The organism is Pseudomonas juntendi (assembly GCF_021560075.1).
Taxonomy (GTDB): Bacteria; Pseudomonadota; Gammaproteobacteria; order Pseudomonadales; family Pseudomonadaceae; genus Aquipseudomonas; species Aquipseudomonas juntendi.
In genome coordinates, this window is sequence record NZ_CP091088.1 from 4,313,419 (window position 1) to 4,370,120 (window position 56,702).

The following is a 56,702-nucleotide window of genomic DNA, read 5'->3' on the forward strand; positions in this document are numbered from 1 at the left end:
CCCTGGTGGTACTGGCACTGGTACACGCCATGGTCCGCCGCCATCAGGCCAGCACAGAGGCCTTGGCGACGCTCGACAGCCTCACCGGCCTGCTCAACCGGCGCAGCTTCGACCTGCTGGCTGCCCAGGCCCTGCGCGAAGCCCAGCGCGACAATGGCCCGCTGGTGGCATTGCTGTTCGACCTGGACCACTTCAAGGCGTTAAACGATACCCATGGCCACCTGGCAGGCGACGAAGTGCTGCGCCAGTTCGCCAATGTGCTGCAAAGCAGCCTGCGCCAGTCGGATATACTGTGCCGCTGGGGTGGCGAGGAATTCATCGTGCTGCTGCGTGAGGCCGAGGGTCGGCACGCCATCGAGGTGGCGGAAAAGATCCGCCAGCGCACCGAACAGCTGACCTTCAGCTACGACGACCAGCCACTGCGCCTGACCACCAGCATCGGCCTGAGCAGCCTGCGACCGGGGGATACCCTGCACACCCTGCTGACCCGCGCCGACCGTGCCCTTTATCGTGCCAAACAGGCTGGCCGCAACCGTGTCTGTAGCGAAACCCCATGACTGATCAGCAACACTGCCCCGCTTGCGGCGCGCTCAACCACTGCAGCCTGGCCGACCCACGCCGGGCCACCCAGGCCTGCTGGTGCTACGGTGTCACCATCGACCCGAGCGTGCTCCAGGCACTGCCCGCCGCGCTGCGGGACAAAGCCTGCCTGTGCCCGCGCTGCGCCGCCGTTGAAGACCAACTCCAATCACGCCCTTCCAGCTGACGCCAAGCCATGCGCCTCGATCGTTTCCTTGCCAACCTGCCCCACTGCAACCGCCAGCAAGCCCGGCTGATGCTGGCCCAGCGCCGTGTGCGCCTGGATGGCCAGGTCATCAGCGACCCGCTGGCCGAGGTGCGGGAGTTCAGCCGGGTGCAACTGGACGAGCAGTTGCTGCAGGCTGGCCGCCCGGCGCGCTACCTGATGCTGCACAAGCCGGCCGGCTGCGTGAGCGCAACCCACGACCCACAGCACCCCACTGTGCTCGAGCTGTTGCCGGCGGCGCTGCGTGCAGACCTGCACATCGCCGGGCGCCTGGACTTCAACACCACCGGCCTGATGATCCTGACCAACGATGGCCAGTGGTCGCGCCGCCTGACCCAGCCAGCGACCAAGCTGCCCAAGCAGTACCTGGTTGAAACCGAGGACGAGATTGCCGAGCACTATGTGGCCAAGTTCCGTGAAGGCTTCTACTTCGCCTTTGAGAACCTCACCACCCAGCCCGCCCAGCTGGACATTCTAGGGCCGCGCCAGGCGCGGCTGGCGATTGTCGAAGGGCGCTATCACCAGGTCAAACGCATGTTCGGGTTTTTCGACAACAAGGTCGTGGGGCTGCACCGGGAGAGCATGGGGGCGATCCGGCTCGACCCGGGGTTGGCGCCCGGCGCCTTTCGGCAACTCACGCCGGAAGAAATAGGCACCGTCTAGCCCGCCCGCGAACTCGCGCAACCTACCGCTGAGCGCGCACCATACGACCGCTCAGCGCCAAACGTCACAATTAAGCCCGAACGGCACTTGCAGGATCCCCGCCCCCCTGCTTGAATCCCAATCGTCAGTCTGCATGTGACCGCTAAGTCACGATCGTAGACCCAGACACTTTTTGTCGGCCACCCAGGGCCTAGATGCCTTGGGGCACGGCAGATTGCCCGCCATACAACAACACCGTCGACGCAAGTGCCAAGGATCGACACAGGGCCCCGGTTACTCTTCAGGCGAATGCCTACCTGTCATAAAGAACGTGCACCCTGATGTCCTGTTTCGGGAATGCGCTCTCTTTGAGCCAGTGGCTTGAGTGTTCGGCCAAGCCGCCGCCAAAAGTGAACGACCCGTTGCCGCGACAAGCCACCAGGTGACGCGAATACCCTTTTTGCGCCAGGAGTCGATGACATGAGGCCAGAAATCGCTGTACTTGATATTCAAGGTCAGTATCGGGTTTACACGGAGTTCTATCGCGCGGATGCGGCTGAGAATACGATCATCCTGATCAACGGCTCGCTGGCCACCACAGCCTCGTTCGCCCAGACGGTGCGTAACCTGCACCCGCAGTTCAATGTCGTCCTGTTCGACCAGCCCTACGCGGGCAAATCCAAACCGCACAACCGCCACGAACGGCTGATCAGCAAGGAGACGGAGGCGCATATCCTCCTTGAACTGATTGATCACTTCCAGGCCGACCACGTGATGTCGTTCTCGTGGGGCGGTGCCAGCACGCTACTGGCACTGGCGCACCAGCCGCGGTATGTGAAGAAGGCCGTGGTGAGTTCGTTCTCGCCGGTGATCAATGAACCAATGCGCGACTACCTGGCGCGCGGTTGCCAGTACTTGGCCGCCTGCGACCGCTATCAAGTCGGCAACCTGATCAACGACACCATCGGCAAGTACCTGCCGTCGCTGTTCAAGCGGTTCAACTACCGGCACGTCAGCAGCCTGGACAGCCACGAATACGCGCAGATGCACTTCCACATCAACCAGGTGCTGCAACATGACCTGGCACGGGCACTGGAGGGCGCGCGCGCTATCGATATTCCGGTGTTGTTCATCAATGGTGAACGCGACGAGTACACCACGGCCGCAGATGCACGGCAGTTCGGCAAACACGTGGGGCGCAGCCAGTTTGGGGTTATCCGCGGTGCAGGGCACTTTCTGGACATGGAGACCAAGGCCGCCTGCGAGGACACCCGCAATGCCATGCTGGGCTTCCTCAAGCCAACCCTGCGTGAAGCCCGGCAACGTTACCAGCCGCTGCAACAGGGGCAGCATGCACTGGCTATCTGAGCAACTCGGCGCCTTGGTGCGGATAGCCGCCGGCATGGGGCGCCGACACGCTTTTTTTATAACGTGGGCTTCTATTTCCCGCAGGGTTCTGGTAAAAAGTGCGGCGTAAGGCGGGTATAGTTTAGTGGTAAAACGAAAGCTTCCCAAGCTTTAGTTGAGGGTTCGATTCCCTCTACCCGCTCCACATTACATTCCCCCGCATGGCGTTCCGGCAACGTCATCGCTGTCAAAAGGAGCGTTCGCTCCTTTTTTCGTTTCTGCCAATCGCTTCGATCTGCTGCTTTCGATGATCAGCAGCATGGCCAATTGCCTGTCGATCCGTTTCAATGCGCCCAGGGTTTCGTGAAACATTTCGAAAGGACGACGCATGTTGCTCTCCCGCTGGCTACCGGGCCTTGCCAACCTGCTGCACTACCGCCGCGAATGGCTGCACGCCGACCTGCAGGCAGGGCTGTCGGTGGCAGCCATCCAGATCCCGATTGCCATCGCCTACGCCCAGATCGTGGGCTTGCCGCCGCAGTACGGCCTGTACGCCTGTGTGCTGCCGATGATGATCTACGCCCTGATCGGGAGCTCGCGCCAGTTGATGGTCGGCCCCGACGCGGCTACCTGCGCCATGATTGCCGGGGCCGTGGCGCCGCTGGCCTTGGGCGACCCGCAACGCACTGCCGAGCTGTCGGTCATCGTCACCGTACTGGTCGGGGTCATGCTGATTGCCGCTGGCCTGGCGCGGGCCGGGTTCATCGCCAGCTTCTTCTCGCGGCCGATTCTGATCGGCTACCTCAACGGTATCGGCCTGAGCCTGATCGCCGGGCAGTTGACCAAGGTGGTGGGGTTCAGCATCGAGGGCGACGGTTTCATCCTCAGCCTGATCAACTTCCTCCAACGCCTGGGCGAAATTCACGGGTTGACGTTGTGCATCGGCCTGGCCGCCCTAGGCCTGCTGATCTGGCTGCCACGCCGCTACCCGCGCCTGCCGGCCGCGCTAACGGTGGTGGCGCTGTTCATGCTGCTGGTGGGTCTGTTCGGCCTCGACCGCTTCGGCGTCGCCATACTTGGCCCGGTGCCGGCCGGCATCCCGCAACTGGCCTGGCCACACAGCAACCTGGCAGAAATGAAAAGCCTGCTGCGCGACGCCCTGGGTATCGCCACGGTCAGTTTCTGCAGCGCCATGCTCACCGCGCGCAGTTTCGCTGCCCGGCATGGCTACGCCATCAACGCCAACCACGAGTTCGTGGCGTTGGGCGTGAGCAATCTGGCCGCCGGGGTTTCCCAGGGTTTTGCCATCAGCGGTGCCGACTCGCGCACCGCCGTCAACGACATGGTCGGGGGCAAAAGCCAGCTGGTCGGCATCATCGCCGCCCTGGTGATCGCCTTGATCCTTTTGTTTTTCACCGCGCCCATGGCGTGGATCCCTCAGGCGGCGCTGGGCGCGGTGCTGCTGATGGCTGGCTGGGGGCTGATCGATATCAAGTCATTGGGCCACATTCGGCGCCTGAGCCGTTTCGAATTCTGGCTGTGCCTGCTGACCACCGTGGGGGTGCTGGGGCTGGGCGTGCTGCCTGGCATCGTGTTTGCCGTGACCTTGGCGATACTGCGCCTGTTGTACAGCATCTACCAGCCTACCGACGCCGTGCTCGGCTGGCTGCCGGGCACCGAAGGCCAGGTCGACATTCGCAAGTTCAAGGATGCGCGGACGGTGCCCGGCCTGGTGGTCTACCGTTTTGACGACGCAATCCTGTTCTTCAATGCCGACTACTTCAAGATGCGCCTTCTCGAGGCGGTGCAAGGCGAGGCCCAGCCCAAGGCCGTGTTGTTCGATGCCGAGGCCGTGACCAGTATCGATGTCAGCGGCATGGCCGCATTGCGTGAAGTGCGCGATACCCTGGCCGCGCAGGGCATTTTCTTCGCCATCGCCCGTGCCCGCGGCAGCTTCCTGCGCATGCTGGTGCGCTCGGGCATGGCGCGCGAGATGGAGGACAAATTGCTGTTCGGTTCGGTGCGCGCCGGCATCCGGGCCTACCGGGTATGGCGTAACCGCAAGCGCAGCGTGCCGGCCGCCAGGCAGGGTTGATGCCCCTTGCCCCCGCCTGACATGCTAAAGTCGCCCCGCGCCCGCACCACCAATGGACCCAGCATGCCTGTACTCGACGCCCCACTCCTGCCCTGGCCAGAACTTGCCGCCCGCCACCCCTGCGAAGCCCTGCTGCTGGGTAACGGCGCCAGCCGCGCAGTGTGGAAGCCGTTCGGCTATTTCTCGCTGTTCGAGGAGGCGCAACGCGCCGGTCGCAAGAAAGGCCTGGCGATCAGCGACCAGGCCCTGTTCAAGTCCTTGGGCACGGAGCTGTTCGAACCGGTGCTCAGCGCGCTCAACACCACCGTGCGCGCCAATGCTGCGCTCGCCATCAACTCCACTGCGCCGCTCAACCGCTATTACTCGATCAAGGAAGCGCTGATCCACGCCGTGCGCACCGTGCATCTGCCCTGGCGGCTGATGCCCCCGGCAACCCTGGCCGTGCTCAATCAGGCCTTGCGTGGCTATCGCAGCGTCTACACCAGCAACTACGACCTGCTGCTGCCTTGGGCCCTGCAACATGCCCCTCAGGGCTTCGCCGACCTGTTCGACGAGCAGGGTTACTTCGATGTGCGCCGGCGCAGCAGCGAGGGTACCCGGGTGATGCACCTGCACGGTGGCTTGCACCTGCTCAAGCAACCCGACGGCACCACCCGTCAACGCAGCGCCGAGAGCGCCGAGCTGCTGGAAGGTTTTGCCGTGAACATTCCCGGTGAGGTGCCGCTGTTCGTCAATGAAGACCGCAGCGACGAGAAACTGCGCGCCATCCGCCACTCGGACTACCTGAGCTGGTGCCTGGGGCAGCTGGCCCAGGAACACCGTGGCCTGTGCCTGTTCGGCCAGCACCTGGACAGCACTGACCAGCACCTGCTCGACGCCATTCGAATGGCCGGGCCCAAGCACCTGGCGATCGCCATTCGGCCGTTGAGTGAAGCGTCGGTGATCAACCAGAAGCAGCATTTCGTCGATCGCCTGGGCGCCATGCCGGGCACGTCACTGCACTTCTTCGATGCCACGACCCATCCGCTGGGGCAGGCATCGCTGTCTATCGAAGCCGTGGCCACCCGAGGTTGAGGCCAGCCTCAAGCGCCTGCTGAAGGGGCCAGGTCTGGCTCGCCGAGCACGCGTTCGTATGCTTTAGACACGTTAACGGCCATTGCCATGCGCGCAAGCTCCAACGTGCTCTTGCCGATCGGGTAGCTCCCTCGCGCCTGCAGCCATGGCAACACATCGGCCAGGTGCCACAGAGCGGTGCTGCCATCATGCACGGGTACTGGGAAGCTACCTGCATGGGCGAGCATCAATTTGCGCATGTTCTGCCGAGATACACCGATGAGTTCCGCCACATCGCTGAGCCCGACCAGATCGGGGGTCGCTTCGATCAGGCGAGCGCCTGGAACCGCTCTGGCAACATCACTCAATGCGCTCTCGATGGCCTGCCTGGCAGATGTCGCCTGGCGAGTGAATGCCAATGCCAGACGCCCAGGTTGACCTACACCAGCCAATGCATCATCACATCCGTACTGAGCCAGGCGCTCCAGCAACGCATCGATATCTTCGTTCCCGCTCAGCTGATACCTGAGAGTGAATTCATACTCCATCGCTACTCCTCCTTGGGGGTACACATTGCCAGCCTGTCAGCCGAACAGTGATCAACCACACGCCTCAACTGTCGCGCTAAATTACCGGCGTTACGCGGCGTGCTCCATATGCTGGTAATGCAATACTCCCCGCATCGACAGTCGGCATCGTTGAAAGGGCAATACATTTTTCCCCAACAATGTCCCCCGCCTACCACAACTCTCCATCCCTTTGATTCCGCGTGCCTCAAGGCCAGTTCGACCTCTTTCCTGGCATGACTGGGGCGGGCCATCAGCTTTTCTCCAGTGTGGACTTACTGCCCATGGGTTGTCAAATGACAACCCGGCTAACTGACTATTGAGCACGTCACACTACAGAAACGCTGATCAAAGAAATACTTGAAAGGCACAGCCAGGAAATGCCCTACAAGCATTACCGATCAAGGGCAAAGGAATTCTGTAGGGATGGTAGGGATACGCGCCCGCTCAAAGCAGCCCGTCGCACCGCAATAGCGTCTCCAGGCAATGCTCCTGCACCCCATAGAACGCCTTGAGCTGGGCGATTTTCTCCAGCAGCGCACGGTTGTCGCCCGGCTGGCGCCGCTTCACCGCAAGAATCATCTTGTTCTTGTTGGTGTGCTCCAGGGAGATGAACTCGAACACCTTGGTCTCATAACCACAGGCCTCCAGGTACAGCGCCCGCAAGCTGTCCGTGAGCATTTCGGCCTGCTGGCCCAGGTGCAGGCCGTATTGCAGCATTGGCTGCAGCAGGCCCGGGCTGTGCAGTTGCGGGCGGATCTGCTTGTGGCAGCACGGCGAACACATGATGATCGCGGCATTGCTGCGGATGCCGGTATGGATGGCATAGTCGGTGGCGATGTCACAGGCATGCAGGGCGATCATCACCTCGATGGCGTCGGGCACCACGCTGCGCACGTCACCACACTGGAACTCCAGGCCCGCATGCTGCAGCCGCACCGCGGCGGCGTTGCACAGGTCGACCATGTCCTGGCGCAGTTCAACCCCGGTCACCTGCGCTTCGCGGCCCAACGTATTGCGCAGGTAATCATGCATGGCGAAGGTCAGGTAGCCCTTGCCCGAGCCAAAGTCAGCCACCCGCAGTACCTGCTGTGCCGGCACCGGGGCGCTGGCCAGGGCGTGGTCGAAGACCTCGATGAACTTGTTGATCTGCTTCCACTTGCGCGACATGGACGGGATCAGTGCCCCCTGCGCGTCGGTCACGCCAAGGTCGCGCAGGAATGGGCGCGACAGCTCCAGGTAGCGTTTTTTCTCACGGTCATGGCCACTGGCGGGCGCAGCCTCGCGCGGGGCTTGTGCGCCATGGCGCTGAAGCATCGGCTTGCCCTTCTTGCTGAAGGTCAGCTGTACTTCGCCATCGGCATCGAAGAGGTGGGCGTTGCGGAAGCTGCCCGGCAGCAACTCGGCCACCAGCGTCAAGGCATCGTCCAGGGCCAGGTTGCGGGTGATGTCTCGGGTCTGGTGACGGTAGACCAGTGACAGGCAGGGCTGGCCCTTGACCAACAGCGGCTTGGCGATGATTCGTTGCAGGGTCTGGTCGGCACCGACATGGCGCGCCAGCACCAGCTTGCTTAACGTGCCGCCCTGCAGGGCAGCGTTCAGCAGGTCGAGGAACTGGGCGAGTGCGTCCGGCGCGGCGGAAGCGGAATGACTGGCGGGCATGGACAAAGGGGCCTTGGGTAGCGGAACGCTCATTCTACCGTGTGCCGTGCGGCCAGGCATACCTTGGCCACCCACGGCCGCGTCACGCCCAGGCCAGGCCAGGCCAGGCGCTGCATAGCTTGTGGCAAACACCTGCCGCAAGCGCGACGCGGCCTGTGTGGGAGCGGGCGAGCCCGCGAAGAGCCCAACGCGGTGGCTGGCACCGGCGACGCCGGTGTTCGCGGGCGCGCCCGCTCCCACAAGGGCCCGGCTAATTCAACAAGTTATGGATCGTTCAATAGGAGCTGGCGATGGGCTGCACAGCAGCCCCGAACTGCCTGCCCTCACCCAATTGCGCCTGCATGCTGCCTCAGTCGAGAATCACCAGGCGGTTTGGCAGCTCGTTACGCGCATGGGTCGGTGGCACCTGCTCGCTCAGTAACTCGCCGCAGGCCTCGATGCATTCGACAAAACCCTGCAGGGTCCGCCCCTGGCGCACCTGTTCGGCAAGCCGGGTGACAAGTGCCGCCCGAGCGCTGGCATCCAGGCAGTGCTCGATGCCGCGGTCAACCAGTATTTCCACATGCCGCTCCGCCTCGCTGACAAAAATCAGCACCGCCGTGCCAGCCGCCGTACGCTGCAGGTTCAGCTCGCGAAATTGCTGGTGCGCCAGGCGCGAAGCACGCCAGCGGCGCAGCACCCGGGGGATCAGCCAGCCGGCCAGGCGCGGGCTGCGCAGCAGCAGGCACAAGCCGACAAACAGCAGCATGTTGGCCACCAACAAGCCACGCACGCCCGGCCAGCCCAGCAGCCACTGCAGCAGGCCCGGCACGGCCAGTGCCAGCACGGCAGCCCAGAGCAGCGGCCAATACGCATAGTCGTCGGCACGCCGCGCCAGTACCGTCACCAGTTCGGCGTCGGTGTGCCGCTCGGCACGGGCTATGGCTTCGGCAATCTGCCGCTGATCATACTCGTCAAAAGGGGTCATGCCGTCGGTCTCTGAGCTTTCTTATAGTTGTTGTCCCGGCATACGGGGCTTCGTCCGCGGGTGACATATTCAGGCATAATCGGCCGCTGGAAGCATTGCCTGCAAATCGTACAACAATAGCCGCCTGAAAACTTCGGCCGCGCGCGTACCACCCTGGATACGGCAGAGGCCCCACAACGGAACTGATGATGAAACTGTCTTTGCTGGGCCTGGCCATGGGCCTTGCCAGTCAGGCGGCCCTCGCCGCCACCTCCGCCCCGCCCCTGCAAGACAAGCAGGCCTTCATCGACCATCTGGTCAGCCAGATGACCGAAGCCGAGAAAATCGGCCAACTGCGCCTGATCAGCATCGGCCCGGAAATGCCGCGCGACAAGATTCGCGAGGAAATCGCCGCTGGCCGCATTGGCGGTACCTTCAATTCCCGCACCGCGCCGGAAAACCGGCCGATGCAGGATGCGGCCATGCGCAGCCGCCTGAAGATCCCGATGTTCTTCGCCTACGACACCGTCCACGGCGAGCGCACGATCTTCCCGATCGGCCTGGGCATGGCCGCCACCTGGGACATGGACGCGGTGGCCAAAGTGGGCCGCACCGCCGCCATCGAAGCCTCGGCCGACGCCCTGGACATGACCTTCGCCCCCATGGTCGATATTGCCCGCGACCCCCGCTGGGGCCGCACCAGTGAAGGTTTCGGCGAGGATACCTACCTGACCTCGAAGATCGGCCAGGTCATGGTGCGCTCGTTCCAGGGCAGCAGCCCGGCCAACCCCGACAGCATCATGGCCATCGTCAAGCACTTTGCGTTGTACGGTGCAGTAGAGGGCGGGCGCGACTACAACACGGTCGATATGAGCCTGCCGAAAATGTACAACGATTACTTGCCGCCCTACCGCGCCGCACTCGATGCCGGTGCCGGGGGCGTCATGGTGGCGCTGAACTCGATCAACGGTGTGCCGGCCACCTCCAACACCTGGCTGATGAACGACCTGCTGCGCAAGGAGTGGGGCTTCAAGGGGGTGACCATCAGCGACCACGGCGCCATCCAGGAACTGATCCGCCATGGCGTCGCCCGCGATGGCCGCGAAGCCGCCAAGCTGGCTATCAAGGCCGGCATCGACATGAGCATGAACGACACCCTGTACGGCCAGGAACTGCCAGCCCTGCTGAAGTCTGGCGAGGTGAGCCAGCACGAACTGGACCAGGCCGTGCGCGAAGTGTTAGGGGCCAAATACGACATGGGCCTGTTCAAGGACCCGTACGTGCGCATTGGCAAGGCCGAAACCGACCTGAAAGACTACTACGGCAGCGACCGCCTGCACCGCGAAGCCGCCCGTGACGTGGCGCGTCGCAGCCTGGTGCTGCTGGAAAACCACAACCAGACCCTGCCGCTGAAAAAAGCCGGCACCCTCGCGCTGGTCGGGCCCCTGGCCGATGCCCCGATCGACATGATGGGCAGCTGGGCCGCCGACGGCAAACCGGCGCATTCCATCACCGTGCGCGAAGGCCTGCGCCGCGCCCTGGAAGGCAAGGCCAAACTGGTCTACGCCAAAGGCTCCAACATCACCGGCGACAAGGCCATCCTCGATTACCTGAACTTCCTCAATTTCGATGCCCCGGAAATCGTCGACGACCCGCGCCCCGCTGCGGTGCTCATCGATGAAGCGGTCAAGGCAGCGCAACAAGCCGACGTGGTAGTGGCCGTGGTTGGCGAGTCCCGCGGCATGTCCCACGAGTCGTCGAGCCGCACCACCCTGGAGATTCCTGCCAGCCAGCGTGAACTGATCAAGGCCTTGAAGGCGACCGGCAAGCCACTGGTACTGGTGCTGATGAACGGCCGCCCGCTGTCGATCAGCTGGGAACGTGAACAGGCCGATGCCATTCTCGAAACCTGGTTCGCCGGTACCGAAGGCGGCAATGCCATTGCCGACGTGCTGTTCGGTGACTACAACCCGTCCGGCAAGCTGGCCATCACCTTCCCGCGCTCGGTCGGGCAGATCCCGATGTACTACAACCACACCCGTATCGGCCGGCCGTTCACGCCAGGCAAACCCGGCAACTACACCTCGCAGTACTTCGAAGAGCCCAACGGCCCGCTGTACCCGTTCGGCTATGGCCTGAGCTACAGCAGCTTCGAGCTGTCGGGCCTGACGCTGTCGGCCAACAACCTCAAGCGCGGCGACACGCTGCAAGCCAAGGTCACGGTGAAGAACACCGGCAAGCTGGCAGGCGAGACCGTGGTGCAGTTGTACCTGCAGGATGTCTCGGCATCGATGAGCCGCCCGGTCAAAGAGCTGAAGAACTTCCAGAAACTGATGCTCAAGCCCGGTGAGACGCGCACCTTGAGCTTCCGTATCAGCGAAGAAGACCTGAAGTTCTACAATGGCCAGTTGCAGCGGGTTGCCGAGCCCGGGGAATTCAATGTCCAGGTCGGGCTGGATTCCCAGGCGGTGCAGCAGCAGAGCTTTGAATTGCTGTAACTGAACGGTCGCCTGTACCGGCCCTTTCGCGGGCTTGCCCGCTCCCACAGGTACTCACACGTGGGGGCGGGCAAGCCCGCGTAGGGGGCCAGCCCCGATGCCCCAATGATCCGGATCCGCGCCATGCCCTTTTCCTTTCGCGCCCTGCGGCTGGGGCTGATTACCCTGCTGATCCTGCTAGGCACTGCCCTCAGTGCCGGTTGGGCGATGCACCAGGCCAAGCGCCAGGCCATGGAAAACGACGCACAACGTGCCCACCAGCAACTGGGCTTGTACGCCAATACCCTGCATACGCTGATCGACCGCTACCGGGCCCTGCCGGCCGTGCTGGCGCTGGACCCGGAACTGATCGACGCCCTGCGCGGCCCGGTCAGCGAGACGGTGCAAGGCGCCCTGAACCGCAAGCTCGAACGTATCAACGGTGCGGCCAACTCTTCGACCCTCGAACTGCTCGACCACACCGGCCTGGCCGTGGCAGCCAGCAACTGGCGGCTACCCAGCACCTACGTCGGCTCCAACTACGGCTTTCGCCCCTACTTCAAGCAAACCCGCAGCCAGGGTACGGGCCGCTTCTATGCCGTTGGCGTGACCAGCGGGGTACCGGGGTACTTTCTGGCCAGCGCAGTCAACGACGAACATGGCCGTTTTCTCGGCGCCATGGTGGTCAAGCTGGAGTTCCCGGAGCTGGAACGCGAATGGCGCCAGGGCAGCGATATCCTGCTGGTCAGCGATGCCCGCGGCATCACCTTCATTGCCAACCAGGACGGCTGGCGCTACCGCGAACTGCAGCCACTGAGCGGCGCCGACCGTGCCGAACTCGCCGAAACACGCCAGTACGACAAGCAGCCGCTGGTGCCGCTGCACCATCAGGTGCTCACGCGCTTCGCTGCCAACAGCACCCTTAGCCGCGTACAAGGCCCCGACGGCAGCGCCGAGTACCTGTGGGAAAGCCTGCCGCTGGCAGGCGAGGGCTGGACCTTGCACCTGCTGCGCAAGCCGCAGGTGGCGGCAGACGGCCGCAACGCCGCACTCGGCGCTGCTGCCGTATGGCTGAGCCTGGTGTTCGCGGCGTTGTTCATCAGCCAGCGCCTACGCCTGGCACGGCTGCGCCAGCGCAGCCGGGAAGAGCTCAAGCGCCAAGTCGAGGAACGTACCCGCGAGCTGCGTACCGCCCAGGAGGGCCTGGTGCAATCCGCCAAACTGGCCGCGCTGGGCCAGATGTCGGCGGCCATGGCCCACGAAATCAACCAACCGCTGACAACCCAGCGCATGCAACTGGAAACCGTGCGCCTGCTGCTCGACAATGGCCGGCCTGCCGAAGCGCGGCAGGCACTCGAGCCGCTGGAGCAGATGCTCACGCGCATGGCCGCGCTCACCAGTCACCTCAAGACCTTCGCCCGTAACAGCCCGATGGGCTTGCGCGAGCGCCTGGACCTGGCCACCGTGGTCGATCAGGCACTGCACCTGCTGGAAACGCGTATCCGCAGCGAAGAGGTCGAGGTCGCGCTGTACCTCGCACGCCCGGCCTGGGTACGGGGCGATGCCATCCGCCTGGAACAGGTGCTGATCAACCTGTTGCGCAACGCCCTCGATGCCATGGCCGACAAACGCTACAAGCGCCTGGAAATACGCATCGAAGCCGATGGCCAACGCTGGCGCCTGAGTGTGCTCGACTCCGGTGGCGGCATAGCCGAGGCCGACCTGGCCAAGGTCTTCGACCCCTTCTTCACCACCAAGCCCGTGGGCGAAGGGCTGGGCCTTGGCCTGGCGATCTCCTACGGTATCGTCCATGAGGTCGGCGGCCAGCTGCAGGCCGAGAACCTGTCTGGCGGTGCGCGCCTGAGCCTTACCCTGCCCCAAGACCTGGAGCCTGCATGTTGAATTCAGTGATCGTTATCGATGACGAAGCCAGTATCCGCACAGCGGTCGAGCAATGGCTGAGCCTGTCGGGCTTCAACGTGCAGCTGTTTGCCCGCGCCGAAGACTGCCTGAGCCAGCTGCCGAAGCACTTCCCGGGTGTGATCATCAGCGATGTGCGCATGCCCGGCATGGGTGGCCTGCAGTTGCTCGAACGCCTGCAGGCGGACGACCCCGATCTGCCAGTGATCCTGCTGACCGGCCACGGCGATGTCCCCATGGCCGTGGAGGCCATGCGCAACGGGGCCTACGACTTCCTGGAAAAACCCTTCACCCCGCAACATCTGCTGGGCAGCCTGCGGCGGGCTCTGGAAAAACGCCAGTTGGTGCTTGAGAACCGCCGCCTGCACGAGCAGGCCGACTTCAAGTCACGCCTGGAAGGCACGCTGCTGGGCATGTCCCAGGGCCTGCAACTGCTGCGGCGGCAGGTGCTGGACCTGGCCAGCCTGCCGGTCAATGTGCTGATCCGCGGTGAGACAGGCAGCGGCAAAGAACGTGTAGCCCGCTGCCTCCACGATTTCGGGCCACGCGCGGCCAAGCCATTCGTGGCGCTCAATTGCGCGGCCATTCCTGAGGCATTGTTCGAGGCCGAGCTGTTCGGCCATGAGAGCGGCGCCTTCACCGGTGCCCAGGGCAAGCGCGTCGGCAAGCTGGAATATGCCAACGGCGGCACGGTGTTTCTCGATGAAATCGAAAGCATGCCGCTGGCCCAGCAGGCCAAACTGCTGCGGGTGATCCAGGAGCAGAAGCTCGAGCGCCTGGGGGCGAACCAGAGTATCAACGTTGACCTGCGCATCATCGCCGCAACCAAGCCCGACTTGCTGGAGGAGGCCCGTGCCGGGCGCTTCCGTGAAGACCTTGCCTACCGCCTGAACGTTGCCGAGTTGCGCCTGGCGCCTTTGCGCGAACGGCGTGAAGACATTCCGCTGCTGTTCGACCACTTCGCCCGCGCTGCTGCCGACCGGCTTGGCCGCACTGCGCCGCCGCTGTCGGGCGCGCAACTGGCACAACTGCTGGCGCATGACTGGCCGGGTAACGTGCGCGAGCTGGCCAATGCGGCAGAGCGGCACGCATTGGGCCTGGGTTCACCGAGTACCGAGGTGGCCCCTGCCGGGCAATCGCTGAGCGAGCAGATGGAAGCGTTCGAGGCCCAGTGCCTGCGTGCAGCGTTGCGCCAGCATGGGGGCGCGATCAGTGCGGTGATGGAGGCGTTGCAACTGCCGCGGCGAACGCTGAACGAAAAAATGCAGCGGCACGGGTTGTCGCGGGACGATTTTACCGGCCAGTGATAAGCGGAATTCCGCCTATCACTGGCCGGCGATAGGCAGAATTCCGCCCATGCACAGCACTTTCAGGGCCTGGCTCGCCGGCGCGTGGCCGGCGAAGTGCCCGCAAAGCGGCCTATTGCCCCGGTTTGGGTCGGCCCGCCCCGGTTTGGCACACCTTCTGCAAATGCTCGTGTCAGCTGCGCCCAGGCGCGCTTCACAACAACAACGAGAAGGTATCCCTGATGGATAACGCCACCTCCCTGCCCGCTGGGGCGGCCGCTGCGCCTGCCGCAGAAAAAACTACCGCCAGCCGCCTGAAGTCGATCTTCAGCGGGTCCATCGGCAACATGGTCGAATGGTACGACTGGTACGTCTACGCCGCATTCTCGCTGTATTTCGCCAAGGCCTTCTTCCCGGCCGGCGACTCCACTGCACAACTGCTCAACACCGCCGCGATTTTCGCCGTTGGCTTTTTGATGCGCCCGATCGGCGGCTGGCTGATGGGCCTTTACGCCGACCGCAAAGGCCGCAAGGCCGCGCTGATGGCCTCGGTACTGCTGATGTGCGCCGGCTCGCTGGTCATTGCCCTGACGCCTGGCTATGAAACCATCGGCTTCGCCGCACCGGTCCTGCTGGTCATCGCCCGCCTGATGCAGGGCCTGTCGGTGGGTGGCGAATACGGCACCTCGGCGACCTACCTCAGCGAAATGGCCAGCAAGGACCGCCGCGGCTTCTTCTCCAGCTTCCAGTACGTGACCCTCATCTCCGGCCAGCTCATCGCCCTGGCAGTGCTGATCGTCCTGCAACAGACCCTGACTACCGAGCAGCTGTATGCCTGGGGCTGGCGCGTACCCTTCGTGATCGGTGCGCTGTGCGCCGTGGTCGCGCTGTACCTGCGCCGTGGCATGGAAGAAACCGCCTCGTTCACCAAGAAGGAAAAAGCCAAGGAAAGCCTGATGCGCACCCTGCTGCGCCACCCCAAGGAACTGATGACCGTGGTTGGCCTGACCATGGGCGGTACCCTGGCCTTCTACACCTACACCACCTACATGCAGAAGTACCTGGTCAATACCGTGGGCATGAGCATCAGCGACTCGACCACGATCTCGGCCGCCACGTTGTTCCTGTTCATGTGCCTGCAGCCTGTGATCGGTGGCCTGTCCGACAAGATCGGCCGGCGCCCGATCCTGATCGCCTTCGGTGTACTGGGCACCCTGTTCACCGTGCCGATCCTCAGCACCCTGCATACCATCCAGACCTGGTGGGGGGCGTTCTTCCTGATCATGGCAGCGCTGATCATCGTCAGTGGCTACACCTCGATCAACGCGGTGGTCAAAGCTGAACTGTTCCCGACCGAAATCCGCGCCCTTGGCGTGGGCCTGCCCTACGCACTGACCGTTTCGATCTTCGGCGGCACCGCCGAGTACGTGGCGCTGTGGTTCAAGAGCGCGGGCATGGAAAGCGGCTTCTATTGGTACGTCACCGCCTGTATCGCCTGCTCGCTGCTGGTATACGCGACGATGAAGGACACCAAACAGCACTCACGTATCACCACAGAGTGACGCGGTAAGGCCGTTCTGCAAGGGCGCCCAACGTGCAGGGCGCCTTTTTTATGCCCCCTAATGCCCCATGAGCCGATTAGCTGAGCTATTCGGCTCATGGGATGGGTATGAAAGGCCGTTTGCTGGGCAAGCGTGAAAGCATTGACCCGTTACCGCATCAACATTCAGGACATTTCCAGCGCCTGACGCGGTTCACGACGCTGGTACCAGCCGGCCATCAGTACCAGTACCAGCAGCACGCCACCCAGCACGGCCGATGAACCGACCGTGCCGAAGTCCAGCCCGCCCTTCGCATGAGGTTTGGTCAGGAAGTCGCCCAGAGCGGTACCCAAGCTCAGCGGCAGGATGCCGATCAGCAGGGCCGTACCGGTGGCATAGACCATGCCCAGGGTAGGGTCCATGAAGTCGGACATCGCGGTGCCGACGGTGCTGGTGGGCTGAAAAATAGGTTGGTAAGCGATGAAAAAACGTTCATCGGTGATCTGCATCAGGTGTTCTTCTTAATCACCTATTAATTGCCACCCTTCAGCCTTCACGAGCTGACTGATGAAGGGTGCATGCACCAACCCGTGCCCGGCCAGGCAAACGCCTATACGACGGTCACAGCACCCTTAAATATCGAATAAGTCGATTATTTAGTGCATATATTTGCGCTTTTTAATCATCATATTGGGCGTAATATTTAAGTCACGGAAACAAACAACCCACAAAACCCTGGAGCAATGACCATGAAAAACAAACTGATCCTCACCCTGGCCCTGTCGGTTTTCGCTACTGGCGCCTTTGCCGAAGATGGTTTCGACCGGACCAATGCCCACACCTTTGCCGCAGCCCAGACCCAGTCGGCCAGCTACGCTGAAGACGGCTTCGATCGTACTGGCGGCCAACGCTTCGCCGAAGACGGTTTCGACCGCACCGGCGGCCAACGCTTTGCCGAAGACGGCTTCGACCGCACCGGTGGCCAACGCTTCGCTGAAGACGGCTTCGATCGCACCGGCGGCCAACGCTTTGCTGAAGACGGCTTCGACCGCACCAACGCCAACCGCATCAGCTGATCCCTGCTGCGAGCGCCCAGCCCGGCTTTTGCCGGGCTTGATCATTTGCAGGCAAGCAAAGGCTTGGCACACTAGGCTTCTTGTCTATCAGGAGGTAGGGCCAGTAAGCCCAGCACAATGTATTACTACGAACCCGCCAAAGGCCACGGCCTGCCCCACGACCCCTTCAACGCCATCGTCGGCCCTCGTCCTATCGGCTGGATCTCTTCGCAAGACCGCGAGGGACGCTTGAACCTGGCGCCCTACAGCTTCTTCAATGCCTTCAACTACATCCCGCCAATCATCGGTTTCTGCAGTGTCGGGCGCAAAGACAGCCTGAACAATATCGAGCAGACCGGTGAGTTCGTCTGGAACCTGGCCACGCGATCGCTGGCCGAGCAGATGAACCAGAGCTGTGCGCCGGTGGCTGCCGAGGTCAGTGAATTCGAGTTGAGCGGCCTCACCGCCACACCGTCAAGCCTGGTCAAGGTGCCGCGCGTGGGCGAAACCCCGGTCGCGTTCGAGTGCAAGGTCAGCCAGATCGTCCAGCTCAAGCGGGCCGACCAGGCGCTGGTACCCAGCTGGCTGATTCTTGGGGAAGTGGTGGCCGTGCACATTGCCGACCACCTGCTGAAGAACGGTATTTACGATACCGCGGCAGCCGAACCTATCTTGCGCGGTGGTGGCCCGGCGGACTATTTCGAGCTGGGCAACCTGTTCAAGATGGCCCGCCCGCCGGCCTGATCACCAGACCAGCTCACCCTCAGCGCTAACGCCTTGCAGGCGCTGCAGTTCGGCCGTGGCCGCTTCGTCGGCGGCCACGGCGCCCTTGAATACCTGGCCGTCGAGCACCTTGTGAAAACGCGGCGCGCCGCCCATACCCAGGGCTTTGACTGCGATGGCCGCGTGATAGCCACCACCTTCGGCCGGCACCATCGCCGACACCGCTTCGAACTGCGGGAATTCCCTACGTGCCATGTTGCTCTCTGCCTGCTTGATCATGGCCCGGCATGTTAACCCAAACCCCAGCCAGCGCGCGCGCTGTGGGAGGGGCCATGCCGTCAGTCGAATGTATGCAAGTCCAGGCTGCTGACCACCTGCGCCTGCACCAGCTCACCGAACACCTCCAGCGTGGGCGACGCAAAATAGCCACTCATGGCCTGTTGGTCCTGCCAACTGCCGCTGAGCAGCCACAGGTCAGCGTCGGCCTGCGAACGCTGTACGCTGAAACTCAGGCAACCCGGCGCACGCAGCGACGGTTCGAGCAGGTCACGCAGGCGCGCGCCAAGCTCCGCCGAGCGCCCGCTGCTGGCACGAATGAACGCAAGATGGGTGACCGGTTGTTTTAGGGCCATTGCACAATCTCCTTGAAGCAAGCGGACGAAAAAGCCAGGCTGCCAAGGTTAGGGGTTCGCCCGCGCAACCCGTTAGGCCAATACTGCCCGCCGCTTGCCTGATCCTGCGGCGCGGCAGGATCAGGCAAGCGACGTGCAGCTTTCGACTAGCGTCGGCCGTTGCCCAAACCTATGCTGCGACCGTCAGCAGAGGAAAGCATCATGACCATCGCCACGCCCACCGATCCGACCCTGGAACTGCAGCGCCTGGAGCTGGCCGAGCTGATTACCCGCCATGCCGGCGAGCCCCACGGCCCGGCGTCGGCCATCGCGGATCTGTACCTGGTGCGCTACACCGAGAATGTGCGCTCGGTCCCCACCCTGGCGCAACCGGCCTTGTGCATCCTTGCACAAGGCAGCAAAAGCCTGTTTCTGGGTGACGAGCAGTATGCCTACGATCCACTGCACTACATGGTGGTTTCGGTCACCCTGCCGTTGAGCGGCGTGCGGCTCGATGCCAGCCCCGAGCACCCCAGCCTGGGTTTGCGCATGGACCTGGACCCGGCCGAGATCAGCCAGTTGATCGCCGAAAGCGGCCCGATGCTGGTGCCCAACAAGCCATCGGGCCGTGGCCTGTACGTGGATAAAACCGATGCGGCGTTGCTCGACGCCCTGTTGCGGTTGCTGCGCCTGCTGGATAGCCCACGCGACATCTCCATGCTGGCGCCACTGGTCCGCCGTGAGATCCTCTACCGCCTGTTGCGTGGGCCGCAGGGTTATCGGCTGTACGAAATCGCCTTGGCGAACAGCCAGACCCACCGGGTTTGCCAGGCCATCGCCTGGCTCAACAACCACTACCAACAGCCACTGCGTATCGGGGACCTGGCCCGTGAGGTCAACCTCAGCACCTCGACCTTGCACCACCGCTTCAAGGCGGTGACCTCGATGAGCCCGTTGCAGTACCAGAAGCAACTGCGCCTGCAGGAGGCACGGCGGTTGATGCTCAACGACGGGCTCGAGGCGGCGGTGGCGGCCTACCGGGTGGGCTATGAAAGCCCTTCGCAGTTCAGCCGCGAGTACAGCCGGCTGTACGGCGCGCCGCCCATTCGGGATGTGGCTCGGTTGCGGGCCAATGCTGGCTGAAGTTCAAGGTGGCTGTACCGGCCCCATCGCTGGCAAGCCAGCTTCCACAGGGATTGCATCAGGGCAGACAGGTGTTTGCCACAAGGTATGCAGCGCCTGTTAGAGCGAGCGCCGCCCGCGCGGCGCATCGCGAGCTGCGCTCGCTCCTACGTTTGTTTCGGGCCAGTAACGCCTGTGACAGGCGCGCGCGGCCGCCTTGTTTGTACGGCGCGATATTGAGGCATGCACCAAGGCGTTCGCGCGCGAATCCCACAGGAATAATTGGCCCGAAACAAACGTAGGAGCGAGCGCAGCTCGCGATGCGCCGCGCGGGCGGCGCTCGCTCTAACAGGCGCTGCATACCTTGTGGCAAACACCTGTCAGCCCTGATGCGATCCCTGTGGGAGATTCTATGGTTTTAGGGAAGTTTTTTAAGCGGCTTTTGACCGATACTCGTCTCCGCTTTTCAGTAGGGCAAATACTACTCGCGCCAGTTTGCGTGCGAGCATGACAAGCGATGCTGTCGTGCTAAAACCACGCGCCAGGCGCTCTTCGTAGTACGACTTCCATGCTGCTGTGCGGGATGCTGACATAGCCGCGTTGTGAAGGAGGCGTCGAGCTTCGGGGTCTCCTCGCTTCGTGAGCTTGGATTGCCCTTTTTTCTGCCCCGACTGCGCAATCCTCAGATCCATACCCAAAAAGGCGATAAACGCATCACCCCCGCTGAAGTTGCCACGCTGAAACGTCGCTGTCAGGCGAGCAGCAGTTAGAAAACCCACCCCTTCGACCTTCATGCAGCGCTTTACCTGAGGCATCAGCCCGGCCTTTTCCAGCAGGCCCTTGATCATCTTCTCCACCAGCAGCTCAAGCCGCTGCATCGCACGCAGATGCGTCTTGAAGGCGGCTTTGAGTAGCGGTTCATTGGCCCACCCCTGAGTCAGGCTGGTTCGTGCCTGGACCAGTCCTGCACGTCGCCGGAACAAGCTCAGAAGCTGTCGATAGATAGCCGGTGGCGGCGCCCAGGGCGTTAGGTCCTGCCCTTCGTTCTTCAGATAGCGGGCCAACAGCTGGGCATCAATTGCATCAGTCTTAGCGCGTACGTTGACACCTTTACGGTAATGGCTCAGGGCGTACCCATCTACCACGTAAATCGTATGCCCGAACTCAAAGGCCAGATCCGTAAACAGGACGTGATAGATGTTGGTCGCTTCGATAGCGACGGACATCGCACCCGAGAGGCCTTTGAGCCATTTCTTGATAGCTGCTTTAGTATTGGGGATTGCTATGAGTTCTGCTGATTCATCGTCCCAAATGACCAATTCTGTTTTGGCCACATCCACGCCAATCAGCCGCTTTGAATCAGCAACCACCATTGCCATGAGCAACTCTCCTCGATAGTGTTGGAGTACTTGAAGGGTCACCCAGAGGCGCTGGCTTGTGTCTTTCGTCGGTCCGAGCCCGGAAGCATTCTTTATCGGCGCTTGGGTGAAAAGGGAGGAGGGGCGAGGTCTCCCACGGTCTGTACTGCGCTAACAGTCAGAAGCTGGCTTTGTCCCTCCTCCTCCCTTCAAGTCTAACCATACAAGCTGGCTTGCCAGCGATAGGGCCGGCACCAGCAACCCAAGACTCAAGGTTCAACCGACAACCGTGCCCTGCCACTGGTGCTGGTCTACCTGGATCAATGTCGGCCCCTTGCGCTCCATCGCCTGCCCCAGCGCCGCCTGCAATTGCGCCACATCCGCCACGCTCTGCGCTGCGGCCCCCAACGCCCGCGCCACGCCGATGAAGTCTGGGGTATGGATATCCACCCCGACCGGCTCGATCGCCCGGTTGAGCATGTACTTCTTGATCTCTTCGTAGCCTTGGTTATTCCACAGCAGCACGATCAACGGCACCTGCGCCTCCACGGCACTGGCCAACTCCGGCAGCGTGAACTGCAGGCCGCCATCGCCAATCAGGCACACCACTGGCGCCCGCTCAGCAGCGTGCTCGGCACTGCCCAACCAGGCACCCATGGCCGCCGGCAAGGCATAGCCCAGGGTGCCGTACCCCGTCGAGGCGTTGAACCAGCGGCGCGGCTGGTCCATGTCCAAAGTCAGGTTACCGGTGTAGACCGGCTGGGTAGAATCGCCCACCAGCACAACACCGGGCAGGCGCTGCACGATGGCCGTCAACAAGCGTGTCTGGCTCAGGGTCGGCTGGTCCCAGCCGGTTGCCAAGGCTTCCCGCAGCCTGGTCACGCGAGCCCGCCCCCAGTTGCGGTCGTGTATCCCCTGCGGCTGCGCCTGCAAGGCCGCCAGCAGCGCTTCGGCAGCCAGTTCGGCATCGGCCACCAGTGCCAGTTCCGGCAGGTAGTTGCGCACGGTCTGGTCCGGGTCGATGTCGATGCGCAGCAGGCTCCCCGGGATGTCGAAACCGCCTTTGAAGGTCACGTCATAATCGGTTTCGGCCAGTTCGGTACCGATCGCCAGCACTACGTCGGCCTCGGCCACCAGCGCCCGCGTAGCCGGTAGCGACTGGGTCGAGCCAATCTGCAGCGGGTGGCTGGATGGCAGCAAGCCCTTGGCATTGATGGTCAGGGCTACCGGTGCCTGCAGGTGCTCGGCCAGGCGGGCCAACGCAGCACCTGCTGCCAAGGCACCCCCACCGGCCAGGATCAATGGCCGCCGCGCGCTGGCCAGGCGTTCAGCCATCTGCGCCACGGCCAGCGGTGCAGCCCCTGCCCGGTTACCCCGTACCGGGCGGCCCGGCAACAGTTGGTCGGCGGGCTGAACCAGCACATCCAGCGGTATTTCGATATGCACCGGGCGCGGCCGGGCGCTGTCGAATACCGCGAAGGCCCGCGCCAATACCTGTGGCAGGTCGGCTGCATTCATCAGGGTGTGCGAAAACGCCGCGACACCCGCCACCAGCGCCGCCTGGTCAGGCAACTCGTGCAGCTTGCCACGGCCACCGCCCAACTGGTCACGCGACTGCACGCTGGAGATCACCAGCATCGGAATCGAATCGGCATAGGCCTGGCCCATGGCGGTGGCGATGTTGGTCATGCCCGGGCCGGTAATGATGAAGCACACCCCGGGTTTGCCACGGGTGCGCGCATAGCCGTCAGCCATGAACCCGGCGCCCTGCTCGTGGCGCGGGGTGATATGGCGAATGGACGAGCCCGCCAGGCCTCGGTACAGCTCCACCGTATGCACGCCGGGGATGCCGAAGACATGGTCCACGCCATAGCCTTCAAGGAGTTTGACCAGCACTTCGCCGCAGGTTGCCATGGGGTTCACCATCAATCTTGTTGGGTTATGCGCTTATTGGACCCAAGCCACGGCTATCGCCACAATGCAAAAAAACACATACTAGCCATGTCCTGAAGTCATGGCTTATTGCGATGAAACGCCTCCCGCCCTTACCCGCCTTGCATACCTTCCTGATCACCGCCCAGTGCTGCAATTTCACCCGCGCCGGGCAGCAGTTGCACATCACCCAGGGCGCCGTCAGCCGGCAGATCGCCGCCCTGGAGCAGCACTTGGGTTATGCCCTGTTCCAGCGCCAGGCCCGCGGTTTGAGCCTGACCCGTGAAGGCCAGGACTGGCTGCCACGGGTGCAACAGGTGTTTGCGCTGATCGAACAAGGGGTGCGTGAGGTGGGAGAGCACAGCACGACCCTGCAGTTGAAGGCCCCCACGTGCGTGATGCGCTGGCTGCTGCCGCGCTTGATGGAGTGGCAGGCACTGCGCCCGGATGTACCGGTGGAACTGACCACGACCGTTCAGCATGGCGTGGATTTGCGCCGCGAGGGCTTTGATGCCGCGGTGGTCTATGGCGAGGCACCGAACCACGGGCTGCAGGTGCGCAAGCTGTTCGATGAGCAACTGACGCCGGTGTGCGCACCGTCTTTGCGTGAGGGGCCGCTGCCCTTGCAGCAGGTTGAAGACCTGGCGCGGCACATGTTGCTGCACCCCTCGCGGGATGAGCATGATTGGCGGTTATGGCTGCAGGCGGCTGGGGTAACGCTGGCTGCGCAGGGGCCGAAGCAGCACTTCGAAACGCTGGACATGGCCATGGCCATGGCGTCGCAGGGGACAGGCGTGGCTATCGGTGATTGGTCGCTGATTGGCGATGACTTGCGTAGCGGGCGGCTTTGCATGCCGTTTGCGCTGAAGGTGCGGACCGGTAAGGGCTACTACCTGGTGAGCCAGGCCAGGAACCTGCCCGCGGGGTTGCTGGAGTTGCTGGACTGGCTGGAGGGCCAGACCAGCTTGTGAAGGCCTGTTCGCGGGCTCGCCCGCTCCTACAGGTGACGCACAGGATTTTGAAACCTGTGCAATACCTGTGGGAGATTCTATGGTTTTAGGGAAGTTTTTTAAGCGGCTTTTGACCGATACTCGTCTCCGCTTTTCAGTAGGGCAAATACTACTCGCGCCAGTTTGCGTGCGAGCATGACAAGCGATGCTGTCGTGCTAAAACCACGCGCCAGGCGCTCTTCGTAGTACGACTTCCATGCTGCTGTGCGGGATGCTGACATAGCCGCGTTGTGAAGGAGGCGTCGAGCTTCGGGGTCTCCTCGCTTCGTGAGCTTGGATTGCCCTTTTTTCTGCCCCGACTGCGCAATCCTCAGATCCATACCCAAAAAGGCGATAAACGCATCACCCCCGCTGAAGTTGCCACGCTGAAACGTCGCTGTCAGGCGAGCAGCAGTTAGAAAACCCACCCCTTCGACCTTCATGCAGCGCTTTACCTGAGGCATCAGCCCGGCCTTTTCCAGCAGGCCCTTGATCATCTTCTCCACCAGCAGCTCAAGCCGCTGCATCGCACGCAGATGCGTCTTGAAGGCGGCTTTGAGTAGCGGTTCATTGGCCCACCCCTGAGTCAGGCTGGTTCGTGCCTGGACCAGTCCTGCACGTCGCCGGAACAAGCTCAGAAGCTGTCGATAGATAGCCGGTGGCGGCGCCCAGGGCGTTAGGTCCTGCCCTTCGTTCTTCAGATAGCGGGCCAACAGCTGGGCATCAATTGCATCTGTCTTAGCGCGTACGTTGACACCTTTACGGTAATGGCTCAGGGCGTACCCATCTACCACGTAAATCGTATGCCCGAACTCAAAGGCCAGATCCGTAAACAGGACGTGATAGATGTTGGTCGCTTCGATAGCGACGGACATCGCACCCGAGAGGCCTTTGAGCCATTTCTTGATAGCTGCTTTAGTATTGGGGATTGCTATGAGTTCTGCTGATTCATCGTCCCAAATGACCAATTCTGTTTTGGCCACATCCACGCCAATCAGCCGCTTTGAATCAGCAACCACCATTGCCATGAGCAACTCTCCTCGATAGTGTTGGAGTACTTGAAGGGTCACCCAGAGGCGCTGGCTTGTGTCTTTCGTCGGTCCGAGCCCGGAAGCATTCTTTATCGGCGCTTGGGTGAAAAGGGAGGAGGGGCGAGGTCTCCCACGGTCTGTACTGCGCTAACAGTCAGAAGCTGACTTTGTCCCTCCTCCTCCCTTCAAGTCTAACCATACAAGCGGGCGAGCCCGCGAAGTAGGCGACTCAATACCCGACCGTGAACCGCTGCCGCGAATGCTGCGGTTGCTCCAGCTCATCCAGCATGGCAATCGCATAGTCGGCAAAGGTGATCCAGCTCTTGCCATCCGCAGCGATCAGCAGATGGTCCTTGCCCAGCGTGTAGTGCCCGCTGCGCTCGCCTTCAACAAACTCCGCCGACGGTGAGAGGAAGGTCCAGTCCAGGTCCTGCTCGCCCTGCAACGCCTCCAGAAAACGCACACCGCCCGTGGCCTCGGCCCTGTAGGCCTCCGGGAAATCCGGGCTGTCGATCACCCGCTGCCCCGACGGCAGCAACAGGCTGGCGGCACCGCCAACCACCAGCAGGCGTTTGACCCCGGCACGCTTGACCGGCTCGATGATCGCCTGCGGCTCGATGGTGGAGAAGTGCGCTGCAGTCAGGACTGCGTCCACACCTGTCACTGCTGCCTCCAGGGCTGTGCCGTCCTTGGCATCCAGCGCCTTGATGGTCACCCCGTCACGCCCCTGCAGCTGCGACGGGTCGCGGGCAATCGCCACCACGTCATGGCCACGGCGCAGGGCCTCTTCCAGCAACTGGCTGCCAGCACGACCGGTGGCGCCGATGATTGCAATCTTGCTCATGTCATACGCTCCATCAATTGAACGGAATTACCACTTCATTTCGCCCTTGGCGACCTTGGCCCCCAGCTCCAGCGAGCTTTCATCGGCCAGGCCCGGGTAACGCTGCTTCATCGCCTTGATCAGCGCGCCGGCATCTTTCGCCTTGGCGGCCTCGCTGTCGAAATCGCGAATGTAGTTGGCCGTGAAACGCACGGCCTGCAACGAACGGCTGCTATCCCCCAGGTAGTGGCCCGGGACCACCGTGCGCGGCGCCAGCGCTTCGATGCGCGCCAGGGTGCTCAGCCAGTCGGCATGGGACTTGGGCGTTTGCGTATCCGCCATCCACACATGAATGTGTTCGGCTACCACGACACCGCCGACCACGGCCTTGATCGAAGGGATCCAGACGAAACTGCGGTCAGGCTGAGGGCCGTCCAGGCCGACCACTTCCAGGGCTTGCCCCTCCAGGGTCAGGCGGTCGCCTTCGAGCACCTGAGGCAGCACCAGCCGCGCCGGTTTGTCGGCCCCCATCTGCGGCCCCCAGTAGGCCAGCTTGGCCTCCATGGTCTGGCGGATGTGCGCAACGGTGGCAGCCGAAGCCAGCACCTTGGCGTCGGGGAACGCCTGGGTCAGGGTATCCAGGCCAAAGTAGTAATCCGGGTCACCGTGGCTGATGTAGATGCTGGTCAGGTGCTTGCCACCCGCCCGCAGGCGTTGCACCAGTTGCTCGGCCTGGGCCTTGCCGAACTGGGCATCGACCAGCACCGCATCGTGCTCGCCACTGACGATTACCGAGCTCACCGGGAAAATAGCGTCGTGGCCGGGGTTGTAGACTTCCAGGTGCAAAGGCTCGGCGGCCATGGCCGGCCCGGCGAGGGTGACGCAGGCCAGCAACAGGCCACGCAGTGGGGTGAACAGGGGCATTGGGTAAGCCTTCCGCTAGATCGATGCCCCACAGCTTAGTTGCCCGATCCGTAACAAAAAATGCGATGCTTGGACATAGTTTGTTTCTGAAAGCGAGCAAGTCATGGACCGTCTGAACGCCATGCGCGTCTTTGTCACCGTTGTCGACCTGGGCAGCCAGTCAGCGGCGGCGGATCACCTGCAACTGTCGCGTCCGGTCGTATCGCGTTACCTGGCCGAGCTGGAAGACTGGGTTGGTGCACGCCTGATGCAACGCACCACACGCAAGCTCAGCCTAACGGCCGCCGGCCAGGAAACCCTGCCACGTTGCCGGCAATTGCTGGACCTGGCAGGTGAACTGCAGGCCGCAGTACAACAGCCGGACGATGCCCCCAAGGGGGCATTGCGCATCAGCGTCAGCACCTCGTTCGGCCAGGCCCAACTGGTGGATGCCATCGCGGCTTATGTGCAGCGTTACCCCGGTGTGAAGGTTGAACTGCAGATGCTCGACCGCACCGTCAACCTGGTAGACGAGCGCATCGACCTGGCCATCCGCACCAGCAACGACCTGGACCCCAACCTGATTGCCAGGCGGCTGAGCGTGTGCCGGTCGGTGGTCTGTGCGGCACCCGCCTATCTGCACAAGCATGGCACCCCGCAACAGGTCGAGGAACTGAGCCGGCACAACTGCCTGACCCATGCCTACTTCGGCCATAGCCTGTGGCACTTCGACGTGGCCGGCCAGCAGGTGAGCGTGCCGGTGGCCGGCAACATCAGCGCCAATGAGGCAATGACCTTGCAGAAGGCGGCACTGGCTGGGGCCGGCATTGCCATGTTGCCGACCTACCAGGCCGCCGACGCCCTGCGCAAAGGTGAACTGGTGCGGCTGCTGGCACACGCCAGGCCGCGCGAGCTGAACCTGAATGCGGTGTACACCTCGCGCAAGCACATGCCGGCCACCTTGCGCAGCATGCTGGATTTTCTGGTGGAGCGGTTCAAGGACGACCCAGAGTGGGACCGCGATCTGTCATGGGCATGATGGCCTCATCGCCGGCCAGCCGGCATGGCTATGCACCTTGGTCCCATCTGTCGCTGTACCTTGAGCGCCGTCCGTTGAGTTGACGGCGCGCTGCCGGTCACTCCTCGACGCTCATGTACTCCTTGGCCCAGCGGATGTAGTCCTCAGGCTGGGTGTAGGTGTGCGAGAGTTCGGTGGCGCTGAGGTTGTCCGACTTGTTCTGCTTGCCGCGCTGCAGCCGCAAGCAGTCGTAGGTGGCTTTGATTGCAGCAAAGTACGCCGCGTGGCCATCGACGGCTATGCGCACGCCCAGGCGTGCCAGGCGCTCGTCGTCATGCAGGTTCGGGTTGCCATAGGTGACCAGCATCAGCGGCACGGTCAGGTGCTCGGCGATCTTTTCGAGCTGCTCGAAGTCCTTTACGCCCACCATGCAGATGCCATCGGCACCGGCCTTCTGGTAGCTCTGGGTACGCACGATGATTTCTTCGGTGGTGAGCACGCCGGCATTGGTACGGGCGATGATCGACAACGACGAATCGACCCGGGCCTCCAATGCCGCCCGGATCTTGCCAACGCCCTCATCAACCGGGATCAGGTCGGTGGACTTGCGCCCGAACTGGGCTGGCAGCAGGGTGTCCTCGATGGTCAGGGCAGCCACGCCGGCACGCTCCAGCTCGATCACCGTGCGCATCACGTTCAGTGCGTTGCCATAGCCATGGTCGGCGTCGGCCAGCACCGGCAACTGCGCCACCCGGCCAATCCGGGTGGCCTGCTCGACGAACTCACTGAGGGTGATCAACGCAAAGTCCGGCGCAGCCAGCACCTGCAACGAGGCGACCGAGCCGCCGAGGATACCGACCTCGAACCCCAGGTCAGCCGCAATGCGTGCCGACATCGGATCGAACACCGAGGCGGTGTGGTAACAGGAACCTGAAGCGAGCAGCTCGCGGAAGGCAAAACGCAGATCTTGATGGGAAGCCTTGGGCATGATCACTCCGCAATTATGTGCAAATTTTGAACGGTAACTACCGACCCCTGCAATCGGGTCTACCTGACCTGTTGCAACCGTCGCCATGTGGGCGGTCATGCTCGGCATGCAGGCAGAGGAATAAAAGGTGTGGGAGACAGGGGCCCGTGAAACCTGCGGCATAATGTTGCACCAAGCTGGTGCAACCCGCGGCAATCGGCCCCTGTGGCATACCAACGATATCACGCGGCCATGCTGCACTGGATGAATACGCCAATGCCGATTCGGCATAGGGGATGCAGTTAGTACATAGGAAGCTACCTAACTCGGGTTACAATTCGAGGGCCTGTTCGCGGGCACGCCCGCTCCCACGGATACGGCTCATGCTCGAGCCTGATCGTTACCTGTGGGAGCGAGCATGCCCGCGAAGATGCCAAAACCGATAACCAAGGTACCCCCGTGACCGCCGCCCTGCCCCCCACCACCCTGCGCAACGTGCTCACCGCCCTGATGCTGGCGATCTTTCTCGGCGCCCTGGACCAGACCATTGTCGCCGTCTCGCTGCCAGCCATCTCGGCCCAGTTCAACGACGTCGGCCTGCTGGCCTGGGTCATTTCCGGCTACATGGTCGCCATGACCATCGCCGTGCCCATCTACGGCAAACTGGGCGACCTGTACGGCCGACGGCGCATGATCCTGACCGGCATCAGCCTGTTCACCCTGGCCTCGATCGCCTGCGCGCTGGCCCAGGACATGCAGCAACTGGTGCTGACCCGGGTACTGCAAGGCATCGGCGCAGGCGGCATGGTCTCGGTCAGCCAGGCGATCATCGGTGACTTCGTGCCGCCCCGCGAGCGTGGCCGTTATCAGGGCTACTTCAGCAGCATGTATGCCGTGGCCAGTGTCGCCGGGCCCGTGCTGGGCGGTTGGTTGACCGAATACCTGTCGTGGCGCGGCGTTTTCTGGATCAACCTGCCGCTGGGGCTGCTGGCCTTGTGGTCGATTCACCGAGCCTTGGCGGGCATGCCGGTACAACACCGCCAGGCCCAGGTCGACTACCTTGGCGCTGTACTGTTGATTCTCGGCCTGGGCAGCCTGCTGCTGGGCATTACCCTGGTCGGCCAGGGCCAAGGCTGGGGCGACCCGGCCGTGCTGGCATTGTTCGCCTGCGCCGTGCTGGGCCTGGGCTTGTTCATTGCCCACGAAAGCCGCTGCGCGGAACCGTTGCTGCCACTTGGCCTGTTCGGCAATCGGGTAGCCGTGCTGTGTTGGGGGGTGATCTTCTTTGCCAGCTTCCAGTCCATCTCCCTGACCATGCTCATGCCCTTGCGCTACCAAGGCATCACCGGTGCCGGTGCCGACAGCGCCGCCCTGCACCTGCTACCGCTGGTGATGGGGCTGCCCATGGGGGCGTTCACCGGTGGCCGCATGACCAGCCTCACCGGGCGCTACAAACCGCAGATCCTTGCCGGCGCAACATTGATGCCGCTGGCCATCGTCGGCATGGCCTTCACCTCGCCGCAGTCGGCGTTGCCCAGCGCACTGTTCATGCTGTTGACCGGGATAGCCTGTGGCCTGCAGTTCCCGACCTCGCTGGTAGCCACGCAAAGCGCGGTGGCCAGCCAGGACATCGGCGTCGCCACCAGCACCACCAACCTGTTCCGCTCGCTGGGCGGGGCCATGGGCGTGGCATGCATGTCCAGCCTGTTGCTGGCACTGCTGCACCAGGGCGGTTTCGAATTGCTCGGTAACCCGTTGCTGGGGAGCTTGAAGGCGGGAGAGGTGGACGAGGCGACCCAAGGGCGGTTGCTGCAGACATTCCGCCAGCTGTTGCTGGGCAGCGCGGTGGTCGCGGTGCTAGGGCTGATCGCGGCGGTGGCGTTACCGGACCGGCAACTGCGCGGCCGTTGAGCACCTGGCCATGGTGCAGGCACGGTGCCTGGCTGAGGGCACGCAACGCATTAATCGTCCCTTAATACAAAGCGGAAACACTCCCTCACAATCCTTAACAAAGAGTCATTTGCGCAGCGCCGGGCTCAAGCGCAGCATATCCAGCCCGGTGTCGACCCATTTGTCGACATCCGCCAACAGTTCAATGCTGTCCGGCAACAACAGCCAGCGCCCGATCAGGCCATCGACATAGGCAAACAGGGCCACCGCCGCGCGCTCGACATCCAGCTCGCCCGGCAACTGGCCCCGGCGCACGGCATTGGCCAGGGCCAGGGTAATGCCCCTGTGGCAATCCAGCACTGCGGCCTGGCGCTGCTGGCGAATCTCACACATGTCATCGGTGAACTCGCACTTGTGATGCAGGATCTCATTGATACGCCGGGTTCGGGCATCGAGCACCAGCTCGTTGAACACCTGCAACAGCAGCTTGCGCATGCAGCCCAGCGGGTCGACCTCGTCCTCGCTTTCGCTCGCGCGCGCCAAATGGTCATGGGTTTCATGCAGGCTGTCGAGCAACGCCTGCACCAGTTCGGCCTTGTTGTTGAAGTGCCAGTAGATCGCCCCGCGGGTCACCCCCGCCAACGCGGCGATGTCGGCCAGCGTGGTTCGCGCAACCCCGCGCTTGTAGAAGGCCTTCTCCGCTGCCTCGATGATCTGGGCGCGGGTTTCCTGGGCTTCCTCTTTGGTTCGACGGACCATGGCAGTACAACCTCATCGGGCCCGAACGCACGCTGCGCACGGGGAAACATTTCGCGGGCACCTCTGCAGGGCGCCTCGCGGCGGGGCTAATCACGGGCTGTGGCGGTACCTGGGTACAACCAAGCGGTATTTACAAACAACCATGAATGTAAGTATATTCCTTAGCAAGCTATTTATCTACCGGATAGCAAATTTCTCCAGATCTCGACTCTTCCATTATTCTTGAGCGTCTACCTGCTCCTGCGACCCGAGGATCCTCATGCAATTCAAGCCAGCCGTTACCGCTCTGGTTTCCGCCGTCGCCCTGGCAACACTGCTCAGTGGCTGTAAGAAAGAAGAAGCAGCGCCAGCGGCGCAGGCTCCTCAGGTCGGCGTCGTAACCATCCAGCCACAACCTTTCACCCTGACCTCGGAATTGCCGGGGCGCACCAGTGCCTACCGCATTGCCGAAGTGCGCCCGCAGGTCAATGGCATCATTCTCAAGCGCCTGTTCAAGGAAGGCAGCGACGTCAAGGAAGGCCAGCAGCTCTACCAGATCGACCCTGCCGTGTACGAGGCAGCGCTGGGTAACGCCCAGGCCAACCTGCAAGCTACCCGCTCGCTGGCCGAGCGTTACAAGCAACTGATCGACGAGCAGGCCGTGTCGAAGCAGGAATACGACGACGCCAATGCCAAACGGTTGCAAGCAGAAGCATCGCTGAAAAGTGCACAGATCGACCTGCGCTACACCAAGGTGCTGGCCCCTATCAGCGGGCGTATCGGCCGCTCAGCGGTCACCGAAGGTGCGCTGGTGAACAACGGCCAGACCAACGCCATGGCCACCATCCAGCAACTCGACCCGATCTACGTCGACGTTACCCAGTCCACTGCCGAGCTGCTCAAGCTGCGCCGCGACCTGGAAAGCGGCCAGTTGCAGAAGGCTGGCGACAACGCCGCCTCGGTACAGCTGGTGCTCGAAGACGGCAGCCTGTTCAAGCAGGAAGGCCGCCTGGAGTTCTCGGAAGTTGCAGTCGACGAGACCACCGGCTCGGTGACCCTGCGTGCGCTGTTCCCCAACCCTGACCACACCCTGCTGCCCGGTATGTTCGTGCATGCGCGGTTGAAGGCCGGGGTCAACGCCAACGCCATTCTGGCCCCGCAACAGGGCGTTACCCGCGACCTGAAAGGTGCGCCAACCGCGCTGGTGGTGAACAAGGACAACAAGGTCGAACTGCGTCAGCTCAAGGCCAACCGAACCCTGGGCAGCGACTGGCTGATCGAAGAAGGCCTCAACCCGGGTGACCGCCTGATCACCGAAGGCCTGCAGTACGTGCGCCCTGGCGTCGAGGTCAAGGTCAGCGAAGCCACCAACGTCAAGAAGCCGGGCAGCCCTGATCAGGCCAACGCGGCGAAAGCAGACGCCAAAGCGGAGTAAACCATGTCGAAGTTCTTTATCGATCGCCCGATCTTCGCCTGGGTGATCGCCTTGGTGATCATGCTGGTCGGGGCCTTGTCGATCCTGAAGCTGCCGATCAACCAGTACCCCAGCATCGCGCCGCCGGCCATCGCCATCGCCGTGACCTACCCGGGCGCTTCGGCGCAGACCGTGCAGGACACCGTGGTCCAGGTGATCGAGCAGCAGCTCAACGGTATCGACAACCTGCGTTATGTGTCGTCGGAAAGCAACTCCGACGGCAGCATGACCATTACCGCCACCTTCGAGCAAGGCACCAACCCCGACACTGCGCAGGTGCAGGTGCAGAACAAGCTCAACCTGGCCACCCCGCTGCTGCCGCAGGAAGTGCAGCAGCAAGGTATCCGTGTTACCAAGGCAGTGAAGAACTTCCTGATGGTGATCGGCCTGGTGTCCGAAGACGGCAGCATGACCAAGGACGACCTGGCCAACTACATCGTCTCCAACATGCAGGACCCGATCTCGCGTACTGCCGGTGTGGGCGACTTCCAGGTGTTCGGTGCACAGTACGCCATGCGCATCTGGCTCGACCCGGCCAAGCTGAACAAGTTTCAGCTGACCCCGGTCGACGTCAAGAATGCCGTGGCTGCGCAGAACGTGCAGGTGTCCTCCGGCCAGCTTGGCGGCCTGCCGGCCATGCCGGGTACCCAGCTGAACGCGACCATCATCGGCAAGACCCGCCTGCAGACCGCCGAGCAGTTCGAGAAGATCCTGCTCAAGGTCAACAACGACGGTTCCCAGGTGCGCCTGGGGGATGTCGCCGAGGTTGGCCTGGGCGGTGAAAACTATGCCATCAGCGCCCAGTTCAACGGCAAGCCCGCCTCCGGTCTGGCCGTGAAGCTGGCAACCGGGGCCAACGCCCTGGACACGGCCAAGGCGCTGCGCCAGACCATCAGCGACCTGGAACCCTTCTTCCCACCTGGGGTGAAAGCGGTATTCCCGTATGACACCACGCCGGTGGTCACCGAGTCGATCAGTGGCGTAATCCATACGCTGATCGAAGCGGTGGTGCTGGTGTTCCTGGTGATGTACCTGTTCCTGCAGAACTTCCGCGCCACCATCATCACCACCATGACCGTGCCGGTAGTGTTGCTGGGTACCTTCGGCATCCTTGCTGCTGCGGGTTTCAGCATCAACACCCTGACCATGTTCGCCATGGTGCTGGCCATCGGTTTGCTGGTGGACGATGCCATCGTCGTGGTGGAGAACGTCGAGCGGGTCATGTCCGAAGACGGCCTGCCGCCCAAGGAGGCGACCAAGCGCTCCATGGAGCAGATCCAGGGCGCCCTGGTGGGTATCGCCCTGGTGCTGTCGGCGGTTCTGCTGCCCATGGCGTTCTTCAGTGGCTCCACCGGCGTAATCTACCGGCAGTTCTCCATCACCATCGTTTCGGCCATGGGGCTGTCGGTGCTGGTGGCGCTGATCTTCACCCCTGCCCTGTGCGCGACCATGCTCAAGCCGCTGAAAAAGGGCGAGCACCACACCGCCAAAGGTGGCTTCTTCGGCTGGTTCAACCGCAACTTCGACCGCAGCGTCAACGGCTACGAGCGCAGCGTGGGCGCCATCCTGCGCAACAAGGTGCCGTTCCTGCTGGCCTATGCACTGATCGTGGTTGGCATGATCTGGCTGTTCGCCCGTATCCCTACCGCGTTCCTGCCCGAGGAAGACCAGGGCGTGCTGTTCGCCCAGGTGCAGACCCCGGCCGGCTCCAGTGCCGAGCGCACCCAGGTGGTGGTCGACCAGATGCGCGAATACCTGCTCAAGGATGAAGCCGACACCGTGTCGTCGGTATTCACCGTCAACGGCTTCAACTTCGCCGGCCGTGGCCAAAGCTCGGGCATGGCATTCATCATGCTCAAGCCATGGGGTGAACGGTCCCAGGAAAACAGCGTGTTCGCCTTGGCCCAACGCGCCCAGCAGCACTTCTTCACCTTCCGCGATGCCATGGTGTTCGCGTTTGCCCCACCGGCGGTGCTGGAACTGGGTAACGCCACCGGTTTCGACGTGTTCCTGCAGGACCGCGGTGGTGTCGGCCATGCCAAGCTGATGGAAGCGCGCAACGAGTTCCTGGCCAAGGCGTCGCAGAGCAAAGTGCTCAGTGGCGTACGCCCGAACGGCCTGAACGACGAGCCGCAGTACCAGCTGACCATCGATGACGAGCGTGCCAGCGCCCTGGGCGTGACCATCGCCGACATCAACAACACCCTGTCCATTGCCTTAGGTGCCAGCTACGTCAACGACTTCATCGACCGTGGCCGGGTCAAGAAGGTGTACATCCAGGGCGAAGCCAACGCGCGGATGAGCCCTGAAGACCTGCAGAAGTGGTACGTGCGCAATGGCGCTGGCGAGATGGTGCCGTTCTCCTCCTTCGCCAAGGGTGAGTGGAGCTACGGTTCGCCCAAGCTGTCGCGTTACAACGGTGTGGAGGCCATGGAGATTCTCGGTGCCCCGGCGCCTGGCTACAGCACCGGTGAAGCCATGGCCGAGGTCGAGCGTATTGCCGGCGAACTGCCTAGCGGTGTGGGCTTCTCCTGGACCGGCATGTCCTACGAGGAAAAACTCTCCGGCTCGCAGATGCCGGCACTGTTCGCCCTCTCGGTACTGTTCGTGTTCCTGTGCCTGGCAGCGCTGTATGAAAGCTGGTCGATCCCGATCGCCGTGGTGCTGGTGGTACCGCTGGGTATCATCGGTGCACTGATCGCCACCAGCCTGCGCGGCCTGTCCAACGACGTGTACTTCCTGGTCGGCCTGTTGACCACCATCGGCCTGGCGGCGAAAAACGCCATTCTGATCGTCGAGTTCGCCAAGGAACTGCACGAGGAGGGTCGCAGCCTGTACGACGCCGCGATCGAAGCCTGCCGCATGCGTCTGCGCCCGATCATCATGACCTCGCTGGCATTCATCCTTGGCGTGGTACCGTTGACCATCGCCAGCGGCGCGGGCGCCGGCAGCCAGCACGCCATCGGCACCGGCGTGATCGGCGGCATGATCAGCGCGACCGTGCTGGCAATCTTCTGGGTACCGCTATTCTTCGTCGCAGTGTCGTCGCTGTTCGGCAGCAAAAAGCCGGAAAAAGACGCCACCCCTGAAACTCCACGTTATGAGGCTGGGCAATGACCAAGTCTTTGTTGTCCCTGGCGGTAACCGCTTTCATTCTGGGCGGCTGCTCGCTGATCCCTGACTACCAGACCCCGGAATCGCCGGTGGCTGCGCAGTGGCCGCAAGGCCCTGCATATTCCCCCACGCAGTCGGCAGACGTCGCCGCTGCCGAACAGGGCTGGCGCCAGTTCTTCCGTGACCCGGCACTGCAGCAGCTGATCCAGACTTCGCTGGTCAACAACCGCGACCTGCGTGTTGCCGCACTGAACCTCGACGCGTACCGCGCGCAGTATCGCATTCAGCGGGCCGACCTGTTCCCGGCGGTTTCCGCCAACGCCAGCGGTAGCCGCCAGCGGGTACCGGCGAACATGTCGCAAACCGGTCAGTCCAGCATCACCAGCCAATACTCGGCCACGCTGGGTGTCAGCGCCTATGAACTGGACCTGTTCGGCCGGGTACGCAGCCTGACCGAGCAAGCCCTGGAAACCTACCTGTCCAGCGAACAGGCACGGCGGTCCACGCAAATTGCCCTGGTGGCCAGCGTGGCCAACGCCTACTACACCTGGCAGGCCGACCAGGCGCTGTTCAAGCTGACCGAAGAAACGCTGAAGACCTACGAGGAAAGCTACAACCTCACCCGCCGCAGCAATGAAGTGGGCGTGGCCTCGGCACTGGACTTGAGCCAGGCGCGCACCGCCGTGGAAGGGGCCCGGGTCAAGTATTCGCAGTACCAGCGCCTGGTCGCCCAGGACGTCAACAGCCTGACCGTGCTGCTGGGCACCGGCATTCCTGCCAACCTGCCCAAGCCGCTGGAGCTCGACGCCGATCAACTGGCGGAAGTACCGGCCGGCTTGCCGTCCGACATCCTCCAGCGCCGCCCGGACATCCAGGAAGCCGAACACCTGCTCAAGGCCGCCAATGCCAATATCGGCGCCGCCCGCGCAGCGTTCTTCCCAAGCATCAGCCTGACGGCCAACGCCGGCAGCCTGAGCCCCGACATGGGACACCTGTTCTCGGGCGGCCAGGGCACCTGGCTGTTCCAGCCGCAGATCAACCTGCCGATCTTCAACGCCGGCAGCCTGAAGGCCAGCCTGGACTACTCGAAAATCCAGAAGGACATCAACGTCGCCAAGTACGAAAAGACCATCCAGACGGCCTTCCAGGAAGTCTCCGATGGCCTGGCAGCGCGCAAGACCTTCGAAGAGCAATTGCAGGCCCAACGCGACCTGGTGCAAGCCAACCAGGACTACTATCGCCTGGCCGCGCGCCGCTACCGTATCGGTATCGACAGCAACCTGACCTTCCTCGACGCCCAGCGCAACCTGTTCAGTGCCCAGCAGGCGCTGATCGGCGATCGCCTGTCGCAGCTGACCAGCGAGGTCAACCTGTATAAGGCGCTTGGTGGCGGCTGGTACGAGCGCACTGGCCAAGCCAACCAGCAAGCCGCGGTGGATACACCCAAAGGCTGACCTGGCTTGGTACAGCACAAGGCCCACCCTGGCGGTGGGCCTTTTTCATGGTTGCTGCAAAATGTGTCAGTAATTAACCAACTGGAACATTCCGTTCGATTATCGCCCCCTTCCGTTTGCGACGAATTGCCTCATCCCCGCCTCACGCCGCACCATCCCCCCACGCAACGCCCCAATAAAAACAAGAGATCCACGACAGATGAGCACTTCGCAAACCGCACGCCAGCTGCTGCCCGGCCTGTTGGCCATGTCCTGCGCCCTCCCCGTCTTTGCTGCCGACCAAGGCGGTTTCCTGGAAGACGCCAAGGCCACCCTCAACCTGCGCAACTTCTACATCAACCGTAACTTCGTTGACCCGGCCAACCCACAGGGCAAGGCCGAAGAATGGACGCAGAGCTTCATTCTGGATGCCCGTTCCGGCTTCACCCAAGGCACCATCGGTTTCGGCGTGGACGTGCTGGGCTTGTATTCGGTCAAGCTCGACGGTGGCAAAGGCACCACCAACACCCACCTGCTACCCGTGCACGACGATGGCCGCCCAGCCGATGATTTCGGCCGCCTGGGTGTGGCGTTGAAGGCCAAGCTTTCCGAAACCGAACTGAAGGTCGGGGAATGGATGCCGGTGCTGCCGATCCTGCGTTCGGACGACGGCCGTTCGCTGCCGCAAACCTTCCGCGGTGGCCAGCTGACCTCCAGGGAAATCGCCGGCCTGACCCTGTACGCCGGCCAGTTCCGCGGCAACAGCCCGCGCAACGACGCCAGCATGGAAGACATGTCGATGAACGGCAAAGGTGCGTTCACCTCCGACCGGTTCAACTTCGGTGGCGGCGAATACACCTTCAACGACAAACGCACCATGATTGGCCTGTGGGATGCCCAGCTCAAGGACATCTACCACCAACAGTACCTGAACCTGACCCACAGCCAGCCGCTGGGCGACTGGACCCTGGGCGCCAACCTGGGCTACTTCATCGGCAAGGAAGACGGCGCCGAGCGTGCCGGCAAACTGGACAACCGTACCGCCTCGGCGCTGTTCTCGGCGCGCTACCAGGGCCATACGTTCTACGTGGGCCTGCAAAAGGTCAGCGGCGACAACGCCTGGATGCGGGTCAACGGCACCAGCGGCGGGACCCTGGCCAACGACAGCTACAACTCCAGCTTCGACAACGCCAAGGAACGCTCCTGGCAGGTGCGCCATGACTTCAACTTCGCCACTGTTGGCGTTCCCGGCCTGACGCTGATGAACCGCTATATCAAGGGTGAGAACGTGACCGTCGGCAACGTTGATGATGGCAAGGAATGGGCCCGGGAAACCGAATTGGCGTACGTGATCCAATCGGGCAGTTTCAAGGACCTGTCGGTGAAATGGCGCAACTCCACCATGCGCCGTGACTTCAGCACCAACGCCTTCGACGAGAACCGGCTGATCGTGAGCTACCCGCTGAACCTGCTGTAAGTGTAAGCCCTGCCAATGTGCGCCATGGCCCCGCTGGATAAGCCCGCGGGGCGCCCCTGCCATTCGCCCCGCTGATAATAGTGGTGGCTGCGGGCTATCCTGAGCTATACCCATTGCCTGTACCGGGCCTGTCGCGGCGTGTAACCGCCGCGCAGGGCCCTGACAGGCAGCTTGACCAGCCCAGGCAAACCAGGGAGGCACAACAATGAAAACGCTCGTCGACCACCTGAGCCAGTACGCCAGTTACCACCGCGACCCGCGCAACATCGTCACCCACTTCATCGGCATCCCCATGATCGTGCTGGCAGTCACCATCCTGCTGTCCCGCCCCGGGTGGGAGGTTGCCGGCATATGGCTGTCCCCTGCCCTGCTGGCGGCAGCGGCTTCGGTCTGGTTCTACCTGCGCCTGGACCTGCGCTTCGGGCTGGTGATGGGGGCGTTGCTGGGCTTGTGCCTGTGGGTTGGCCAGGTGCTGGCGGTGCAGCCTACCGGCCTGTGGCTCGGTGCCGGGGTGGGCGCGTTCGTGCTGGGCTGGATCATCCAGTTCGTCGGCCACTATTACGAAGGCCGAAAACCAGCGTTTGTGGACGACATCAGTGGCCTGATCATCGGGCCTTTGTTCGTGGTGGCAGAAGCGGCCTTCATGTTGGGCTTGTGCCCGGCCCTGAAGCAGGCTGTGGAAAGCAACGCAGGCCCGGTGGCCATACGCTCGATGTAACCGTGGCACCTGAGCGGCCTTGTGTCGCGCTGTAACCCCGGCACCTGTGTAGGAGCGGCCTTGTGTCGCGATGGGCTGCGCAGCGGCCCCGGCAATCGTAGCTGCGAAGCTGATATTCCGGGGCTGCTGCGCAGCCCATCGCGACACAAGGCCGCTCCTACAGGCGGGGCCGCGTGAGGGTCAGCTACGCGACTCTACCCCTAGCTCGTCCCATACCGACTCCGCCAGGTGGAAGGTGGCGTTGGCCGATGGAATGCCGCAGTAGATCGCGCTCTGCATCAGCACTTCCTTGATCTCGTCGCGGGTCACGCCGTTGTTGGCCGCTGCGCGCAGGTGCAGCTTCAGTTCGTCGTTACGGTTCATGCCGATCAGCATGGCAATGGTGATCAGGCTGCGGGTGTGACGTGGCAGACCGGGGCGGGTCCAGATGTCACCCCACGCATGGCGGGTAATCATTTCCTGGAACTCGCCATTGAAGTCGTTGAGCTTTTCCAGGCTGCGGTCCACATGGGCATCGCCCAGTACCGCGCGGCGTACTTGCATGCCGGCGTCGTAGCGTTGTTTCTCGTCCATGGCAGGGTCCTCAGTGAGCCAACAGGAAGGCAAGCACGCGGCGGCTGAACGCCTCGCCAATCTCGACGTTGGACAGGTGCGCTGCCGGGAACTCGACATATTCGGCACCGGCAATACCGGTTTGCATGAACTGGCCGTGCGCCGGGGTGGTTACCACATCTTCTGTCCCTGCCACGATCAACGTCGGCACCTGGATGCGACCGAGTTGCTCACGGAAGTCGGCATCACGCACCGCCGCGCAGTTGCCGGCATAACCCTGGGGGCAGGTCTGCGCCAGCATCTGGCAGATACGCTGGGCCTCTGCGGCTTGTGCCTGGGCAAAGGCTGGGGTGAACCAGCGGGCAATGGACGCGTCGCGCAGGTCGACCATGGCCTGCTGGCCGCCCTTGAGCACGGTGTCGATACGGGTGTTCCACACCTCGTCATTGGCGATTTTGGCGGCGGTGTTGCACAAGGTCAGGCTACGCAAGCGCTCACCGGCATTGATGCCCAGCCACTGGCCAATCAGGCCACCCATCGACAAGCCGACAAAGTGCGCCTTGGCAATGTCCAGGCCATCGAGCAGCGCCAGCACATCGCGGCCCAGTTGCTCGATGGAATAAGGGCCTTCGGTGACCAGCGATGCACCGTGGCCACGGGTGTCGTAGCGCAGCACCCGGAATTGCTGGGCCCACAGCGGCATCTGGGCGTCCCACATGCCCAGGTCGGTACCCAGCGAGTTGGACAGGACCAGCACCGGGGCGTCTGCCGGGCCATCGAGTTGGTAATTCAAAACGCCATCGGCCAGTTGCAAATGCGCCACAGCGGTCTCCTTCAGGCAGTGAAACGTTGATGTTCGGACACGGCGCGCGCCACCCAGACGCGGGCCTGGCCCAGGTAATGGGCCGGGTCGAGCAAGCGATCGAGTTCCTCGGCGGACAGTTCGGCGCTGACCTGCGGCTCCTCACCCAGCACGGCACGCAGGTGACGATGCTCGGCCACAGCGCGCTGGCAGCATTGCTCCAGCAGGTGGTGGGCGCGGTCGCGGCCCAGGCGCTGTGCCAGCACATTGCTCACCGCCTCGGCCAGCACCAGGCCCTGGGTCAGGTCGAGGTTGCGGCGCATGCGCTCGGCATCCACCTCCATCCCCTCGGCAATCACCTGGGCCTGGCGCAACGCACCGGAGACCAGGCAGCAGATTTCTGGCAGGGTTTCCCATTCGGCATGCCACAACCCCAGGCTGCGCTCGTGTTCCTGGGGCATGGCGCTGAACATCGTCGAAACCAGGCCCGGCACCCGGGTGGCGGCCCCGATCAGAACGGCGGCCCCCACCGGGTTACGCTTGTGGGGCATGGTCGAAGAGCCGCCCTTGCCCGGCGCGGAAGGCTCGAACACTTCGCCAGCCTCGGTTTGCATCAGCAAGCTGGCATCGCGGCCAAACTTGCCCAGGCTGCCGGCGATCATGCCCAGCACCGAGGCAAACTCCACCAAGCGGTCGCGCTGGGTGTGCCAAGGCTGTTCCGGCAGGGCCAGCCGCAGTTGCTCGGCCAGCGCCTCGGCCACCGGCAGCGCCTTGCTGCCCAAGGCCGCCAGGCTGCCCGAGGCGCCGCCGAACTGCAGCACCAGCAAGCGCGGGCGCAACGCCTGCAAGCGCTGGCGATGGCGGGTCACGGCGCCAAGCACCCCGGCCAGCTTCATCCCCAAGGTCACCGGCGTGGCATGTTGCAGCCACGTGCGCCCCACCATGGGGGTGTCGGCGTGCCTCAAGGCCTGCTGCGCCAAGGTTTCGGCAAGCTGGCCAAGGTCGCTTTCCAGCAAGTCGAGGGCAGCGCGCAACTGCAATACCAAGCCGGTGTCCATCGCATCCTGGCTGGTAGCGCCCAGGTGCACATAACGCTCGGCTTCGGGCACGCCGGTGGCGATCACCTTGCCCAACGCCTTCACCAGCGGGATTGCCGAGTTGCCAGCGCTGGCGATGGCATTGGCCAGGGCGCCTACGTCATAGCGCTCGGCCTGGCAGGCCGCCTCGATGGAGGCCACGGCGCTGTGCGGAACCAAGCCGACCGAAGCCTCGGCGCGGGCGAGCGCGGCCTCGAAATCCAGCATGCCCTGCAGGCGGCCACGGTCGGAAAAAACCTCGCGCATGGCCGGCGCGGTGAAGTAGGCATCGAACAGTTGGTTGCTCATGCAGCTTCCTTAATGATCATGGTGCAGGTACTCGGCCTGCTTCGGCAGGCGCAGGCTGAACAGGAAGGCTATCGCCATCATCGCCGTCACGTACCAGTAGAACGTATTCTCCATCCCCATGGTCTTCAGCCCCAGGGCCACGTACTCGGCCGAACCGCCGAATGCCGCGTTGGCCACCGCGTAAGCCAGGCCTACACCCAGCGCGCGAACTTGCGGCGGGAACATTTCGGCCTTCACCAGGCCGCTGATCGAGGTATAGAAACTGACGATGCACAGTGCCAGGCTGATCAGCACGAAGGCCATGAACGGGCTGGTCACGGTTTTCAACGCCATCAGCAGCGGCACGGTGAACAGCGTTCCCAACGCGCCGAACAGCAGCATGGAATTGCGTCGGCCAATCCTGTCGGACAGCATGCCGAAGAACGGCTGCAGCACCATGAACAGGAACAGCGCAGCCGTCATCACATAACTGGCGTTCTTCGCCGTCATGCCAGCGGTATTCACCAGGTACTTCTGCATGTAGGTGGTGAAGGTGTAGAAAATCAGCGACCCACCTGCGGTGTAGCCCAGCACGGTGATGAAGGCTGCAGCGTGGTTGCTGAACAAGCCTTTGATGGTGCCGGCATCCTTGTCCTGACGGGTTTCGGCGCTGCTGGTTTCGTGCAGCGAGCGGCGCAGCATCAACGAGATCAGTGCAGCAATGGCCCCGACCACGAACGGAATGCGCCAGCCCCAGGCACGCAGCTCATCCTCGGTCAGCAGCTGCTGCAGGATCACTACCACCAGCACGGCCAAAAGCTGGCCGCCGATCAGCGTCACGTACTGGAACGAGGCAAAGAAGCCGCGCTGGCCGCGCAGGGCCACCTCACTCATGTACGTGGCGGTGGTGCCGTACTCGCCACCCACCGACAGGCCCTGGATCAGGCGCGCCAGCAACAGCAGCGCCGGGGCCCAGGTGCCAATGCTGGCATAGGTGGGCAGGCAGGCGATCATCAGCGAGCCGAAGCACATCATCAGCACCGAGATCATCAGCGAGTTCTTGCGGCCATGGCGGTCAGCGAGGCGGCCGAAGATCCAGCCACCAATCGGGCGCATCAAGAAGCCTGCGGCGAATACCCCCGCGGTGTTCAGCAACTGCACCGTGGGGTCGTCCGAGGGGAAGAACGCCGGGGCGAAGTAGATCGCACAGAAGGCATAGACGTAAAAGTCGAACCATTCCACCAGGTTGCCCGAAGAGGCACCAACGATAGCGAAGATGCGCTTGCTGCGCTCTTCACCGGTGTAATAGGTTGAGGTCATGGTGAGATTACTCCTGAAGGGTCCCAGGTTATTCTAGACATACCTGGTAACACCTCGTTCCGCCTTGAGGCTGGCACTTGGCCTTGAGTCGAAGGTGCCGGCCCCTTCGCGGGGCAAGCCTGCTGCCACAGTTTGCCGTTGTGCAGTGGGCAACGACCATGCTGTAACACCCGGCTTGCCCCACGAAGGGGCCAGGACAGGTCAAACCCGTTCGATGGCCAGCGCCAAGCCTTGGCCGACGCCCACGCACATGGTCGCCAGGCCTTTACGGCCACCGCTTTTCTCCAGTTGATGCAGCGCCGTCAGCACCAGGCGAGCACCGCTCATGCCCAGCGGGTGGCCCAGCGCGATCGCGCCGCCATTGGGGTTCACCTGCGGCGCATCATCGGCCACGCCCAGCTCACGCAGCACTGCCAGGCCTTGGCTGGCGAACGCTTCATTGAGCTCGATCACATCGAAATCATTCACCGCCACACCCAGGCGCTCGGTCAGCTTACGCACTGCCGGGACCGGGCCAATGCCCATCACCCGTGGCGCAACGCCACCGCTGGCCATGCCCAGAACGCGGGCACGCGGGGTAAGGCCATGCTTCTTCACCGCTTCAGCCGAGGCCAGGATCAGTGCTGCCGCACCATCGTTGACGCCCGAAGCGTTGCCGGCGGTGACGGTCTTGTCCGGGCCGTTGACCGGCTTGAGCTTGGTCAACGCTTCCAGGGTGGTCTCCGGGCGCAGGTGTTCATCACACTCGACGATCACTTCACCCTTCTTGTGGGCGATGCGCACCGGCACGATTTCCTCGGCAAAAAAACCGGCTGCCTGCGCTGCAGCGGCCTTTTGCTGGCTGCGCAAGGCGAAAGCATCCTGGTCGGCGCGCGATACCTGATAATCGTCGGCCACGTTGTCGGCGGTTTCCGGCATGGAGTCCACGCCGTACTGGCTCTTCATCAGCGGGTTGATGAAACGCCAGCCGATGGTCGTGTCTTCCAGCTTCATGTTGCGCGAATAGCCGCTTTCGGCCTTGCCCATGACGAACGGGGCGCGCGACATCGATTCCACACCCCCGGCGATGGCCAGCTCCATTTCCCCGCTGGCAATGGCGCGGAAAGCAGTGCCAATGGCATCCATGCCCGAAGCACACAGGCGGTTAAGGGTAACGCCCGGAATGCTTTCGGGCAGGCCGGCCAGCAGCAGCGCCATGCGCGCCACGTTGCGGTTGTCTTCACCTGCCTGGTTAGCGCACCCGAAAAACACCTCGTCAACCTGGTCCCATTGCACACCGGGGTTGCGCTCGATCAGCGCCTTCAGTGGCACGGCGGCCAGGTCGTCGGCACGCACACCGGCCAGGGCGCCGCCAAAGCGGCCAATCGGGGTACGGATGGCGTCACAGATGAATACGTCTCGCATCAGGCTTCTCCTGCCGGCTGGCCATGGGCCGCGGCGGTACGGGCATCAAGGTCACGCGGGGTGGCAGCTTGATTTCGGTGGGTTCGGTGGTGGTCTGCACGTGGCATTGGAGGCTCCTGGTCAGGGTGCTTCAGTAAGCTCAGATTAAGGAGGCCGGTGGGTAGCTTACAATCCGATAATCGACTATTCGTGCGATTATCGAACTATTTGTTGCCTTACTACCCACCATCGTACAGCGCCTGGCCGGCAAGGGCGGCCTCGCTATCAGGTGGCGTCGGCGTGGCTCACCAGCCCTTTCACCACCACCCCAACGGTAGCCAGCGCTGCCGGCACCAGCAGCGCCGTGAGCACCTGCTCGAAGCTCCAGCCCAGGCCCAACAGGGTCGCGCCGCTCCAGGCCCCGAGAATCGCGCCGAAGCGGCCGATGCCCAGCATCCACGATACCCCGGTCGCCCGGCCTTGGGTCGGGTAGAAGCGCGCCGCCAGCGACGGCATGGCCGACTGGGCGCCGTTCACGCACATACCAGCCACCAGCACCAGCGTCGCCAGCAAGGTAATATTGCCCAGGCTCTGCCCTACGGCGTAGGCGAAGACCCCGGCCAGCAGGTAGAAAACGCCGATCACCTTGTGCGGGTTGAAGCGGTCCATGGCCCAACCCACACCGACCGCACTCAGCACGCCACCGAACTGGAACAAGGCACCGATAAAGGCCGCCTGCTCCATGCTCGCGCCACTGTCACGCATCAGGGTCGGCAGCCAGCTGGTCAGCAGATAGACGATCACCAGGCCCATGAAATAAGTCAGCCACAGCAGTACGGTACCCAGGCCGTAGGTGCCAGAGAAAATCACCGAGAACACGTTGCGGGCGGCCACGGCCTTCTGTTCCGGCACGCTGAAGCTGGCCGCCTCGGCCACCACCTGCGGGGCGATCGGCGACAAGGTCTTGCGCACCCTGTCAGTGCCACGGTTACGCACCACCAGGAAGCGCGCCGACTCCGGCAGCCAGACCATCAGCACCACGGCCAGCAGCAACGGCAGCACGCCACCGACTACCAGCAGGCTGTGCCAGCCATAGGCCGGGATCATTTTCGCGGAAATGAAGCCACCGCCGGCCATACCCAGGTTGAAGCCGCAGAACATGCTGGTGACCAGCAGCGACTTGAGCCGCTCTGGGGTGTACTCCGACAGCAGCGTGGTGGCGTTGGGCATACCCGCCCCCAGGCCAAGGCCGGTCAGGAAGCGCAGCACCAGCAGCTGGTCGACGTTGGAGGCATAGGCCGAGGCCAGGCTGAAGCCACCGAATACCAGTACAGCACCCACCAGCACGCCCTTGCGGCCAAAGCGGTCGGCCAGCGGCCCCGAGCCCAGGGCGCCGAAGACCATGCCGATCAACGCGGCACTCATCACCGGGCCCAGGCTGGCACGGTCAATGCCCCATTCCTGCGACAGGGCCGGGGCGATGAAGCCCATGGCGGCCGTGTCCAGGCCATCGAGGAAGACGATCAGAAAGCACAGCAGCACGACCCGCCACTGATAGCGGGACAACGGTTGCTGATTGATGAACGACTGGACGTCAAGGCTCGCGCCGACGTTGGTTTGCGCTTGGTTCATTGTTGTTATCCAGAATAAGGGGCACAGCCAGTCCTTTGCACTCGGCTAGCCGGTACAGGTGGGCAACGCTAGGGAAAATGGCCTGGGTTAGCCTGGATACAACGAAACTGCATGCGGGTGCGAGCGCAGCAGCCTAGGGACAGTATGCATGGTATGTGCCTCATGTTTGTCTTGTTCGGTCGGCACAGCCGACCGTTGCGAGAGACATTAATCAGCGGGCGCAGGTGAAGCAATTCGCCGCGAACGACACTGTGCGTTTATCGCACAGGAAACCGTTTTGCCTGTTCAAAAAACCGCTGGCGCCGGCCCCGCAGGTTGCTGCGCCCCCCTCCCTTGCGCGCTCAACCAAACAGCTGGTGGCACAGGTCCCGGCTGGCAGCCAGCAGTATCGGCAAGAAGCGCTGCTCCAGTTCGCTGCGCGTGACCCGCCCGACGTGGGTACTTACGTTCAAGGCTGCCAGCACCTGCCCGGAAGCGTCGTACACCGGCACGGCAATCGAGCGCAGCCCCTGCTCCAGTTCCTGGTCCACCACACACCAGCCTTGGGCGCGGACCTGCTGAATACAGGCGAACAACGATTCGGCATCATGCAAGGTACGGCTGGTGCGCGCCTTGAGGTCGGCCCGCTCCAGGTGTTCGCGCAGGCTGGTGTCATCCAGCGCCGCCAGCAGAATGCGCCCCATCGACGTGCAATAGGCGGGCAGGCGCCCGCCCACCGACAAATCGACCGAAATCAGGCGCTCGACCGTGGCCGAACGGGCTATATAAAGGATGTCGTCACCTTCGAGGGTGGCCATGTTGGCCGCCTCGTGCAGCTGGTCGCTGATGCGGTCCAGGTACGGCTGGGCCGAAATCGCCAATGGCGTGGATGACAGGTAGGCATGCCCCAGGGTCAGCACTTTGGGTAGCAGCGAGTAGGTGCGCCCATCCGTGGTGGCATAGCCCAGCTTGATCAGCGTGTGCAGGCAACGGCGCACGGCGGCCCGGGGTATTTCGGTACGGTGGCTGATCTGGGCGATGGTGAGGTGGCGCTTGCGCTCCTGGAAAGCCTGGATCACCGCCAGGCCACGGGCCAGGGATGTCATGAAGTCCGGGTCGCCGGTGAAAGCCTGGATGCGCTTGGCCGGCGAGGCCACGATCGGCGGCGCCATGGCCGCCAACACAGGCCGTGCCGCCTCTGGGCTGGCAGAAGCGTTGTCCACCGTTTCGTCACTCATCGCACACCTCAAAAAAAACGCCGGTTCGTGCGATTATCGAACAAACGGCCGATAATCGCAATTGACCGCTGACACTTTTGCTTATACCTTTCTCCTGCCACATGTGGCTTCTTTGGAGAGACTGGTCAGGTACCCACCGTAGAAGTCCCCAGGCAACGGCCTCGCCTTTCGGCGGGGCCGTTTTTCATTCCCCCCTCGCCAGCTTGTTGCCCGAACTTTTATCCGGCATGCCTTTCAAACTTGTAAGAAAGCCCCAACTTGTTTACCGGCACATGCCATAACGTGCGTCGGATGATGGCGGTGCAGGTTAAATAACGATGTTCGGCAAATTATCGGTTGCTATAATCGGCACCACAGTCGTGACGCAATTGTGCCCACGGAACCTTCCGTGGAACCAAGCCGTTGCGGCCGGAACAGGGCGCACAAGCGCATAACGCGTTACCCCCGTGATTACACTTAATTCAGGTACTGCATGTGACGAAAGATGAACTGCGCGCAGAACTCGAGCGCCAGGCTGAACGTTACAAGGATGTCTACGGCGGCGAAGTCACCACCTATGCCGCACAAACGGAACCGGAGCGCAAACCCTGGCGCAAACGCGCCAGCCTGCGCGACCAGGCTTTCAGCCAGGAACTGGAACGGATGGAAAAGGAACTACGCAGCGAGAACCCCTGACCCGGGTCAATGCAGCGCTGTGTTCGCCCGGCTCGCCCGGGCGTGTTGGCCTTATTACCCAAGCGAAGTGAAATGGATTTTCACAAATTTCAAACGATCGTTTTAATTAGCGCCGAAGCTGGACCTTTACGTTTTTGACCTGCTTTTCGCAGCAATTCGCCGATTTAACCTGAACTTGCCCTATAATCAAGGGCCGCTCGCAGGGCAGCTTTGGCGCTTTTGGCCGTGCCAACGGCCTGCTGGAGGTGCATCGATTGCCAAGGTTTTCTGGCATAATCCCGCCCCCCTATGACCGCCAGACAACCTTCATGATCGATTTATTCAGCGGACTGGATGCCTGGGTATTGGTGAGCCTGCTGCTCGCCTTGACCTTCGTACTCGCCTTCGAGTTCATCAATGGCTTTCATGACACCGCAAACGCGGTAGCTACCGTCATCTATACCAAAGCCATGCCTCCCCACCTCGCCGTGTTCTTCTCCGGCGTGTTCAACTTCTTCGGCGTACTGCTGGGCGGTGTCGGGGTGGCCTACGCCATCGTGCACCTGCTGCCGGTGGAGTTGCTGATCAATGTGAACACCGGGCACGGCCTGGCCATGGTCTTCTCCCTGCTGGCCGCGGCCATCACCTGGAACCTCGGCACCTGGTACTTCGGTATTCCCGCTTCCAGCTCGCACACGCTGATCGGCTCTATTCTGGGTGTAGGTCTGGCCAATGCCCTGATCAACGACATCCCGCTGGGAGACGGCGTTAACTGGCAGAAAGCCATCGACATAGCCATGTCGCTGGTGGTCTCGCCAATGGCAGGCTTCGCCGTGGCTGCCCTGGTGCTGCTCGGCCTGAAGTGGTGGCGCCCGCTGTCGAAGATGCACAAGACCCCCGAACAGCGCCGTAAACTCGACGACAAGAAGCACCCGCCCTTCTGGAACCGCCTGGTCCTGGTGGTTTCTGCCATGGGTGTGAGCTTCGTGCACGGTTCCAACGACGGCCAGAAAGGCATTGGCCTGATCATGCTGGTGCTGATCGGTATCGTGCCGGCCAAGTTCGTGCTCGACCTGAACAGTACCACCTATCAGATCGAGCGTACCCGCGACGCCACCCTGCACATGAGCCAGTTCTACGAGCGCAACGCCGCCACCCTGGGCGAGTTCCTGGCCCTGGGCAAGGCCAAGGCCAGCGACCTGCCGGAACAGTTCAGTTGCAACCCGCAGCAGACCGAGCCGACCATCGCCGCACTGCAAACCTCGTTGCAAGGCGTGACCGACTATCACAGCCTGGCTGCCGAGAAGCGCGTTGAAGTACGCCGCTACTTGCTGTGCCTGGATGACACCGCGAAGAAGGTTGGGAAGCTGCCTGGCCTGGAAGCCCGCGAAAAGGCCGACCTGGAAAAACTGCGCAAAGACCTTACCGCCACCACTGAATACGCCCCGTTCTGGGTAATCGTGGCCGTTGCCCTGGCCTTGGGCCTGGGCACCATGGTGGGCTGGAAGCGTGTGGTGCTGACCGTTGGCGAGAAGATCGGCAAGCAGGGCATGACCTATGCCCAGGGCATGTCGGCACAGATCACCGCGGCCTGTGCCATCGGCATGGCCAACGTGTTCGCCTTGCCGGTGTCGACCACGCATGTGCTGTCGTCCGGCGTGGCCGGCACCATGGTCGCCAACAAAAGCGGCCTGCAAGGTGGCACCGTCAAAACCATCCTGATGGCTTGGGTTCTGACCCTGCCAGCCTCGATGGGCCTGGCGGCCGGCTTGTTCTGGCTGGCGTCCAAGGCCATTGGCTGAGTGACACCGCAATAGACAAAGGCGCCCACGGGGTTAATGCCTGTCAGTTAAGGGTTATTGGGGCTGCTTTGCAGCCCTTCGCGGGCACGCCCGCTCCTACACGCTTGGCGCTGAACTCAAGAAATGCGCTATCCCCTGTGGGAGCGGGCGTGCCCGCGAAGGGTCGCAAAGCGACCCCAACTACTTAACTGACTGGCATTAACCCCGGGGCGCCTTTTTCATATCGGCAGCTGGGCCCACAGGCAGTGCGCAAGGCCCAGGCTCGATACGGTCCAGGTGGCAGCCAACTATTTTTTCTTGCCCCCCAACAACGACCCCATCAACCCCCGCACCAGTTGCCGCCCCAACTGGTTGGCTGCCTGGCGCACCGCCGATTTGATCGCCTGCCCCGCCGCACTCTGCAAGAACTCACCGGCCTTGTCGGCAAAGCTCTCTTCATCGGCCTTCGGTTGCGGCGCCGGCTCCACCGCCTCACCTTTGCGCTGGGTCAGCATTTCATAGGCCGACTCACGGTCCACCGGCTTGTCATAGCGCCCGGCCAGCGGCGAAGCAGCAATCAGCGCACCGCGCTCCGCAGCACTCAACGGCCCGATCCGCGATTGCGGCGGTGCCACCAACACGCGCTGGACCATGGCCGGGGTGCCCTTCTCTTCAAGCGCCCCCAGTAGCGCTTCGCCAATGCCCAGTTCGGTGAGCACGCTCAAGGTGTCGAACGCTGGGTTGGGGCGCAAGCCATCGGCTACCGCCCGCAATGCCTTCTGCTCCTTCGCCGTGAATGCCCGCAAGCCATGCTGAATGCGCAAGCCCAACTGGGCCAGCACCGCATCCGGCAAGTCACCCGGCGACTGGGTGACGAAGAACACGCCCACACCTTTGGACCGGATCAGCCGTACCACCTGCTCCAGGCGCTCCTGCAGCGCCTTGGGCGTGCCGTTGAACAACAGGTGCGCCTCGTCGAAGAACAAAGCCAGCAGCGGTTTTTCGGCATCGCCGCGCTCGGGCAACTGCTCGAACAATTCAGCCAGCAGCCACAACAGGAAGGTGGAGTAGACCTTGGGGGCTTCATGCACCAAGCGGCTGGCATCAAGCAGGTGGATACGGCCGCGGCCATCGGGGTCCGGGCGCAGCACGTCTTCCAGTTGCAACGCCGGCTCGCCGAACAGCGCCTCGGCCCCCTGTTGCTCGAGGGTTGCCAGCCGGCGCAACAAGGCCTGGGTCGAGGCGGTGGTCATCAGCGCGCTGTCTTCACCCAGCAATTGCGGGTTGTCTTTCAAGTGGGCAAGCAGCGCCTTGAGGTCTTTCAGGTCGAGCAGCAACAGGCCTTCACGGTCGGCCACCTTGAACGCTGCATACAACGCCGCCTGCTGGCTGTCGGTCAGTTCCAGCAAGTTGCCCAGCAGCAGCGGCCCCATTTCACTGAGGGTCGTGCGCAGCGGGTGGCCGGACTGCCCCGCGATATCCCACAACGTCACCGGGTAGGCCCGTGGCGTATGCCCAAGCCACGGCATGCCGGCGATGCGCTCGGCCACCTTGCCCTGCGGTGCACCGGCGGCGCCCAGGCCACACAAGTCGCCTTTCACGTCGGCGGCAAACACCGCGACCCCGGCGTCACTGAACACTTCCGCCAGGCGTTGCAAGGTGACGGTCTTGCCGGTACCGGTGGCGCCTGCCACCAGGCCGTGGCGGTTGGCCAGGCGCATGGCTTGCCCGAGCGGCTGGCCATCCGGGCCCGATCCCACAACTATGGTCGAAGTTTCCAACATCTCTTTAATCCCCTGCTCAAGCTTTAACTGAAACCGGCCGATACCTTCGGGTGATATTCGTCTTAGAAGAGAGGAACAACCGAAAAGGGATTTTTCCGGATATTGCACAGCCTTGCGGCCTCACTCGTGCGAACGCCCTGATTAAAACCTTAGCGGAACCGATTACGCCATGAATAAAAGCCTGCGTTTCAGCCACAAGATACTGTTGGCCGCCTCACTGATCGTCATACTCGCCTTCAGCCTTTTCACCCTTTACAACGATTACCTGCAGCGTAATGCCATCCGCGAGGACCTGGAAAACTACTTGGCTGAAATGGGTACTTCCACGTCCACCAACATCCGCAACCTGTTCGACGGGCGTATCAAACTGGTGGAAAACCTGGCGCAGAACATTGCCCAGAACCCGGCCAACGCTGAAACATTCATGGGCCAGCGCGCACTGCTCTCCAGCTTCCTGACCGTTTACCTGGGCAAGATCGACGGCGGCTTCAGTGTTCGCCCGGACGCGAAGATGCCCGACGGCTACGACCCTCGCACCCGGCCCTGGTACAAGGATGGCATGAATGCCAGCGGGGCCATGTTGACCGAACCGTACATCGACATGACCACCAACAAGATGGTCATCGGCATCCTCAGCAAGGTCTCCAGCAGCGTGGGTGTGGTTGGTGGCGACCTGACGCTGGACGGCCTGGTGCAAATCATCAACTCGCTGGACTTTGGTGGTATGGGCTATGCGTTCCTGGTCAATGACCAGGGCAAGATCCTGGTACACCCGGACCAGGCCCTGGTGATGAAGTCGCTGTCAGACCTGTTCCCGCAACACACACCCAAGCTGAGCAACGAACTGACCGAAGTGCAAAGCGACGGCCAGGCACGCTTGCTGACCTTCACTCCGATCACCGGCCTGCCCTCGGCCAATTGGTACATCGGCCTGTCGGTGGACAAGGCCAAGGCCTTCTCGATGCTGAGCACCTTCCGCACCTCGGCAGTGGTTGCCACGGTCGTCGCCGTGGTCATCATCATCGCCTTGCTCGGCTTGCTGATTCGCGTACTGATGCAGCCGTTGCACACCATGACCCGCGCCATGGAAGACATCGCTGAAGGTGAGGGCGACCTGACCAAGCGCCTGCGCATCCATAACCATGATGAATTCGGCGTTCTCGGCAACGCCTTCAACCGCTTCGTCGAGCGTATTCACAGCAGCATCCGCGAAGTGTCCTCGGCCACCGAGCAAGTCAATGAAGTGGCGCTGCGGGTGATCAGCGCCTCGAACTCATCAATGACCAACTCCGATGAGCAGGCCAACCGCACCAACAGCGTGGCCGCGGCCATCAACGAACTGGGTGCCGCGGCCCAGGAAATCGCCGGCAACGCTGCCCAGGCCTCGCAGCACGCCAGCTCCGCAAGGCTGCTGGCCGAAGAAGGCCAACAGGTGGTCGAGCGCAACATTGCGGCGATGAACCGGCTCTCGGACCTGATCGTCACCTCCAGCGAACACATCGAGACCCTCAACAGCAAAACCGTGAACATCGGCCAGATTCTGGAAGTGATTACCAGTATCTCCCAGCAGACCAACCTGCTGGCATTGAACGCCGCCATCGAAGCGGCCCGCGCCGGTGAAGCCGGGCGTGGTTTCGCCGTGGTGGCCGATGAGGTACGCAACCTGGCCCACCGCACCCAGGAATCGGCGCAACAGGTGCAGGCCATGATCGAAGAACTGCAGGTGGGTGCCCGCGCATCGGTCGAAACCATGGATCAGAGCCAGCGCCACAGCACCGACAGCATGCAGATCGCCAACCAGGCCGGCGAACGGCTGGACAGCGTGACCGTGCGCATTGGCGAAATCGATGGCATGAACCAGTCGGTGGCCACCGCCACCGAGGAGCAGACTGCCGTGGTCGAAGCCATCAACATGGATATCAACGAGATCAACATGCTCAACCAGGAAGGTGTGGAGAACCTGCAGGCCACCCTGCGTGCGTGCTCCGACCTGGAGCAGCAGGCCGGGCGCCTGAAGCACCTGGTGGGCAGTTTCCGGATCTAGTCCCACGTGCCCCAGGGGAGCAGGTACACCTCCTCCCCTGGGGCAGCTTGCCGCGCAACCCCGATCGAACAAACTATCCTTCTGAAAGGTCAACCTTTAGGCGTGTCATCGCCGCCAACCAAGCGCCAGATGACAGACCCGAAAGACGATCCCGGAGGGATGCTGATCGTGCACATCGCCGACATCACCATGTTCTACGCCCCCGCCAGCGGTGGCGTACGAACTTATCTTGATGCCAAACATCACCGCCTCGACGCCATCCAGGGCGTACGCCATAGCCTGTTGATTCCTGGTGCCAGCGCCCACAATGCCGACGGCATCTACCAAGTACCGGCACTGCCGCTACCTTTTGGCAAAGGCTACCGCTTCCCGGTACGCCTGGCCCCGTGGTGCAAAACCCTGCGTTCGCTCAAGCCGGACCTGATCGAGGTCGGCGACCCGTACCTGACTGCCTGGGCGGCGCTGGAGGCCCGGCGCCAGCTGGACGTGCCGGTAATCGGCTTCTACCACTCCGACCTGCCGCTGCTGGTCAGCAACCGCATGGGCAACTGGTTCACGCCCAATGTCGAGGCCTATGTCAGCAAGCTATATGGGAATTTCGACCGGGTGCTGGCCCCCAGCCGGGTCATGGCCGACAAACTGCGCCGTCTGGGCGTGCGCGATGTACACGTACAACCGCTGGGCGTGGACCTGACCACGTTCCACCCGTCCAAACGCGACGCCAATGTGCGTGCCGAACTGGGTATCGCCGATACCACCCGCCTGCTGATCTACGCCGGGCGTGGCTCCCGGGAAAAGAACCTGCCGATATTGCTGGCCTGCATGCAGCAGCTGGGCCACCCCTACCACCTGCTGTTGGTGGGCTCCGGCATGCCCGCCAATGTGCCGGACAACGTCAGTGTCATCGGCCAGTTCTGCCCGCCCGAGGAGGTCGCCCGGCTGATGGCCAGCGCCGACCTGCTGGTGCATGCCGGCGACCAGGAAACCTTCGGCCTGGTGATTCTCGAAGCCATGGCCAGTGCAACGCCAGTGGTCGCCGTGCGCGCGGGTGCCTTCGGCGAAATCGTCAATGACCAGTGCGGCCGCCTGTGTACAGCCAACGATGCCCAGGCCATGGCCACAGCCGTGCGCGAGGCATTCGAGGCAGGTGTGCGCAAGCTGGGCGCGCAGGCCCGCCGCCACGTCGAGCAGCACTATTCATGGGACAACGTGGTCGCGGGCCTGCTGCAGCACTACCAGGCCGTGCTCGGCCATCAGCCTCTGGTGCGCGCCCATGCTTGAGTCACGCCCCGCACCGCGTAGCCTGATGCTGGTACTGCACGATGTCGCGCCTGAAACATGGCCCGACTACCAACCTTTCGTGGAGGCGGTGGATGCTATCGGCGGTGTGCCCATGACTTGGCTGGTGGTTCCGGACTTTCACCAGCGCAACCCGCTGTTGCGCTCACCGGCGTTCTGCCGCCTGCTTGAACGGCGCCTGGCCGAGGGCGACGAACTGGCGCTGCATGGCTACTACCATGCCGACAACGGCCCGCCGCCGCGCACGCCAGGCGACTTCTTCATGCGCCGTATCTATACCCACGAAGGCGAGTTCTATGGCCTTGATCAACAGCAGGCCATGCAGCGCCTGGAACAGGGCCTGGCCGTGTTCGCACAACAGCAATGGCCGGTGGCAGGTTTCGTGGCGCCAGCCTGGTTGATGAGCGAAGGCACCCGCCAGGCGCTGCGCCAGCTGCCTTTGCGCTACACCAGCACACCGCAGCACCTGTACCGCTTGCCCGAGTTCACCCCGATCAAGGCGCCAGGGCTGGTGTGGAGCGCCCGCAGTGCCTGGCGCCGGGGGCTGTCGCGGGCCCTGTGCGACTGGCAGTGCAGACGGTGGCAGAACGCCGAAACCCTGCGCCTGGGCCTGCACCCGGTGGACATGCGCCACCGTAGCTCCCGCGAGTACTGGCTCAATACCCTGCGCACCTTGATGGCCCAAGGTCGCGAACCCCTCACCAAGTCCGCCTGGCTTGACCGCCAGGTAAGCGCATGAGCCGTCTGGCCTGGCTAGGCCTGGCACTTGTCGCAGCAATGCTGGTGCCAGCCCTGCTTGGCGGCAGGGACCTGCTGCCCCGGTTGCAAGGGTTCGATCCTGGCCTGTTGCTGACCCTGCTGGGCATGATCCTGCTGTGCTGGGTGATCAACGCCATGCGCCTGCGCCTGTTGCTGGGCCAGCAAGGCGCAAGGCTTGGGCACCTGCGCAGCCTGGGCGTGGTGATGGCCACCGAGTTCGCCATCTGCACCACCCCCGGCGGCAGTGGTGGCCCGTTAACCCTGATGGCGCTGCTGGCACGCGAGCGCATCGGCCCGGCGCGCAGTGGCGCCGTGTTCGCCATGGACCAATTGAACGACCTGCTGTTCTTTTTCTGCGCGATGCTGGCGATTGCGGGCTACGCATTGTTTCACAG

General features: G+C 62.9%; 50 protein-coding genes, 1 tRNA gene and 1 pseudogene (2 of these 52 only partly in view). 29 read left to right on the forward strand and 23 right to left on the reverse strand.

The window, feature by feature from the left end:
* The 5 genes from L1P09_RS20040 to L1P09_RS20060 all read left to right on the forward strand — a co-directional run.
* A protein-coding gene (locus tag L1P09_RS20040) for a sensor domain-containing diguanylate cyclase (RefSeq protein WP_235768034.1) crosses the window boundary here: on the forward strand, positions 1-557 show its final stretch. It extends 919 nt beyond the left edge of the window; only the last 557 of its 1,476 coding nucleotides appear in the window; its start codon lies beyond the left edge, outside the window; the stop codon is at positions 555-557.
* Positions 554-766 carry a cysteine-rich CWC family protein gene (locus tag L1P09_RS20045; RefSeq protein WP_009683070.1) on the forward strand — a complete coding sequence of 71 codons (213 nt, stop codon included), beginning with the start codon at positions 554-556 and terminating at the stop codon, positions 764-766. The genes L1P09_RS20040 and L1P09_RS20045 overlap by 4 nt, the downstream gene beginning before the upstream one ends.
* Positions 767-775: 9 nt before the next feature.
* Positions 776-1,468, forward strand: a complete 693-nt coding sequence (locus tag L1P09_RS20050) for a pseudouridine synthase (RefSeq protein ID WP_009683071.1) — start codon at positions 776-778, stop codon at positions 1,466-1,468.
* Between the two features lie 459 nt (positions 1,469-1,927).
* Entirely contained in the window at positions 1,928-2,815 is an 888-nt protein-coding gene (locus tag L1P09_RS20055) for an alpha/beta fold hydrolase (RefSeq protein ID WP_054905104.1), read from the forward strand.
* A gap of 110 nt (positions 2,816-2,925) precedes the next feature.
* Positions 2,926-2,999 (forward strand) — tRNA-Gly (locus tag L1P09_RS20060).
* Between the two features lie 2 nt (positions 3,000-3,001).
* Here L1P09_RS20060 and L1P09_RS20065 read toward each other — a convergent pair.
* Positions 3,002-3,184, reverse strand: a complete 183-nt coding sequence (locus tag L1P09_RS20065; RefSeq protein WP_009683073.1) for a hypothetical protein — start codon at positions 3,182-3,184, stop codon at positions 3,002-3,004.
* On the opposite strand from L1P09_RS20065, the gene L1P09_RS20070 reads away from it, so the two are divergent.
* The gene (locus L1P09_RS20070; protein WP_054905623.1) at positions 3,183-4,889 is read left to right on the forward strand and encodes a SulP family inorganic anion transporter; all 1,707 of its coding nucleotides are present in this window, start codon (positions 3,183-3,185) and stop codon (positions 4,887-4,889) included. The genes L1P09_RS20065 and L1P09_RS20070 overlap by 2 nt on opposite strands.
* Before the next feature lie 63 nt (positions 4,890-4,952).
* Positions 4,953-5,963: a DUF4917 family protein gene (locus L1P09_RS20075; RefSeq protein ID WP_054905624.1), complete on the forward strand. Its 1,011-nt coding sequence runs from the start codon at positions 4,953-4,955 to the stop codon at positions 5,961-5,963.
* Between the two features lie 8 nt (positions 5,964-5,971).
* On the opposite strand, the gene L1P09_RS20080 is transcribed toward L1P09_RS20075, so the two are convergent.
* The 4 genes from L1P09_RS20080 to L1P09_RS20095 form a co-directional block, all read right to left on the reverse strand.
* On the reverse strand, positions 5,972-6,490 hold the full coding sequence (locus L1P09_RS20080; protein ID WP_054905625.1) for a helix-turn-helix transcriptional regulator: 519 nt from the start codon (positions 6,488-6,490) through the stop codon (positions 5,972-5,974).
* Between the two features lie 2 nt (positions 6,491-6,492).
* Positions 6,493-6,762, reverse strand: coding sequence for a hypothetical protein (locus tag L1P09_RS20085; protein ID WP_082414699.1), 270 nt, complete (start codon positions 6,760-6,762; stop codon positions 6,493-6,495).
* 193 nt (positions 6,763-6,955) lie between these two features.
* Positions 6,956-8,170 carry a class I SAM-dependent methyltransferase gene (locus L1P09_RS20090; RefSeq protein WP_054905626.1) on the reverse strand — a complete coding sequence of 405 codons (1,215 nt, stop codon included), beginning with the start codon at positions 8,168-8,170 and terminating at the stop codon, positions 6,956-6,958.
* A gap of 349 nt (positions 8,171-8,519) precedes the next feature.
* Positions 8,520-9,137: a TPM domain-containing protein gene (locus L1P09_RS20095; protein WP_192440859.1), complete on the reverse strand. Its 618-nt coding sequence runs from the start codon at positions 9,135-9,137 to the stop codon at positions 8,520-8,522.
* 185 nt (positions 9,138-9,322) lie between these two features.
* Between L1P09_RS20095 and bglX the strand changes: the two genes are divergently transcribed.
* From bglX to L1P09_RS20115, 4 genes are all read left to right on the forward strand, one after another.
* A complete protein-coding gene (bglX, locus tag L1P09_RS20100; protein ID WP_235768035.1) occupies positions 9,323-11,614 on the forward strand; it encodes a beta-glucosidase BglX in 2,292 nt (763 codons plus the stop codon).
* Between the two features lie 123 nt (positions 11,615-11,737).
* Positions 11,738-13,495, forward strand: a complete 1,758-nt coding sequence (locus L1P09_RS20105; RefSeq protein WP_054905629.1) for a sensor histidine kinase — start codon at positions 11,738-11,740, stop codon at positions 13,493-13,495.
* Positions 13,489-14,820: a sigma-54-dependent transcriptional regulator gene (locus tag L1P09_RS20110; protein ID WP_054905630.1), complete on the forward strand. Its 1,332-nt coding sequence runs from the start codon at positions 13,489-13,491 to the stop codon at positions 14,818-14,820. Before L1P09_RS20105 ends, L1P09_RS20110 begins: the two co-directional genes overlap by 7 nt.
* Before the next feature lie 221 nt (positions 14,821-15,041).
* Positions 15,042-16,361, forward strand: coding sequence for an MFS transporter (locus tag L1P09_RS20115; RefSeq protein WP_009683086.1), 1,320 nt, complete (start codon positions 15,042-15,044; stop codon positions 16,359-16,361).
* 164 nt (positions 16,362-16,525) lie between these two features.
* Here L1P09_RS20115 and L1P09_RS20120 read toward each other — a convergent pair whose 3' ends face one another.
* Positions 16,526-16,849: a COG4705 family protein gene (locus L1P09_RS20120; RefSeq protein WP_054905631.1), complete on the reverse strand. Its 324-nt coding sequence runs from the start codon at positions 16,847-16,849 to the stop codon at positions 16,526-16,528.
* Positions 16,850-17,089: 240 nt separating this feature from the next.
* Here L1P09_RS20120 and L1P09_RS20125 point away from each other — a divergent pair, with 240 nt between their 5' ends.
* Together L1P09_RS20125 and L1P09_RS20130 are read left to right on the forward strand one after the other, a co-directional pair.
* Entirely contained in the window at positions 17,090-17,416 is a 327-nt protein-coding gene (locus tag L1P09_RS20125; RefSeq protein ID WP_054905632.1) for a hypothetical protein, read from the forward strand.
* Positions 17,417-17,533: 117 nt separating this feature from the next.
* On the forward strand, positions 17,534-18,139 hold the full coding sequence (locus L1P09_RS20130; protein WP_009683089.1) for a flavin reductase family protein: 606 nt from the start codon (positions 17,534-17,536) through the stop codon (positions 18,137-18,139).
* Here L1P09_RS20130 and L1P09_RS20135 read toward each other — a convergent pair whose 3' ends face one another.
* Positions 18,140-18,397: a hypothetical protein gene (locus L1P09_RS20135; protein WP_009683090.1), complete on the reverse strand. Its 258-nt coding sequence runs from the start codon at positions 18,395-18,397 to the stop codon at positions 18,140-18,142.
* Between the two features lie 59 nt (positions 18,398-18,456).
* Positions 18,457-18,750: a putative quinol monooxygenase gene (locus tag L1P09_RS20140; protein ID WP_054905633.1), complete on the reverse strand. Its 294-nt coding sequence runs from the start codon at positions 18,748-18,750 to the stop codon at positions 18,457-18,459.
* A 201-nt stretch (positions 18,751-18,951) separates the two neighbouring features.
* Between L1P09_RS20140 and L1P09_RS20145 the strand changes: the two genes are divergently transcribed.
* Positions 18,952-19,872, forward strand: coding sequence for an AraC family transcriptional regulator (locus tag L1P09_RS20145; protein ID WP_054905634.1), 921 nt, complete (start codon positions 18,952-18,954; stop codon positions 19,870-19,872).
* Between the two features lie 410 nt (positions 19,873-20,282).
* On the opposite strand, the gene L1P09_RS20150 is transcribed toward L1P09_RS20145, so the two are convergent.
* The gene (locus tag L1P09_RS20150) at positions 20,283-21,230 is read right to left on the reverse strand and encodes an IS110 family transposase (protein WP_029886225.1); all 948 of its coding nucleotides are present in this window, start codon (positions 21,228-21,230) and stop codon (positions 20,283-20,285) included.
* 255 nt (positions 21,231-21,485) lie between these two features.
* A complete protein-coding gene (locus tag L1P09_RS20155; RefSeq protein ID WP_235768036.1) occupies positions 21,486-23,123 on the reverse strand; it encodes a 5-guanidino-2-oxopentanoate decarboxylase in 1,638 nt (545 codons plus the stop codon).
* Positions 23,124-23,236: 113 nt separating this feature from the next.
* Between L1P09_RS20155 and L1P09_RS20160 the strand changes: the two genes are divergently transcribed.
* The gene (locus tag L1P09_RS20160) at positions 23,237-24,112 is read left to right on the forward strand and encodes a LysR substrate-binding domain-containing protein (protein ID WP_192440868.1); all 876 of its coding nucleotides are present in this window, start codon (positions 23,237-23,239) and stop codon (positions 24,110-24,112) included.
* 98 nt (positions 24,113-24,210) lie between these two features.
* Here L1P09_RS20160 and L1P09_RS20165 read toward each other — a convergent pair whose 3' ends face one another.
* The 3 genes from L1P09_RS20165 to L1P09_RS20175 all read right to left on the reverse strand — a co-directional run bounded on the left by L1P09_RS20165 (position 24,211) and on the right by L1P09_RS20175 (position 26,908).
* Entirely contained in the window at positions 24,211-25,158 is a 948-nt protein-coding gene (locus L1P09_RS20165) for an IS110 family transposase (RefSeq protein WP_029886225.1), read from the reverse strand.
* Positions 25,159-25,390: 232 nt separating this feature from the next.
* A complete protein-coding gene (locus L1P09_RS20170; protein WP_054906010.1) occupies positions 25,391-26,005 on the reverse strand; it encodes an NAD(P)-dependent oxidoreductase in 615 nt (204 codons plus the stop codon).
* Positions 26,006-26,032: 27 nt separating this feature from the next.
* Positions 26,033-26,908 carry an MBL fold metallo-hydrolase gene (locus L1P09_RS20175; RefSeq protein ID WP_054906009.1) on the reverse strand — a complete coding sequence of 292 codons (876 nt, stop codon included), beginning with the start codon at positions 26,906-26,908 and terminating at the stop codon, positions 26,033-26,035.
* A 103-nt stretch (positions 26,909-27,011) separates the two neighbouring features.
* Here L1P09_RS20175 and L1P09_RS20180 point away from each other — a divergent pair, with 103 nt between their 5' ends.
* Complete coding sequence (locus L1P09_RS20180; protein WP_192440872.1) at positions 27,012-27,926, forward strand: LysR family transcriptional regulator; 915 nt, start codon at positions 27,012-27,014, stop codon at positions 27,924-27,926.
* A 97-nt stretch (positions 27,927-28,023) separates the two neighbouring features.
* Here the strand turns inward: L1P09_RS20180 and L1P09_RS20185 are convergent, their stop codons facing one another.
* Positions 28,024-28,893 (reverse strand): isocitrate lyase/PEP mutase family protein, encoded by an 870-nt coding sequence (locus L1P09_RS20185; RefSeq protein WP_009685607.1) that lies wholly within the window; start codon positions 28,891-28,893, stop codon positions 28,024-28,026.
* A gap of 438 nt (positions 28,894-29,331) precedes the next feature.
* Between L1P09_RS20185 and L1P09_RS20190 the strand changes: the two genes are divergently transcribed.
* Positions 29,332-30,783 (forward strand): MDR family MFS transporter, encoded by a 1,452-nt coding sequence (locus tag L1P09_RS20190; RefSeq protein WP_054906007.1) that lies wholly within the window; start codon positions 29,332-29,334, stop codon positions 30,781-30,783.
* A gap of 105 nt (positions 30,784-30,888) precedes the next feature.
* On the opposite strand, the gene ttgR is transcribed toward L1P09_RS20190, so the two are convergent.
* Entirely contained in the window at positions 30,889-31,521 is a 633-nt protein-coding gene (ttgR, locus tag L1P09_RS20195; protein ID WP_054906006.1) for an efflux transport transcriptional regulator TtgR, read from the reverse strand.
* A 259-nt stretch (positions 31,522-31,780) separates the two neighbouring features.
* Here ttgR and ttgA point away from each other — a divergent pair, with 259 nt between their 5' ends.
* The 5 genes from ttgA (at position 31,781) to L1P09_RS20220 (ending at position 39,716) form a co-directional block, all read left to right on the forward strand.
* On the forward strand, positions 31,781-32,935 hold the full coding sequence (ttgA, locus tag L1P09_RS20200) for a toluene efflux RND transporter periplasmic adaptor subunit TtgA (RefSeq protein ID WP_009685610.1): 1,155 nt from the start codon (positions 31,781-31,783) through the stop codon (positions 32,933-32,935).
* Between the two features lie 3 nt (positions 32,936-32,938).
* Positions 32,939-36,091, forward strand: coding sequence for a multidrug efflux RND transporter permease subunit TtgB (gene ttgB, locus L1P09_RS20205; protein WP_054906005.1), 3,153 nt, complete (start codon positions 32,939-32,941; stop codon positions 36,089-36,091).
* Complete coding sequence (locus L1P09_RS20210) at positions 36,088-37,542, forward strand: AdeC/AdeK/OprM family multidrug efflux complex outer membrane factor (RefSeq protein WP_235768037.1); 1,455 nt, start codon at positions 36,088-36,090, stop codon at positions 37,540-37,542. The genes ttgB and L1P09_RS20210 overlap by 4 nt, the downstream gene beginning before the upstream one ends.
* A gap of 199 nt (positions 37,543-37,741) precedes the next feature.
* Positions 37,742-38,998: an OprD family porin gene (locus L1P09_RS20215; protein ID WP_054906003.1), complete on the forward strand. Its 1,257-nt coding sequence runs from the start codon at positions 37,742-37,744 to the stop codon at positions 38,996-38,998.
* A gap of 205 nt (positions 38,999-39,203) precedes the next feature.
* Complete coding sequence (locus tag L1P09_RS20220; RefSeq protein WP_029887531.1) at positions 39,204-39,716, forward strand: Mpo1 family 2-hydroxy fatty acid dioxygenase; 513 nt, start codon at positions 39,204-39,206, stop codon at positions 39,714-39,716.
* Between the two features lie 180 nt (positions 39,717-39,896).
* On the opposite strand, the gene pcaC is transcribed toward L1P09_RS20220, so the two are convergent.
* From pcaC to pcaR, 7 genes are all read right to left on the reverse strand, one after another.
* Entirely contained in the window at positions 39,897-40,289 is a 393-nt protein-coding gene (pcaC, locus tag L1P09_RS20225) for a 4-carboxymuconolactone decarboxylase (RefSeq protein ID WP_054906002.1), read from the reverse strand.
* A 10-nt stretch (positions 40,290-40,299) separates the two neighbouring features.
* Positions 40,300-41,091, reverse strand: coding sequence for a 3-oxoadipate enol-lactonase (gene pcaD / locus L1P09_RS20230; protein ID WP_054906001.1), 792 nt, complete (start codon positions 41,089-41,091; stop codon positions 40,300-40,302).
* A gap of 11 nt (positions 41,092-41,102) precedes the next feature.
* Positions 41,103-42,455: a 3-carboxy-cis,cis-muconate cycloisomerase gene (locus L1P09_RS20235; protein ID WP_235768038.1), complete on the reverse strand. Its 1,353-nt coding sequence runs from the start codon at positions 42,453-42,455 to the stop codon at positions 41,103-41,105.
* 9 nt (positions 42,456-42,464) lie between these two features.
* Positions 42,465-43,754, reverse strand: a complete 1,290-nt coding sequence (locus tag L1P09_RS20240; RefSeq protein WP_009685621.1) for an MFS family transporter — start codon at positions 43,752-43,754, stop codon at positions 42,465-42,467.
* A gap of 201 nt (positions 43,755-43,955) precedes the next feature.
* Positions 43,956-45,161, reverse strand: coding sequence for a 3-oxoadipyl-CoA thiolase (gene pcaF, locus L1P09_RS20245; protein WP_192441727.1), 1,206 nt, complete (start codon positions 45,159-45,161; stop codon positions 43,956-43,958).
* 261 nt (positions 45,162-45,422) lie between these two features.
* Complete coding sequence (locus L1P09_RS20250; RefSeq protein ID WP_235768039.1) at positions 45,423-46,769, reverse strand: MFS transporter; 1,347 nt, start codon at positions 46,767-46,769, stop codon at positions 45,423-45,425.
* 341 nt (positions 46,770-47,110) lie between these two features.
* Positions 47,111-47,986, reverse strand: a complete 876-nt coding sequence (gene pcaR, locus L1P09_RS20255; protein WP_390898545.1) for a pca regulon transcriptional regulator PcaR — start codon at positions 47,984-47,986, stop codon at positions 47,111-47,113.
* A gap of 474 nt (positions 47,987-48,460) precedes the next feature.
* Here pcaR and L1P09_RS20260 point away from each other — a divergent pair, with 474 nt between their 5' ends.
* Positions 48,461-48,661, forward strand: coding sequence for a hypothetical protein (locus tag L1P09_RS20260; RefSeq protein WP_009685625.1), 201 nt, complete (start codon positions 48,461-48,463; stop codon positions 48,659-48,661).
* 308 nt (positions 48,662-48,969) lie between these two features.
* Positions 48,970-50,442 carry an inorganic phosphate transporter gene (locus tag L1P09_RS20265; RefSeq protein WP_009685626.1) on the forward strand — a complete coding sequence of 491 codons (1,473 nt, stop codon included), beginning with the start codon at positions 48,970-48,972 and terminating at the stop codon, positions 50,440-50,442.
* A 287-nt stretch (positions 50,443-50,729) separates the two neighbouring features.
* On the opposite strand, the gene L1P09_RS20270 is transcribed toward L1P09_RS20265, so the two are convergent.
* The gene (locus L1P09_RS20270) at positions 50,730-52,205 is read right to left on the reverse strand and encodes a helicase HerA-like domain-containing protein (protein WP_192440882.1); all 1,476 of its coding nucleotides are present in this window, start codon (positions 52,203-52,205) and stop codon (positions 50,730-50,732) included.
* 169 nt (positions 52,206-52,374) lie between these two features.
* Here L1P09_RS20270 and L1P09_RS26410 point away from each other — a divergent pair.
* The 5 genes and pseudogenes from L1P09_RS26410 to L1P09_RS20290 all read left to right on the forward strand — a co-directional run.
* A pseudogene (locus tag L1P09_RS26410) lies at positions 52,375-53,391 on the forward strand (cache domain-containing protein); the annotation flags it as partial.
* 93 nt (positions 53,392-53,484) lie between these two features.
* Positions 53,485-54,249 (forward strand): methyl-accepting chemotaxis protein, encoded by a 765-nt coding sequence (locus L1P09_RS26415; protein WP_371105818.1) that lies wholly within the window; start codon positions 53,485-53,487, stop codon positions 54,247-54,249.
* A gap of 159 nt (positions 54,250-54,408) precedes the next feature.
* A complete protein-coding gene (locus L1P09_RS20280) occupies positions 54,409-55,530 on the forward strand; it encodes a glycosyltransferase family 4 protein (protein WP_235768974.1) in 1,122 nt (373 codons plus the stop codon).
* Positions 55,523-56,287: a DUF2334 domain-containing protein gene (locus tag L1P09_RS20285; protein WP_235768041.1), complete on the forward strand. Its 765-nt coding sequence runs from the start codon at positions 55,523-55,525 to the stop codon at positions 56,285-56,287. The genes L1P09_RS20280 and L1P09_RS20285 overlap by 8 nt, the downstream gene beginning before the upstream one ends.
* Positions 56,284-56,702: the beginning of a lysylphosphatidylglycerol synthase transmembrane domain-containing protein gene (locus tag L1P09_RS20290; RefSeq protein WP_235768042.1), read on the forward strand. The gene runs 574 nt beyond the window's last position; only the first 419 of its 993 coding nucleotides appear in the window; the start codon lies at positions 56,284-56,286; its stop codon lies off the right edge, out of view. The genes L1P09_RS20285 and L1P09_RS20290 overlap by 4 nt, the downstream gene beginning before the upstream one ends.

Coding starts and splice junctions, on each gene's coding strand:
- L1P09_RS20045 (WP_009683070.1), top strand. CDS start 554: ATGACTGATCAGCAACACTGCCCCGCTTGCGGCGCGCTCAACCACTGC.
- L1P09_RS20050 (WP_009683071.1), top strand. CDS start 776: ATGCGCCTCGATCGTTTCCTTGCCAACCTGCCCCACTGCAACCGCCAG.
- L1P09_RS20055 (WP_054905104.1), top strand. CDS start 1,928: ATGAGGCCAGAAATCGCTGTACTTGATATTCAAGGTCAGTATCGGGTT.
- L1P09_RS20070 (WP_054905623.1), top strand. CDS start 3,183: ATGTTGCTCTCCCGCTGGCTACCGGGCCTTGCCAACCTGCTGCACTAC.
- L1P09_RS20065 (WP_009683073.1), bottom strand. CDS start 3,184: ATGCGTCGTCCTTTCGAAATGTTTCACGAAACCCTGGGCGCATTGAAA.
- L1P09_RS20075 (WP_054905624.1), top strand. CDS start 4,953: ATGCCTGTACTCGACGCCCCACTCCTGCCCTGGCCAGAACTTGCCGCC.
- L1P09_RS20080 (WP_054905625.1), bottom strand. CDS start 6,490: ATGGAGTATGAATTCACTCTCAGGTATCAGCTGAGCGGGAACGAAGAT.
- L1P09_RS20085 (WP_082414699.1), bottom strand. CDS start 6,762: ATGGCCCGCCCCAGTCATGCCAGGAAAGAGGTCGAACTGGCCTTGAGG.
- L1P09_RS20090 (WP_054905626.1), bottom strand. CDS start 8,170: ATGCCCGCCAGTCATTCCGCTTCCGCCGCGCCGGACGCACTCGCCCAG.
- L1P09_RS20095 (WP_192440859.1), bottom strand. CDS start 9,137: ATGACCCCTTTTGACGAGTATGATCAGCGGCAGATTGCCGAAGCCATA.
- bglX (WP_235768035.1), top strand. CDS start 9,323: ATGATGAAACTGTCTTTGCTGGGCCTGGCCATGGGCCTTGCCAGTCAG.
- L1P09_RS20105 (WP_054905629.1), top strand. CDS start 11,738: ATGCCCTTTTCCTTTCGCGCCCTGCGGCTGGGGCTGATTACCCTGCTG.
- L1P09_RS20110 (WP_054905630.1), top strand. CDS start 13,489: ATGTTGAATTCAGTGATCGTTATCGATGACGAAGCCAGTATCCGCACA.
- L1P09_RS20115 (WP_009683086.1), top strand. CDS start 15,042: ATGGATAACGCCACCTCCCTGCCCGCTGGGGCGGCCGCTGCGCCTGCC.
- L1P09_RS20120 (WP_054905631.1), bottom strand. CDS start 16,849: ATGCAGATCACCGATGAACGTTTTTTCATCGCTTACCAACCTATTTTT.
- L1P09_RS20125 (WP_054905632.1), top strand. CDS start 17,090: ATGAAAAACAAACTGATCCTCACCCTGGCCCTGTCGGTTTTCGCTACT.
- L1P09_RS20130 (WP_009683089.1), top strand. CDS start 17,534: ATGTATTACTACGAACCCGCCAAAGGCCACGGCCTGCCCCACGACCCC.
- L1P09_RS20135 (WP_009683090.1), bottom strand. CDS start 18,397: ATGATCAAGCAGGCAGAGAGCAACATGGCACGTAGGGAATTCCCGCAG.
- L1P09_RS20140 (WP_054905633.1), bottom strand. CDS start 18,750: ATGGCCCTAAAACAACCGGTCACCCATCTTGCGTTCATTCGTGCCAGC.
- L1P09_RS20145 (WP_054905634.1), top strand. CDS start 18,952: ATGACCATCGCCACGCCCACCGATCCGACCCTGGAACTGCAGCGCCTG.
- L1P09_RS20150 (WP_029886225.1), bottom strand. CDS start 21,230: ATGGCAATGGTGGTTGCTGATTCAAAGCGGCTGATTGGCGTGGATGTG.
- L1P09_RS20155 (WP_235768036.1), bottom strand. CDS start 23,123: ATGGCAACCTGCGGCGAAGTGCTGGTCAAACTCCTTGAAGGCTATGGC.
- L1P09_RS20160 (WP_192440868.1), top strand. CDS start 23,237: ATGAAACGCCTCCCGCCCTTACCCGCCTTGCATACCTTCCTGATCACC.
- L1P09_RS20165 (WP_029886225.1), bottom strand. CDS start 25,158: ATGGCAATGGTGGTTGCTGATTCAAAGCGGCTGATTGGCGTGGATGTG.
- L1P09_RS20170 (WP_054906010.1), bottom strand. CDS start 26,005: ATGAGCAAGATTGCAATCATCGGCGCCACCGGTCGTGCTGGCAGCCAG.
- L1P09_RS20175 (WP_054906009.1), bottom strand. CDS start 26,908: ATGCCCCTGTTCACCCCACTGCGTGGCCTGTTGCTGGCCTGCGTCACC.
- L1P09_RS20180 (WP_192440872.1), top strand. CDS start 27,012: ATGGACCGTCTGAACGCCATGCGCGTCTTTGTCACCGTTGTCGACCTG.
- L1P09_RS20185 (WP_009685607.1), bottom strand. CDS start 28,893: ATGCCCAAGGCTTCCCATCAAGATCTGCGTTTTGCCTTCCGCGAGCTG.
- ttgR (WP_054906006.1), bottom strand. CDS start 31,521: ATGGTCCGTCGAACCAAAGAGGAAGCCCAGGAAACCCGCGCCCAGATC.
- ttgA (WP_009685610.1), top strand. CDS start 31,781: ATGCAATTCAAGCCAGCCGTTACCGCTCTGGTTTCCGCCGTCGCCCTG.
- ttgB (WP_054906005.1), top strand. CDS start 32,939: ATGTCGAAGTTCTTTATCGATCGCCCGATCTTCGCCTGGGTGATCGCC.
- L1P09_RS20210 (WP_235768037.1), top strand. CDS start 36,088: ATGACCAAGTCTTTGTTGTCCCTGGCGGTAACCGCTTTCATTCTGGGC.
- L1P09_RS20215 (WP_054906003.1), top strand. CDS start 37,742: ATGAGCACTTCGCAAACCGCACGCCAGCTGCTGCCCGGCCTGTTGGCC.
- L1P09_RS20220 (WP_029887531.1), top strand. CDS start 39,204: ATGAAAACGCTCGTCGACCACCTGAGCCAGTACGCCAGTTACCACCGC.
- pcaC (WP_054906002.1), bottom strand. CDS start 40,289: ATGGACGAGAAACAACGCTACGACGCCGGCATGCAAGTACGCCGCGCG.
- L1P09_RS20235 (WP_235768038.1), bottom strand. CDS start 42,455: ATGAGCAACCAACTGTTCGATGCCTACTTCACCGCGCCGGCCATGCGC.
- L1P09_RS20240 (WP_009685621.1), bottom strand. CDS start 43,754: ATGACCTCAACCTATTACACCGGTGAAGAGCGCAGCAAGCGCATCTTC.
- L1P09_RS20250 (WP_235768039.1), bottom strand. CDS start 46,769: ATGAACCAAGCGCAAACCAACGTCGGCGCGAGCCTTGACGTCCAGTCG.
- pcaR (WP_390898545.1), bottom strand. CDS start 47,986: ATGAGTGACGAAACGGTGGACAACGCTTCTGCCAGCCCAGAGGCGGCA.
- L1P09_RS20265 (WP_009685626.1), top strand. CDS start 48,970: ATGATCGATTTATTCAGCGGACTGGATGCCTGGGTATTGGTGAGCCTG.
- L1P09_RS20270 (WP_192440882.1), bottom strand. CDS start 52,205: ATGTTGGAAACTTCGACCATAGTTGTGGGATCGGGCCCGGATGGCCAG.
- L1P09_RS26415 (WP_371105818.1), top strand. CDS start 53,485: ATGACCAACTCCGATGAGCAGGCCAACCGCACCAACAGCGTGGCCGCG.
- L1P09_RS20280 (WP_235768974.1), top strand. CDS start 54,409: ATGCTGATCGTGCACATCGCCGACATCACCATGTTCTACGCCCCCGCC.
- L1P09_RS20285 (WP_235768041.1), top strand. CDS start 55,523: ATGCTTGAGTCACGCCCCGCACCGCGTAGCCTGATGCTGGTACTGCAC.